The 57,671-nt window shown below is 71.2% G+C and carries 43 protein-coding genes and 1 other RNA gene (2 of these 44 cut by a window edge); 20 read left to right on the forward strand and 24 right to left on the reverse strand.

Going from position 1 to position 57,671, the window contains the following annotated elements:
* The 5 genes from ACYUD3_RS33630 to ACYUD3_RS33650 all read right to left on the reverse strand — a co-directional run.
* Positions 1-570: the start of an NAD-dependent malic enzyme gene (locus ACYUD3_RS33630; protein WP_470978540.1), read on the reverse strand. 849 nt of this gene lie to the left of the window's left edge; the window shows 570 of its 1,419 coding nt (coding positions 1-570); it begins with the start codon at positions 568-570; its stop codon lies off the left edge, out of view.
* A 617-nt stretch (positions 571-1,187) separates the two neighbouring features.
* A complete protein-coding gene (locus ACYUD3_RS33635) occupies positions 1,188-3,710 on the reverse strand; it encodes a HelD family protein (protein WP_470978543.1) in 2,523 nt (840 codons plus the stop codon).
* 92 nt (positions 3,711-3,802) lie between these two features.
* The gene (locus tag ACYUD3_RS33640) at positions 3,803-4,579 is read right to left on the reverse strand and encodes an anti-sigma factor family protein (protein WP_470978546.1); all 777 of its coding nucleotides are present in this window, start codon (positions 4,577-4,579) and stop codon (positions 3,803-3,805) included.
* Between the two features lie 50 nt (positions 4,580-4,629).
* Positions 4,630-5,151 (reverse strand): sigma-70 family RNA polymerase sigma factor, encoded by a 522-nt coding sequence (locus tag ACYUD3_RS33645; protein ID WP_010039908.1) that lies wholly within the window; start codon positions 5,149-5,151, stop codon positions 4,630-4,632.
* Positions 5,152-5,667: 516 nt separating this feature from the next.
* Complete coding sequence (locus ACYUD3_RS33650) at positions 5,668-6,444, reverse strand: CGNR zinc finger domain-containing protein (RefSeq protein WP_470978548.1); 777 nt, start codon at positions 6,442-6,444, stop codon at positions 5,668-5,670.
* A 360-nt stretch (positions 6,445-6,804) separates the two neighbouring features.
* Between ACYUD3_RS33650 and ACYUD3_RS33655 the strand changes: the two genes are divergently transcribed.
* Both ACYUD3_RS33655 and ACYUD3_RS33660 read left to right on the forward strand, forming a co-directional pair.
* Positions 6,805-8,178 (forward strand): nitrate/nitrite transporter, encoded by a 1,374-nt coding sequence (locus tag ACYUD3_RS33655; protein ID WP_470978551.1) that lies wholly within the window; start codon positions 6,805-6,807, stop codon positions 8,176-8,178.
* A gap of 182 nt (positions 8,179-8,360) precedes the next feature.
* The gene (locus tag ACYUD3_RS33660; RefSeq protein WP_470978554.1) at positions 8,361-9,512 is read left to right on the forward strand and encodes a uroporphyrinogen-III synthase; all 1,152 of its coding nucleotides are present in this window, start codon (positions 8,361-8,363) and stop codon (positions 9,510-9,512) included.
* A gap of 11 nt (positions 9,513-9,523) precedes the next feature.
* Here the strand turns inward: ACYUD3_RS33660 and ACYUD3_RS33665 are convergent, their stop codons facing one another.
* Genes ACYUD3_RS33665 through ACYUD3_RS33680 form a run of 4 tightly spaced genes read right to left on the reverse strand, consistent with a single transcriptional unit; the run spans position 9,524 to position 13,918 of the window.
* Positions 9,524-10,960, reverse strand: a complete 1,437-nt coding sequence (locus ACYUD3_RS33665; RefSeq protein ID WP_470978556.1) for a DUF6177 family protein — start codon at positions 10,958-10,960, stop codon at positions 9,524-9,526.
* 46 nt (positions 10,961-11,006) lie between these two features.
* Complete coding sequence (locus ACYUD3_RS33670; protein WP_470978559.1) at positions 11,007-11,402, reverse strand: hypothetical protein; 396 nt, start codon at positions 11,400-11,402, stop codon at positions 11,007-11,009.
* 21 nt (positions 11,403-11,423) lie between these two features.
* Positions 11,424-13,535 (reverse strand): hypothetical protein, encoded by a 2,112-nt coding sequence (locus tag ACYUD3_RS33675; protein ID WP_470978562.1) that lies wholly within the window; start codon positions 13,533-13,535, stop codon positions 11,424-11,426.
* Positions 13,532-13,918 (reverse strand): DUF6507 family protein, encoded by a 387-nt coding sequence (locus ACYUD3_RS33680; RefSeq protein WP_470978564.1) that lies wholly within the window; start codon positions 13,916-13,918, stop codon positions 13,532-13,534. Before ACYUD3_RS33680 ends, ACYUD3_RS33675 begins: the two co-directional genes overlap by 4 nt.
* Positions 13,919-14,250: 332 nt before the next feature.
* Here ACYUD3_RS33680 and ACYUD3_RS33685 point away from each other — a divergent pair, with 332 nt between their 5' ends.
* Together ACYUD3_RS33685 and ACYUD3_RS33690 are read left to right on the forward strand one after the other, a co-directional pair.
* Entirely contained in the window at positions 14,251-15,354 is a 1,104-nt protein-coding gene (locus tag ACYUD3_RS33685) for a hypothetical protein (protein ID WP_470978567.1), read from the forward strand.
* 217 nt (positions 15,355-15,571) lie between these two features.
* Complete coding sequence (locus ACYUD3_RS33690; protein WP_470978570.1) at positions 15,572-16,234, forward strand: double zinc ribbon domain-containing protein; 663 nt, start codon at positions 15,572-15,574, stop codon at positions 16,232-16,234.
* A gap of 179 nt (positions 16,235-16,413) precedes the next feature.
* On the opposite strand, the gene ACYUD3_RS33695 is transcribed toward ACYUD3_RS33690, so the two are convergent.
* The 5 genes from ACYUD3_RS33695 to ACYUD3_RS33715 form a co-directional block, all read right to left on the reverse strand.
* Positions 16,414-17,559, reverse strand: a complete 1,146-nt coding sequence (locus ACYUD3_RS33695; protein ID WP_470978573.1) for a hypothetical protein — start codon at positions 17,557-17,559, stop codon at positions 16,414-16,416.
* A gap of 19 nt (positions 17,560-17,578) precedes the next feature.
* Positions 17,579-18,790 (reverse strand): acyltransferase family protein, encoded by a 1,212-nt coding sequence (locus ACYUD3_RS33700; RefSeq protein WP_470978576.1) that lies wholly within the window; start codon positions 18,788-18,790, stop codon positions 17,579-17,581.
* Complete coding sequence (locus tag ACYUD3_RS33705) at positions 18,787-20,889, reverse strand: bifunctional polysaccharide deacetylase/glycosyltransferase family 2 protein (RefSeq protein ID WP_470978579.1); 2,103 nt, start codon at positions 20,887-20,889, stop codon at positions 18,787-18,789. The genes ACYUD3_RS33700 and ACYUD3_RS33705 overlap by 4 nt, the downstream gene beginning before the upstream one ends.
* Positions 20,890-21,032: 143 nt before the next feature.
* Entirely contained in the window at positions 21,033-21,758 is a 726-nt protein-coding gene (locus ACYUD3_RS33710; protein ID WP_470978582.1) for a translation initiation factor IF-2, read from the reverse strand.
* 692 nt (positions 21,759-22,450) lie between these two features.
* The gene (locus ACYUD3_RS33715) at positions 22,451-23,425 is read right to left on the reverse strand and encodes a LysR family transcriptional regulator (protein ID WP_470978585.1); all 975 of its coding nucleotides are present in this window, start codon (positions 23,423-23,425) and stop codon (positions 22,451-22,453) included.
* An 84-nt stretch (positions 23,426-23,509) separates the two neighbouring features.
* Here ACYUD3_RS33715 and ACYUD3_RS33720 point away from each other — a divergent pair, with 84 nt between their 5' ends.
* The 6 genes from ACYUD3_RS33720 (at position 23,510) to ACYUD3_RS33745 (ending at position 30,312) form a co-directional block, all read left to right on the forward strand.
* On the forward strand, positions 23,510-23,698 hold the full coding sequence (locus ACYUD3_RS33720; protein ID WP_470978588.1) for a hypothetical protein: 189 nt from the start codon (positions 23,510-23,512) through the stop codon (positions 23,696-23,698).
* 261 nt (positions 23,699-23,959) lie between these two features.
* Positions 23,960-25,261, forward strand: coding sequence for an ABC transporter substrate-binding protein (locus tag ACYUD3_RS33725; protein WP_470978591.1), 1,302 nt, complete (start codon positions 23,960-23,962; stop codon positions 25,259-25,261).
* Entirely contained in the window at positions 25,258-26,226 is a 969-nt protein-coding gene (locus tag ACYUD3_RS33730) for a carbohydrate ABC transporter permease (protein WP_470978594.1), read from the forward strand. The genes ACYUD3_RS33725 and ACYUD3_RS33730 overlap by 4 nt, the downstream gene beginning before the upstream one ends.
* On the forward strand, positions 26,223-27,047 hold the full coding sequence (locus ACYUD3_RS33735; RefSeq protein WP_470978597.1) for a carbohydrate ABC transporter permease: 825 nt from the start codon (positions 26,223-26,225) through the stop codon (positions 27,045-27,047). Before ACYUD3_RS33730 ends, ACYUD3_RS33735 begins: the two co-directional genes overlap by 4 nt.
* 11 nt (positions 27,048-27,058) lie before the next feature.
* Positions 27,059-29,311 (forward strand): alpha-xylosidase, encoded by a 2,253-nt coding sequence (gene yicI, locus ACYUD3_RS33740; protein WP_470978600.1) that lies wholly within the window; start codon positions 27,059-27,061, stop codon positions 29,309-29,311.
* A complete protein-coding gene (locus ACYUD3_RS33745) occupies positions 29,311-30,312 on the forward strand; it encodes a LacI family DNA-binding transcriptional regulator (RefSeq protein WP_470978603.1) in 1,002 nt (333 codons plus the stop codon). Before yicI ends, ACYUD3_RS33745 begins: the two co-directional genes overlap by 1 nt.
* Before the next feature lie 147 nt (positions 30,313-30,459).
* On the opposite strand, the gene ssrA is transcribed toward ACYUD3_RS33745, so the two are convergent.
* From ssrA to ftsE, 5 genes are all read right to left on the reverse strand, one after another.
* Positions 30,460-30,865: a transfer-messenger RNA gene (gene ssrA, locus ACYUD3_RS33750) on the reverse strand.
* A 93-nt stretch (positions 30,866-30,958) separates the two neighbouring features.
* Entirely contained in the window at positions 30,959-31,501 is a 543-nt protein-coding gene (smpB, locus tag ACYUD3_RS33755) for an SsrA-binding protein SmpB (protein WP_470978738.1), read from the reverse strand.
* Positions 31,502-31,597: 96 nt separating this feature from the next.
* Positions 31,598-32,749, reverse strand: coding sequence for a S41 family peptidase (locus ACYUD3_RS33760; RefSeq protein WP_470978606.1), 1,152 nt, complete (start codon positions 32,747-32,749; stop codon positions 31,598-31,600).
* A gap of 89 nt (positions 32,750-32,838) precedes the next feature.
* Positions 32,839-33,756, reverse strand: a complete 918-nt coding sequence (gene ftsX, locus ACYUD3_RS33765) for a permease-like cell division protein FtsX (RefSeq protein ID WP_470978609.1) — start codon at positions 33,754-33,756, stop codon at positions 32,839-32,841.
* 31 nt (positions 33,757-33,787) lie between these two features.
* Entirely contained in the window at positions 33,788-34,477 is a 690-nt protein-coding gene (gene ftsE, locus ACYUD3_RS33770; RefSeq protein ID WP_187749347.1) for a cell division ATP-binding protein FtsE, read from the reverse strand.
* Between the two features lie 253 nt (positions 34,478-34,730).
* On the opposite strand from ftsE, the gene ACYUD3_RS33775 reads away from it, so the two are divergent.
* Entirely contained in the window at positions 34,731-34,925 is a 195-nt protein-coding gene (locus ACYUD3_RS33775) for a hypothetical protein (protein ID WP_470978613.1), read from the forward strand.
* 82 nt (positions 34,926-35,007) lie between these two features.
* Here the strand turns inward: ACYUD3_RS33775 and ACYUD3_RS33780 are convergent, their stop codons facing one another.
* The 4 genes from ACYUD3_RS33780 to ACYUD3_RS33795 all read right to left on the reverse strand — a co-directional run bounded on the left by ACYUD3_RS33780 (position 35,008) and on the right by ACYUD3_RS33795 (position 40,774).
* Complete coding sequence (locus ACYUD3_RS33780) at positions 35,008-36,030, reverse strand: hypothetical protein (protein ID WP_470978616.1); 1,023 nt, start codon at positions 36,028-36,030, stop codon at positions 35,008-35,010.
* 357 nt (positions 36,031-36,387) lie between these two features.
* Positions 36,388-37,494, reverse strand: a complete 1,107-nt coding sequence (gene prfB, locus ACYUD3_RS33785; RefSeq protein WP_470978619.1) for a peptide chain release factor 2 — start codon at positions 37,492-37,494, stop codon at positions 36,388-36,390.
* Positions 37,495-37,619: 125 nt separating this feature from the next.
* A complete protein-coding gene (locus ACYUD3_RS33790) occupies positions 37,620-38,858 on the reverse strand; it encodes a serine/threonine-protein kinase (RefSeq protein ID WP_470978622.1) in 1,239 nt (412 codons plus the stop codon).
* A gap of 200 nt (positions 38,859-39,058) precedes the next feature.
* Complete coding sequence (locus ACYUD3_RS33795; protein WP_470978625.1) at positions 39,059-40,774, reverse strand: serine/threonine-protein kinase; 1,716 nt, start codon at positions 40,772-40,774, stop codon at positions 39,059-39,061.
* Between the two features lie 428 nt (positions 40,775-41,202).
* Between ACYUD3_RS33795 and ACYUD3_RS33800 the strand changes: the two genes are divergently transcribed.
* From ACYUD3_RS33800 to ACYUD3_RS33835, 8 genes are all read left to right on the forward strand, one after another.
* On the forward strand, positions 41,203-44,766 hold the full coding sequence (locus ACYUD3_RS33800) for an FHA domain-containing protein (protein WP_470978741.1): 3,564 nt from the start codon (positions 41,203-41,205) through the stop codon (positions 44,764-44,766).
* A gap of 232 nt (positions 44,767-44,998) precedes the next feature.
* Entirely contained in the window at positions 44,999-46,363 is a 1,365-nt protein-coding gene (locus tag ACYUD3_RS33805) for an ABC transporter substrate-binding protein (protein WP_470978627.1), read from the forward strand.
* Positions 46,364-46,432: 69 nt separating this feature from the next.
* A complete protein-coding gene (locus ACYUD3_RS33810; RefSeq protein ID WP_470978630.1) occupies positions 46,433-47,713 on the forward strand; it encodes a carbohydrate ABC transporter permease in 1,281 nt (426 codons plus the stop codon).
* Entirely contained in the window at positions 47,710-48,573 is an 864-nt protein-coding gene (locus ACYUD3_RS33815; protein ID WP_470978633.1) for a carbohydrate ABC transporter permease, read from the forward strand. The genes ACYUD3_RS33810 and ACYUD3_RS33815 overlap by 4 nt, the downstream gene beginning before the upstream one ends.
* A gap of 129 nt (positions 48,574-48,702) precedes the next feature.
* Positions 48,703-50,904 carry a bifunctional glycosyltransferase/CDP-glycerol:glycerophosphate glycerophosphotransferase gene (locus tag ACYUD3_RS33820; RefSeq protein WP_470978636.1) on the forward strand — a complete coding sequence of 734 codons (2,202 nt, stop codon included), beginning with the start codon at positions 48,703-48,705 and terminating at the stop codon, positions 50,902-50,904.
* Positions 50,905-50,956: 52 nt separating this feature from the next.
* The gene (locus ACYUD3_RS33825) at positions 50,957-53,122 is read left to right on the forward strand and encodes a bifunctional glycosyltransferase/CDP-glycerol:glycerophosphate glycerophosphotransferase (RefSeq protein ID WP_470978639.1); all 2,166 of its coding nucleotides are present in this window, start codon (positions 50,957-50,959) and stop codon (positions 53,120-53,122) included.
* A gap of 1 nt (position 53,123) precedes the next feature.
* Complete coding sequence (locus ACYUD3_RS33830) at positions 53,124-55,253, forward strand: bifunctional glycosyltransferase/CDP-glycerol:glycerophosphate glycerophosphotransferase (RefSeq protein ID WP_470978642.1); 2,130 nt, start codon at positions 53,124-53,126, stop codon at positions 55,251-55,253.
* 202 nt (positions 55,254-55,455) lie between these two features.
* Positions 55,456-57,012 carry a hypothetical protein gene (locus ACYUD3_RS33835; protein ID WP_470978645.1) on the forward strand — a complete coding sequence of 519 codons (1,557 nt, stop codon included), beginning with the start codon at positions 55,456-55,458 and terminating at the stop codon, positions 57,010-57,012.
* 63 nt (positions 57,013-57,075) lie between these two features.
* On the opposite strand, the gene ACYUD3_RS33840 is transcribed toward ACYUD3_RS33835, so the two are convergent.
* Entirely contained in the window at positions 57,076-57,489 is a 414-nt protein-coding gene (locus ACYUD3_RS33840) for an organic hydroperoxide resistance protein (protein WP_470978648.1), read from the reverse strand.
* 133 nt (positions 57,490-57,622) lie between these two features.
* Between ACYUD3_RS33840 and ACYUD3_RS33845 the strand changes: the two genes are divergently transcribed.
* On the forward strand, positions 57,623-57,671 hold the 5' end (the start) of the coding sequence (locus ACYUD3_RS33845; protein ID WP_470978651.1) for a MarR family winged helix-turn-helix transcriptional regulator. 434 nt of this gene lie beyond the right edge of the window; only the first 49 of its 483 coding nucleotides appear in the window; the start codon lies at positions 57,623-57,625; the stop codon falls past the right edge of the window.

Genomic DNA, 57,671 nt, shown 5'->3' on the forward strand with positions numbered 1-57,671 from the left:
GTCCTGCGTGTCCAGGCACAGCGGCCACGCGTCGATGCCCGCGAACCGCTTGAACAGGGCCGCCTTGCCCTCCATCACCGGCAGCGCCGCCTTGGGGCCGATGTTGCCCAGGCCCAGCACCGCGGAGCCGTCCGTGACGACCGCGACGGAGTTGCGCTTGATGGTGAGGCGGCGGGCGTCCTCGGGGTTCTCGGCGATCGCCATGCACACGCGCGCCACACCCGGCGTGTAGATCATCGAGAGGTCGTCACGGTTGCGGATGGGGTGCTTCGACTGCATCTCGATCTTGCCGCCGAGGTGCATCAGGAACGTACGGTCGGAGACCTTGCCGAGGGTGACGCCCTCGATGCCGCGGAGCTTCTCGACGATCTCGTCGGCGTGGTTCGTCGACGTCGCCGCGATCGTGACGTCGATACGGAGCTTCTCGTGGCCGGAAGCGGTCACGTCGAGGCCCGTCACCGAGCCCCCGGAGGACTCCACGGCGGTGGTGAGGGCCGAGACCGCGGTCCCGCTGGCCGGCACCTCCAGCCGGATCGTCATCGAGTAGGAGACGCTGGGCGCCGTTGCCATGGCCGACTTCCTCTTTCACCGTGAGGCTGAATGTGCTGTCCGATCGTCGCACCTACCGCCCGGTAGGCGTTAGCCGGGGCTGAATTGCGAACCTTTTGTTCATGACGAGAAGAGGCCCACGCCATGTCCTGGCGTGGGCCTCTTCCCTACGTCTGTGACACCGACCCGCCATGCTCGCCTCGCGGCAAGTGGTCGCTCGTGGCGACGAAGGTTGGGCCCGGGGGCTTGGATCGAGCCGGTGTCACAGCAAGGCTAACAAACGGACGGCGACGAACCATTCCTGTCGCCGGAGTTCACAGCAAAACCGCAGCCATGACAGGTCAAAACCGGCCTTTGCCAGCGGCACGGGACGACCCACGAGAACTGGCCACCGGGGGGGGGAGGGATGTCAGCGCAGTCATGACTGCGCTGACATGACTGCGCTGACATGACTACGGTGACATGACTACGGTGACATGACTACGGTGACATGACCGCGGTGACATGACCGCGGTGACATGACCACGGTGACATGACCGCGGTGACATGACCGCGGTGACATGACCGCGGTGACATGACCGCGTAGTCAGCCCCCCGCCTGACTACGCTGACATGTCTGCGCAGTCATGTCACCGCAGTCAGTCCCGCAACAGATCCGGCACCCCATCCCCATCCGGCTCGTCCCGCTCCTCCGACACCACCGTCAGCTGCTGCGTCGCCCGGGTCAGCGCGACGTACAGCACCCGCAGCCCGGCCGGTGACTCGTCGGCGATCTCGGCGGGGGAGACGACGACCGTGGCGTCGTACTCGAGGCCCTTCGCCTCCAGGCTCCCGAGCGCGACCGCGCGGTCACCGAGCCCGGCGAGCCAGCGGCGGGCCTCTTCGCGGCGGTTCATGGCGACGACGACGCCGACGGTGCCGTCGACCTCCTCCAGGAGGCGCCGGGTCTCGTCCTTCACCGTCTCCGCGAGGGTCTTGCCCACGGCGACGAAGCGGGGGACGACGCCGGTGGAGCGGACCGCCCTCGGGGAGACGGAGCCGGGCATGGCGAGGGCGAGGACCTTGGCGGCGAGGTCGGCGATCTCGGAGGGGTTGCGGTAGTTGACGGTCAGCTGGAAGCGGCGGCGGGGGCGGGAGCCGAGCGCCTCGTCGCGGGCCTCGGCCGCCTCGTCGGGGTCGGACCAGGAGGACTGGGCGGGGTCGCCGACGACCGTCCAGGTGGCGTGCCGGCCGCGCCGGCCGACCATCCTCCACTGCATCGGCGTGAGGTCCTGCGCCTCGTCGACGATGACGTGCGCGTACTCGACCCGCTCCTGCGCGAGCCGTTCCGCGCGCTCGCGCTGCGACTCCTCGCGGACGGGCATCAGCTCGTCGAGGCCGGTGAGCTGGTCCAGCGGGTCCAGTTCGCGTTTCCTCTTCGGGCGCAGGGGGCTGCCGAGGATCGCCTGGAGTTCGTCGAGCATGGCGATGTCGTGCACGGAGTGCCCGTCCCGCTTGAGCGAGCGGGCGACCTTGCGGACCTCGCCGGGGTTGAGGATGCGGCGCGCCCAGCGGCCCAGGCGGCGTTCGTCGGCCATGGCGGCGAGGACGGCCTTCGGGGTCAGCTCGGGCCACCAGGCGTCGAGGAACTCGATGAAGGAGTCCTCCGTGGTGACGTCCTCGTCGAACGACAGCCGCAGTTCGGCGGCCAGCTCCGGGTCGGTGTGCCGGGAGGCGGCGCCGGACTGCTCCCACAGGGCGTCCAGGAGGAGCTTGCGGGCGCGGGGGCGCAGCAGGTTGACGGGGGCGGTGCCGGTGAGGGCGGTGCGGCGGACACGTTCCAGCGCGGGCGCCTCCAGCTCCAGGCGGCGGTTGAAGGCGACGACGCGGAGGCGGGTGGGAGAGCCGGCGGGGACGGGCGTGTCCTCGTCGTCCTCACCGAACGCGAGCTGTCCGGTCGTACCGGAGAAGGCCGTACCGGAAGCCTTGCCGGAAACTTCGCCGGACGCCTTCCCGAAAGCTTTCTCCGAAGCGGCGGCACCCCCGACTCCAGCCCCGGACACCCCCTCCAGCGCCCCCCGAGCCGCCCTGCGCAGCACCTTCAGCATCCGGTACGACCCCTTCGCCCGGGCCACCGCCGGAGAGTCGTACAGCTTCGCCTCGGCGCCGTCGACCAGGGAGCCGATGGCCCGGATGGCGACCTGGCCCTCCTCGCCCAGCGACGGCAGCACCCCTTCCGTGTAGGCGACCAGCAGCGGGGTCGGGGAGACGATGAGGATGCCTCCGGCGTAGCGGCGGCGGTCCTGGTAGAGGAGGTAGGCCGCGCGGTGCAGGGCGACGGCGGTCTTGCCGGTGCCGGGCCCGCCCTCGACGTACGCCACCGAGGCGGCGGGCGCCCGGATGACGAGGTCCTGTTCGGCCTGGATGGACGAGACGATGTCCCGCATGGTGTGGCCGCGGGCCTGCCCCAGCGCGGCCATCAGGGCGCCGTCGCCGATGACGGCCAGCTCCTGCCCGTCCAGCGCCGCCTTCAGCTCGGGCCGCATGAGGTCGTCCTCGACGCCGAGGACGCGCCGGCCCTTGGAGCGGATGACGCGGCGGCGTACGACGCGCCCGGGCTCGACCGGGGTCGAGCGGTAGAAGGGGGCGGCGGCGGGGGCGCGCCAGTCGATGACGAGGGGGGCGTAGTCCTCGTCCAGGACGCCGATGCGGCCGATGTGGAGGGTCTCGGCGATGTCGGCGGTGCCGTCGGCGCGTACGGCGCCCTCGGCGGGCTCCACGGCCGTGTAGGCGCCGTCGGGGCCCTTCTTGCCGTCCTTGCCGAGGAGGAGGTCGATGCGGCCGAAGAGGAAGTCCTCGAACTCGTTGTTGAGCCGGTTGAGATGGATGCCGGCCCGGAAGACCTGGGCGTCGCGCTCGGCCAGGGCGCCGGGGGTGCCGACCTGGCCGCGCTGGGACGCGTCGTGGAGCAGGAACTCCGCCTGATGGATCTTCTCCTCGAGGCGGTGGTAGACGCGGTCGAGGTGATCCTGTTCGGCCTCGATCTCGCGGTCGCGGACCGAGTCGCGTGCGGATTCGCCGGTCGAACGGTCGACCGACTCGTGGACCGAGTCCCGAACCGTTCCTGGCGCGGTTTCCGGAACCGTTCCTGGCGCGGTTTCCTGTTGAGCCTGTGCGGCCACCGGGCCCCCTTCTGACGTGCTGGGCAGCCGTCAACCGTACGCGAAGGGGGCCGGTCGGTGGAAGCCACGCGCTCATGGCGGGCCGTGCGGGGTCAGACGTTCAGCTCCAGCAGCTTCTTGCCGCCGAAGGTGACGACCTCGTAGCCGGCGATCTCGTCCGGGGCGAAGGAGGAGCCGCCCTGGACGTACAGCGGGCTCTTGGACTGCTCGGTGGTGCCGTCGGGCAGGCCGTAGCCGGGGGCCGGGACGGACCAGGAGGAGACCGTCTCGCGTTCGCCGTTCTTCCCGATCGCGATGAGGGAGCACTTCTCGGGTCCGGTCACGTTGGCGAGCTGGAGGACGACCTCGGTGCCCCAGAGCTTCTTCGCGGTGGCGACCGTGCCGGTGACCTTGGTGGTGGCGTCGGTGGCGGTGGTCTTCGCGGAGAGGGTCTGGAAGGCGTCCTTCGCGGTGTTCGCGGAAGCGACGGCCGGGGCGTTGCCGCTGCCGCTGTCGCCGCCGGTCACGGCCATGACGCCGAGGGGGCCGCCGATGATGAGCGCGGCAGCGGCGGCGACGAGGAAGAAGGAGCGCCGGCGTTTGACGGCGCGCCGCTCGGAGACCTCGTCGACGAGCTTCTCGACCAGGCGCGGGCTGGGTTTGGCGGAGAGCGACTCGCCGATGGCGGGGGTGCCGGTGCCCGGGAGGTCGGCGAGGGCGGCCAGCATGGGTTCCATGCCGGCCAGTTCGTCGAGCTGCTGGGCGCACCACTCACAGCCGGCGAGATGGGCCTCGAAGGCGGTCGCCTCGGCGTCGTCGAGGATGCCGAGGGCGTACGCGCCGACCGTCTCGTGCTCGTTGGGCACCGGTGATCCCTGCCTGGGGCTCATGGGTCCTGACATACCCGGACCGTTGCTTCCGAATCCCCCGTAGACACTCATCACGCCGTCACCCCCCGCTCCTCCAGAGCAAGCTTCATCGACCGCAGGGCATAAAACACCCGGGAGCGGACGGTGCCGCTGGGTATCCCGAGGGTCTCGGCCGCCTCATTGACGGTACGCCCCTTGAAATACGTCTCGACCAGCACCTCCCGGTGCGCCGGCGTCAGGTCGTCGAGGGCGTCGGACAGGGTCATCAGCCACAGCGCCTTGTCGATCTCGTCCTCCGCGGGGATGACCTCCAGCGGTGACGGGTCGACCTCCTGCGGCCGGGCCTGCCGGCTGCGGTGTCCGTCGATGACGATGCGCCGGGCGACCGTCACCAGCCAGGGGCGTACCGAGCCGGTCGCTCTGTTGAGCTGTCCGGCGTTCTTCCAGGCACGGATGAGTGTCTCTTGTACGACGTCTTCGGCACGCTGCCGGTCTCCGGCGACCAGGCGCAGGACATATGCAAGGAGAGGGCCGGCGTGTTCCCTATAGAGGGCACGCATCAGCTCCTCATCCGGCTCCGAGGGCTGGGACATGCGATGTCGGGCCCTCGATCCACGTTCATTGGCCACGACGGAATCCTTGCGCACGCCCACCTCCGATGTCCCGGGTTCCCCCAGTCGGTCGCTCCGCCTCGAGTACGGGCGGGGGTGCGGGAGTGTTCAAAGGGGCGCGGCGAATTTTGTTCGGGACGCCATGACAAGCGGGACATGGGAGCACATCCCCACCCGATTTCCTTTACATTTCCGCCACATCGACAAGATCCCGCCAGCTGCCCGGGACACGCCGGGGCGAAACGGAGTGTTATCGAAATCACTTCGATGAACTTCCGCGCGGAGTCGGGAGGTTCGGGGCGGACGGGACATGCGGGGCGGGGAAGTGAGGCGCGTAGACAGTTAATTGACGTCCAGTCAATAGCGCGACGCGCGTAACTCGCGCCATTTTCGGCTGATTTACGCAAGCGGCTGTCACGGAAGACGCGTACGGGGGGTGGATGGTTCCCCGGGGTCTGGCACACGGACGGTTCCCCCCGGGGCTTCGCGCGCCGCCCCTCACGCCCGCGCGAGCGCCGCCCTACGACGATGGCGCGCGACGCGTTCCCGGTTCCCGCAGATCTCGCTGGAGCACCAGCGCCGGCGCCGTCCGCGGGACGTGTCCACGTACACGATGGGGCAGTTGTCCCCCTCGCACTGCCGCAGCGCCGATCGGGCGGCGGGGTCGGTCAGCAGCTCCACGGCGTCCCGGGCGACGGCGGCGAGAAGGGCGGCGCAGTCCGGCGGGCGGGCCAACTGGCGGACGAGGGCGCCGTCTTCGGCGAGGACGGCGCGGGGGGCGGGCGGGGCGGCGAGGGCGAGGGCGTTGACGCGGGCGAGGGCGTGGACTTGGGCGAGGGGGGTGAGGGGGCGGTCGTGGAGGCGGGGGTCGGGCGGGCGGCGGGGGTCGGCCTGGGGCTGGAAGCGGCTCTCGCTCGGGAAGCGGCCTTCATTCTGGAGGCGGCTCTCGCTCGGGAAGCGGCCTTCGCTCGGGAGCCGGCTCTCTGGGGGGAAGCGGCTCTCGCTCGGGAGCCGGCCCTCCGGATGGAGCCGGGCCCTGATCAACTGGCCGATGTGTCCCCTGAGTTCGCGGAACGCGTGGAGCCAGGCGGTGTCGGCTCGGGTGAGGGGGGTGCCGGTGGGGACGAGGCCCGAGCCGGTGATCCAGGCGCACAACTGGCCCGGTCCGTCGAGCCGTTCGAAGGGATGCGTGGTCGCGAGGAGGTCGAGGCAGATCCGCCCGGCGTCGAACCGCAAGTCGTGCAGGGCCGGGACCGGTGCCGTGTGCAGCGTCATGGCCTGTCACCGCCTAGGGGTCGGTACTCCCCCGCACCGGGACCGTTCCCGCGCGGGGACTCTCTTACAGTGCCTGCCCGCTGACGGGGACGTAACCCCCTGGGGCCGGGGATACCGCTCAAGTGAGCGACGGGGAGCTGACAGTGACGGTACGGTCCGGCTCGGGCCGACCACCCGGAACCCGCTCGCGCAAAAGCGCGCGCCACCCCCCTGTGTCCCGGATCTCTCACCCCCGCCACCCCCGCGGTGAGCGCGAAGTTCCCTTCCGGTCACCCGTCGGCACAGGCAGGAAACGCGCCGTTCCTAACGTCGACGAGGACGGCACCGTACCCCTGTCCCCGTGATCCCCGTGGAGGCGTCATGACATCCCCCGCCGCAGCAGCAGCCCGGAAAGGGCGCTGGATCGAGCAGTGGGACCCGGAGGACGAGGCGTTCTGGCGCTCCGGCGGAAAGCGGGTCGCCCGGCGCAACCTGCTCTTCTCGGTGCTCTCGGAGCACATCGGCTTCTCGGTCTGGACCCTGTGGTCGGTGCTGGTCCTGTTCATGGGCCCGGAGTACGGCCTGACCCCGGCGGACAAGTTCCTGCTGACGTCGATGGTGACGCTGGTCGGGGCGGTCGTACGCGTCCCCTACACCTTCGCGGTGGCGGTGTTCGGCGGCCGGAACTGGACGATCGTCTCGGCGGCGATGCTGCTGATCCCGACGGTGGCGGCGTTCGCGGTGATGGAACCGGGTACGTCGTTCTCGACGTTCCTGCTGGTCGGGCTGCTGGCCGGGGTCGGGGGCGGGAACTTCGCGTCGTCGATGACGAACATCAACGCCTTCTTCCCGCTGCGCGAGAAGGGCTGGGCGCTGGGGCTGAACGCGGGCGGCGGGAACATCGGCGTGCCGGTGATCCAGCTGGCGGCGCTCGCGGTGATCGGCGCGGGCGGCGGGCCGAGGGTGCTGCTGGGGATCTACATCCCGCTGATCGTCGTCGCGGCGACGCTGGCGGCCCTGTTCATGGACAACCTCTCCTCGGTGAAGAACGACACCGGCGCGGCCGTCGACGCGGCGAAGGACCGGCACACCTGGATCATGTCGTTCCTGTACGTCGGCACGTTCGGCTCGTTCATCGGCTACTCCTTCGCCTTCGGCCAGGTCCTGACGAACCAGTTCGGCCGTACGCCGCTCCAGGCCGCGTACCTGACCTTCATCGGCCCGCTGCTCGGCTCCCTGATCCGCCCGGTCGGCGGCCGGCTCGCGGACCGCTTCGGCGGCGCGCGCATCACCCTGTACACCTACGTCGGCATGGCGGCGGCCACCGCGGCGCTGGTCGCGGCGAGCGTGGCGAAGTCGCTGCCGTTCTTCGTGGGCGTCTTCGTGGTCCTGTTCGTCCTGACCGGCCTCGGCAACGGTTCGACGTACAAGATGATCCCCGGCATCTTCCAGGCGAAGGCGCTGGCCAAGGGGCTCACGGGCGAGGAGGCGGCGGCGTACGGGCGGCGGCTGTCGGGCGCGTCGATGGGCCTGATCGGGGCGGCCGGGGCGCTCGGCGGGGTCGGCATCAACCTGGCTTTCCGCCAGTCCTTCCTCTCCTACGGCTCCGGCACCGGCGCGTTCGTCGCCTTCCTCGCCTTCTACGCGGCGTGCTTCGCGGTGACGTGGGCCGTATACCTTCGGGGCCCGGCCGCCGCGACCGCCACGAAGGACGCGGCGGAGGCGAAGCCGCAGCTCAGCTATGCCGAGGTGTGACGTAACACGGGCGACACCGGGCGGAACCGAGCCTGTCATGCTCCGTTGACAGGCTCGACGCTCGTGCGGGGGTGCTGCGCGGGCGGTGCGGGCCGGTCCGGCTGGGTGGGCCGTATCGGCTTGGCCGGCCGCGCCGGCGACGAGGGTGCACTGCTACGGGACGGCGGGATCGAGAGTTGACTATGCACGACGACGAGAAACGGCCGGCGCACGGTCCCCTGTCCGGCTTCACCGTGGGCGTGACCGCCGCCCGGCGCGCCGAGGAGCTGGGGGCGCTGCTCCAGCGGCGGGGCGCGGCCGTCGTGCACGCGCCCGCGCTGCGGATCGTCCCGCTGTCCGACGACAGCGAGCTGCTGGCGGCGACGAAGGATCTCCTCGGCGTGGCCCCGGACATCGTCGTCGCGACGACCGCGATCGGGTTCCGGGGCTGGGTGGAGGCGGCCGAGGGGTGGGGCCTGGGCGAGCCGCTGCTGGCCCGGCTGGGCGAGGTGGAGCTGCTGGCGCGGGGTCCGAAGGTGAAGGGTGCGATCCGGGCGGCGGGGCTCACGGAGCACTGGTCGCCGTCGAGCGAGTCGATGGCGGAGGTGCTCGACCGGCTGCTGGAGCAGGGGGTGGGGGGCCGTCGTATCGCCGTCCAGCTGCACGGGGAGCCGTTGCCCGGGTTCGTGGAGGCGTTGCGGGAGGGCGGGGCCGAGGTGGTGGGGGTGCCGGTGTACCGGTGGATGCCGCCGGAGGACATCGGGCCGCTGGACCGGCTGCTGGACGCCGTCGTGACGCGGGGACTTGACGCGGTGACGTTCACAAGTGCGCCTGCGGCGGCGTCCGTTCTGTCACGGGCGGAGGAACGGGGCCTGCTGGGCGAGGTGTTGGCGGCTCTGCACCATGACGTGCTGCCGATGTGCGTGGGCCCGGTGACCGCGCTCCCCTTGCAGTCCAAGGGAGTCGGCACCTTCCAGCCGGAACGCTTCCGCCTGGGCCCCCTGGTCCAACTCCTCTGCCAGGAACTGCCGTCCCGCGCCCGCGCGCTGCCCATCGCCGGGCACCGGGTGGAGATCCGGGGCCACGCGGTGCTGGTGGACGGGGAGTTGAGGCCGGTACCGCCGGCAGGCATGTCCCTGCTGCGCGCCCTGTCCCGCCGCCCGGGCTGGGTCGTCCCCAGGGCGGACCTGCTACGAGCACTGCCGGGCGCGGGCCGCGACGAGCACGCCGTGGAAACGGCAATGGCCCGCCTGCGCACGGCACTTGGGGCACCGAAGCTGATCCAGACGGTGGTGAAGCGGGGGTATCGGTTGTCGCTGGATCCGGGGGCGGATTCCAAGTGTGGGGATGTGTAAGGGGGTTGCCTCTACCGGCTTACGGGAACGCCCCGCAGATGCCGTAGCAGCCTCTCGAAGGCGGCCCAGCCCGCCGCCGACTCGCCGTCTCCCAGCGGGTAGTAGTAGCCCGGCCCTTGTCCCTCCCGCCCCGCGCCCCCGAGCCGTACCGGTGCGGTGGGCAGCGGTGGGCGGGCGGCGGTGTCGGTGCCCGCCTCTGCCGCCTCGACGGGGCCCAGGGCGAAGCCGAAGGGAACAGGGGGGCGTTCGAAGTGCGGCGGCACGCTCAGGTCCGCGCGGGCTTCTCGGAGGTGGGCGAGGAGGGTGCGCAGGCCGTGCCGTGCGGTGAGTTCGGCGGCCAGGTCCGCGACAGCCGCGAGCGGAGGGGTCTCGCCCGCCCGGAAGCCGACCGCGAGGGTCATGTCCTCCTCTACGCCGTCCGGGGTGCGCAGTACGCGGAGGGTGGCGAGGGCGGGGCGGGCGGCCGATCCTACGACGACCGTCCAAGTCGGCTGCGGCGCACGCTCGTACGCGAGGTCCGTGAGGGTGCGGCGGGACCAGGGGAGGTTGGCCGGTTCGGCGGTGCCCCAGCCGGTGGGGGGTTCGCCGGTGAGGGTCTGCCAGGCGGTCTCCAGGGCGCCGCCCAGGACGAGTCGGGCGTCGGGTCGGTGGACCGTGCGGAAGTTCAGGTGGAGTTGGCGTTCCCCGGTGCGGGGGGCGGCTGTGAAAGCGGGGGCGAGCGGGGTCTCGCCGGTGTCGTCGTGGGCGGGCTGGAAGGCGCCGTCCCGCCAGCGGAGCACCGCGCCGGAGTGGCCGTCGTAGTAGCCGCAGTCGGGGTCCTGGATCACCCAGCGGGTGGGTGGGCCGGTGAGTGCGGTGTGGGTGGGGAGGGAGAGGCGGCAGTGGCGTGGGGTGACGATCTGGAGGGCGCGTTCGCTGGCGAGGGTGGCGCGGAGGGCTTCGGAGAGCCAGCTGGTCATGGCGATGACGGGGCGGTCCTGGAGGACGACGGCGACCTTGTCGGTGAGGACGTCGACTGCGGGCTGGGCGGCCGCGGGGGTGGGGGCGGCCGTGATGCCGGAGGTGTCGACGGGGTGGGCCGGGTCGTCGGCGCCGGGGGTGTCCGGGGGCCAGACGGTGCCGCCGAGCAGGGTTGTCAGGCGGGCGGCGAAGACGCCGGCGAGGCGTTCGGCCTCGGGGGCCGCGGTGGAGGCGCGGGCCTCGGTCCACCACTTCTGTCCGCCGCCGACGTCGTCGGCGCCGAGCAATCGCCGTGCCTCGTCCGGGACATGGAGCAGCAGCGGGGCCTCGATCGAGACCAGAGGGCGGCCCCGCGGGTCGCAGAGCTGGATGACCGCTCCTTCACCGGCGGGCCGGACCTGAAGGTCGGGCCCACCGGCGAGGAGCCCGGCCAGGACACTCCAGGCATCCGGCATCCGGTCGGTCAGCGCGATCACGTCTTTGGTCATACGGGGTCCCCGTGGTCGGTCGTCAGTGCTTCGGCGGCGACCGGAATCACGTCCGCTTGCCGGACCGGAATGCCTGGATCTCGTCCGTGAGGGCCGTAAGACGCTCCTGCTCGACCGAGGGAACCACGTACCCCAAAGAGTCGGCCTTGGCCCGGAAATCGTCCGGGAGCACGACGTGGTGGGTGGAGACGTAGAACCAGAGGTCGCCGCGCCAGACCCACTCGCCGTCGGTGAACAGCGACCCACCGCCCAGGATGTCCTCACCCGACCCGAGCACGTCGTCGACGACGCCCATGGAGGCGAAGAGCATGTGACCGTCGCGGAGGTACGAGGCGATCCCGCTCTCATCCGGCTGCGGCGCATCCGCCACGAACGAGCGGATGCTGTCGGCCGCATCCGGGTGCGACGGCCAGAGCTCGCTGTAGAGGCCGAGGACCTTCACTTTGTTACTTCCCTTCCAGAATTACTTGACGACGGGGAGGAAGGTCCTCCAATATCCACCGTTCTGCACTTCCGGCTCCTGTCCCTTCGGCCGTGAGGGATAAATACCCACCTCGTCCGTCGGGGCCGTGACCGGAACGCCCAGTTCGTTCGCCAGCTGCTGCGCAGCCGGAATATCCGCGATACCGTCGCGCACCACTCCCGTATGACAGGAGATGAGCCTGATGGGCTCTCCCTTGTAACTCGGATTGTTCCTGATGGCCTCGACGATGTGGCCGACGTTCACTTCACCGGGCGGGAAATCGACTCCAGCGGCATTCTTCCTGCCCGGCATGAAGAATCCCTTGTCATTTCCGTGCACGATCACGTCGTGATAGCCGTCGAGCCGCGCCGTGAACTCCCGGTTCAGCTGCGTCATGCTGTCATAGCCGATCGTCGTCAGGTCCGGCTGATAATAGACGTGGTCGCCGGTCGCCAGCACGATGTCGCCGTGCTCCTTGGGAGGAGCGGGCAGCTTGGATTTCGGCGAGTCCGGCGGGACGTAGTCCGAGCGCATGGTGTGCGCGGGGTCCTGCGTGTGCTCTGCCGCCACGTGATCGGCGTCGGCATCGTGGCCGTGGCCCGAATGATCCGCCGGGGTTTCGTGAGCGTCGTGCGGCGGAATGCCGTGCCCTTCGCCGCCCCCGCCCCCATGCGCCGCCACCGGCTGCTCCGCATGCACCGGCACCCTCTGCTCCGCATGAGCCGACACATGCGGCGCCGGGACCTCATGCCGAGCCGTCCGATCCGCGGCCGAAGACTCCACCGGAATCGGGTTCTCATGCGGCTTCCCCTCCGGGGAGAGCATGGTGCCGTCCTCGCGGAGGACCGTGCCGTCCGGGAAGCGGACGGACTTGTCCGGGAGGCTGACCGGGGTGTGGGTCGCCGGCGGCTCGCTGTGGAGGAAGTCGTCCACCGGACCGGAGTGCAGCTCCTTGAGACCCGCCATCATGTCGCCGACCTTCAGCTTCACGAAGCCCGCGCCTTTGGCGACGTACGTCATGGGATCCGCGAGCCGCCCCGCCGTGCCGAGGGCGTCCGCGACTCTGGCGGCGCGGCCGGCCACGGAAGTCGCCTCGCCCATCTCGGCGGCCCTGGCGCCCAGCGAACCGGCCTTGCCCAGCTTGAGGAAACCGCCGGCGCCGATGGTGAGGACGTTGAAGACGACGGTGCCGCCCGCGCGGGCCGGGTTCGTCCCCCACTCGTCGTACGCGACGAAGGACTTGCCGAAGTCGCGCAGAGCCTTCTTCTGGCGGTCGGTGTCGCTGTGGTCGACCGGGCCGAACATCTTGTCCATGGCCCAGTCGTACGGCGTCATCAGGTACGCGCTGACCCCGCCGAAGACATCCCCGATGCCGCTCCACGTCTGGGTGAAGGTGTCCCAGTCGAAGACGTTGACCATGTTGCCGAGGCCCTTGAGGGTGCCCCAGACGCCGTCCACGAAGAAGCCCTTGAGGGCGCCGCCCACATTGTGCTTCGTCCACTGCCAGGCGGCGGCGAGGCCGGTGTACTCGCGCTCGTCGGCCTTCCCCCAGGGTGTGTCGTCGGCCTTGGCCGCGTCGTCGGCGCTGAAGCCGTACATGCCCTGTTTGTGCGAGCCGTCGTCGGTGACCCAGCGCGTGCCGCCGACCTCGCCGCCGATCTTCGTGGCCGTCGAGCGCTCCAGTTCCTGGAACTCGCCCCAGACCCGGCCGACTTCGTGGACCAGACGCGCGTTCTTGTCGACGTTGTCCTGGTCCTGCCGCCAGTCGTCGTCGCCCTTGACCGAGGCTCGGAACTCGACTGCCTCGCTCCGCAGCCGATCCATCCGCTGGACGAGCGGCCGGGCGTCCTTGGCGAAGTCCGACAGGGCGCCGCTGACGTTCTCCAGCTTCTCGGCGAACGCGTCGGCCTTGTCGCGGACCGGGATGGTGGTGTGGAAGAGCTGGTCGGCTTCGGGTGCCGTGTAGCAGGACACCAGGCCCTGGAAGTCGCTGTGCACGTCCCCGCCGGTGTCGCGGATGTCGGACGCGGCCTTCTTCAGCGCGCCGGCGTCCTTCTCCAACTGGTCGAGGTCACCGCTGAATTCGGGGAGTTCACCGGGATCGCCGATCACTTGCCCGCACCGCCCTCCGCCGCGACCGGAGGCAGTTTCGGATCCGGGACCGCGTCGTGCTGCGCGTTGGCCGCCATCTCCAGGTCGCCCTTGACGTACTCGGCGGTGGCCCGCGCCGCTCCGCCGATCGACTTGGCGGCGCGGGCGGGGAGGTAGCGCAGGTCGTCGAAGGTCTTGTCCGCGAACTCCTGGAGCGCGGCGGCGATCGGGCCGGGTGTGCCGCTCTTGGGCACCGCCCCCGGAGCCATCGTGCCCGCCGACTTGGCGGCACTCCGCAAGCCGTTCGTGTAAGCCGTGAACTCGCCCTCGAAATCCCCCGCCGTCTCCTCGGTCTTGGCGAGGACCTCGCGGACGAGGCCGACTTGGACATCCCACTTGGACACAGATCCCCCGTTCTCCGCTTCGAGCTGCGCCAGCACGTTCACGGTACCGGCCGGCACTGACACCCGGCCTTCGAGGGCGCCTGAGCTCCGGGCGCCGGGCCGCGGGACCCGAGCCGCCTCTTATGTGGAATGGGGGGAAAGAGTTCAACCCACCCTCCCGCCCTCCCCCCGGACGACCGCGTCAACTCCCGGGCTCACCGCGCAAGATGACTGTTTGTGATCGTGTTGCGACTTGACGTCGCGAGGGTCTAGCGTTCGCCCCAACAAACAACCCCGGCCAGGTGTTAGCGCACCTGCCGGGGTCTCACCTACAAGATCCAAGAGGCGATCTCGTGGCTTACGAAAACTCTACCTCCACCCTCCCCTCCCCGGCAGCCCATCCGATGGCCAAGCCGGGCTACGGCAAGCGATCCGCCCCCGGCCAGCGGCCGTCCGGCCCCGACGACTTCGGGCATCTCCCCGCCCGCGTGGCCTACTTGGCGTCCTTCATCGACCAACTCCCCGACAACGCCGCGATGGACGCGAAGACGCTGGCGAAGGCGCAGCCGCTGTTCGGGCAGCAGGCGGTGCGGACCCTCCTCAACGACCTGAGCAGGGCAGGGCACTTGCGGCGGGTGCGGAGGAAGGTGTCGCCGGGGGAAGGGCGCGAGGCGGCGTCGGCGGGGACGAGGTGGGTGTTCCTGACGTACTGGTCGCGTACCGCACGTGACTGCGAATGGTGGTCGGGGGTGGTGGAGGGTGACGGGGCGGCGGAGACGAAGGCGGAGGGCGAGGGTGACGAGACGGCGGAGGGCGACGGCAGCAGGCCGGCGGAGGGCGCCGAGCGGGTCGTAACTCCCGGGCAGCGCACCCCCGTTGCCCCCACGCCCTCGACCGCCCCGGAATCGCCGGGATCCCCCTCCCCCGCGTACGACACCCTCGCCCGCCTCGGCCTGCGGGAGCCGCGTCTCGCGCTGTCGGCGAGGGACTGCGCGGGGCTGGAGGAGCTGGCGGCGGAGTGGCTGCGGCGGGGGTCGACGCCGGAGCACTTGAGCGGGGTGCTGACGGCCGCGCTGCCGGAGAAGGTGTACGCGCCGGGGGCGTTGGTGCGGCGGAGGCTGCTGGACAAGATGCCGCCGGAGCGGCAGCGGACGTCGGCTTCGGCTTCGGCTTCGGCTTCGGCTTCGGCTTCGGCTTCGGCTTCGGCGTATGGGACACGGTGGCCCCGTCAGCTCATGGAGTGCACGAACTGCGGCGTCCCCGGCCGCCCGGAGGCGTTGCCGGACGGTTTGTGCGGGGGCTGCGCGCGAGAAGAGGCGGCAGGCGGGCCGCGGCGACCGGCGGAGCCGTCCCCCTCGATCAGGGCGCGGGCCGCCGAGATCCGGGTGGCGATGCTGGAGCGCAAGGCGGAGGGATGGGCCGACTTGACGCGGCGGGGTCGTATCGCCGCCGTCTGAGGGGCGGGTGCCGACGTCGGACTGGAAGGGAGCCACGTCGGTGGCACTGGCGTCGACTGCCGGGCACCCTCACCAAATCCTGGGCAACCTTCGCCGATCACCCCTCCACCATCCCCACCTGCACGCTAACCTGCGCGCAGCGAAACGTCTGAGCCAAAGTGAGCGGAACCGGCCAGTCGTACGCGGGGGATGAACCGACCGTGTCCGTGGGGGGACCGTGAGCAACGAGATCTATTTCAGCAACAACCACCGGGACTTGTGCGTCGAGCACGGCACAGGCGCCGGCTTCCAGTTCGAGTTCTCGTGCGCCCGGTGTCAGGACACCTGGCGCTCGCCGTTCGAGCCGTTCCGGGCGGGCCAGATAGCCGGCTGGGTGTCGAAGGGCATCAACGCGGCCTGGTCGGTGATCGGCGGCAACGCCTCACGGGGCGTCTCGGACGCGGCGGACGGCCTGGCGGGCGCGAGCTACGGCACCCAGAAGGACACGGCGTTCACCCGCGCGGTGGGCAACGCGGAGTCCCACTTCAACCGCTGCCCCCGCTGCACGTCCCACGTCTGCGCCCGCTGCTGGAACGCCGCCCAGGGCCTGTGCCTGACCTGCTCCCCCGACACGGCGGCGGAGGCCCAGGCGGCCGGGCAACGCGGCCTGAACGACATGGTGAGCCAGCGGGCGTACGACGCGGGCCGGCAAAGGGGCAGTTCCTACGACGCCACCACTCCCCGCCAGCTGGTCTGCCCCCAATGCCGCACGGAAACCCACGGCGGCGCCTTCTGCCAAACCTGCGGCCACCACCTGGCCCAGACCACCACCTGCACCTCCTGCCACAACGACCTCCCGTCGGGGGCGGCGTTCTGCCCGAGTTGCGGGACTCGGTCTTGAACTCGCTGATGCGCCAGGCGATTTGAAGGGGGCCCACCGGAACATCCCGGCGGGCCCCTCGCTGTTCATCCAAGAAGCTCGGCGTAGAGGGCTTCGTGCTGGGCGTATATACGGCCCGATTGCCGCGCGGAATCCGCCGGCATCCGCCTCAGCCCCGTCCCGCCGCGCAGGACCCCAGCTCAGCCATACGGCCCCGCCCACTCCAGCAGATCCGACCCGCCCGCGTCCCAAGTGATCCGGACGCTGTCCCCGACGCGGGTGAGGGTCGCACCGGTGGCGCTCTTGCCCGATGCCGGCAACGCCGCCGACCCCGACGCCTGCTCCGACGTCCGCTCCGACATCGACGCCGCCTCCGACCCTGACGTCGACCCCGAATCCGACCCTGACCCAGACCCTGACCCCGCCCCCAGCGAGCGCAGCGCCAAGCGCAACCCCGTAGCCGTCTTGGTCGCCGTGCCGATGAGGATGCCGTTGTCCTCGTCGGACGGGTCGATGTACGACGCCGAGTACTGGGCGGCCGAACCGGAGCTGCCGTACGCCGACCCGATCGTCAGCGTCTTCAACTCCCGGTTCTGCCACTGCCCTTGGAACCCGGTCGCGTCCGGCGGGGACGCGGAGGGGGCGGAGCTCTCCGGGATCGTCCCGGCCCCGGGATCGGGGTCGGTGGCCTCCGGCGCCGGGGTGCCCTCCGGCGCGCCCGGCTCGGCCCCTGACCCGGACGCCGCCCCGGACGCCGACGCCGACTCAGAGGGCCGCGCCTCCGCCCCCGTACGCCCCCCACTGGTCGCCAGCATGACCCCACCCCCGAGCAGAGCGACCGAGGCGACAGTCCCTACGACGACCACGGCTATCCGCTTGCCGAGGTGCCCCTTAGGGGACGGCGGCGGATACGGGTACCCGTAAGGGGCCTGCCCGTAAGGGGCCTGCCCGTAAGGGGCCTGCCCGTAAGGGTTGTGCCCCTGCGGCACCTGATACGCCGCCGGCCCCGGCACCCCGTACGACGGCCCAGGCGCGCCGTACCCGTAGTGCCCGGCCGACGGCCCCCCATACCCGGCAGACGGCGGCCCCCCGTACACAGAAGCCGAACCCCCATACCCGGCAGGCGAACCGCCGAACCCGGAAGCCGAACCCTCACCCCCAGGCGGCGGACCCCCGAACCCAGGAGCCGAACCCCGCGCCGGACCCCCATCCCCGGCAGCCGCCCCCTCATATCCCGGCGGCGGCCCCCCGAACCCGGCAGCCGCCCCCTCACCCCCGACCGGCAACCCCCCGTCCCCAGAAGGCACCCCCTCACCCCGCCCCGACTCCCCCGCAACCTGACTCATCCCCCGCGCTCCCTACCCCTCACGACCGACGAAAGCGCAAACCGTACCCCACCCCCCTTTTCCTCCGCCCACCCCGGCTCCCCCGCCCGTCCGGCCACACCCTCGGCCGCCGTCGCGCCGCCAGATCCTCGACCCAGCCGAACGCGACGACGCACACCCCGGTCAGCAGCCAGGTCACCACCAGCACCGGCCAAGGCGACCCCAGCAGCCAGGCCGCGTGGGTCTCCAGGAAGGGCACGCTCCAGGCGTGGTCCCACAGGGACTCGGCGGCGGTGATGCACACGTTGTGCCACAAGTACACAGTGACCGCACGGGAGTTGAGGAGAGTCACCACGCGGTCGAACCGCCGCAGCGGGCCCGGCCACTCCCCCCAACTCGGGCTGAGGTGAAGGAGGAAGAGCACGGCGGCGAAGGACCAGAGGGACTGCGCGAAGGGCATGTCGTCGAGGTCGTGGTCCTGATGGAAGTCGTGCCCGAGGGCGTACCAGAGCGCGAACCCGGCGACCGCGGGCGCGAGCGACGGTACGACGTAGCGCGGCAGCCGCGCGAGAATCCCCTCCTGCTGGGCCATGCCGAGCAGCCAACAGGCCCCGAACGTCGCGAAGTCGGTGACATTGGTGCTCAGCCGGTCGCCGGGGATCTGGAGGCCGGTGAACTCCAGCGCGGCCGACAGCGCGAGCGGCGCGAAGACGGTCGGCCAGGGTGCGCGCCTCAACGCCCTTAGCAGCAAAGGGGAGAGGAGGACGAACCAGAGGTAGGCCCTGATGTACCAGAGCGGCACGCCGAGGGAGGTCGCCCAGTCGTCGCCCAACAGGCCGTGTACGCCCGGGAGTCCGGCGCCGTACGGCGGATCGCTCACCGGCAGGATCCAGAAGGTGAGGTGGAACCACCACCAGCCGGGGTGCCCGTCGGCGTCGGGCCCCCACCCCGCGAGGACCATGCCGCTCACCCCGACGGTCCCCAACAGCCATAGCGGGGGCAGCAGTCGGCGCAGCCGGCCGCGTACGACCTCCCGGGCCGGGCGCTTGGCCAGCGAGCGGGCCATGAGGTTGCCGGCGAGCGCGAACATCACGCCCATCGACGGGAAGACGACCGGGAGCCAGGCCCACCCCATGAGGTGGTAGAGGACGACACGGAAGAGGGCGACCGCCCGCAGCAGGTCGAAGTACCGGTCCCTGGAGGGTGGTTGGGAGGAGACGGCCGGCTCGCTCAGCTCCGTGGTGCTCGTCACGCCGTCCCCCCTTCGGCCAACTCACCGGGAGGCGCGGCGACTTGCCCCTTGCGCCGCAGCTTCTGCCAGCGCAGCCGGCCCCCGGTGAGCGCGGTGATCCAGGACTGGAGCAGCACCATGTACATGAGCTGCCGGTAGAGGATCTGCTGGAGCGGCAGCGAGACGAGCGGGGTGAGCCGTTCGCGGTCGAGGACGAACGCGTAGGCGGCGCAGACGAGTTGGATGGTCAGTACGCCGAACCAGGCCGCGATGGTCTTGCCGGTGGGGCCGAAGACCAGCCCGTACACGAGGAACAGGTCGATCAGCGGGGCCAGCAGCGGGGCGACGACCATGAACAGGGACACCAGCGGCAGCCCGATCCGCCCGAACCGGCCGGACGGGCCGCGTTCGACGACCGCCCGCCGGTGCTTCCAGATCGCCTGCATCGTCCCGTAGCACCACCGGTACCGCTGCGACCACAACTGCTGTACGGATTCCGGCGCTTCGGTCCAGGCGCGCGCCTTCTCCTCGTACACGACCCGCCAGCCGTCCCGGTGGATGGCCATGGTGATGTCGGTGTCCTCGGCGAGCGTGTCGTCGCTCATCCCGCCGATCCGCTCAAGTGCCGTACGGCGGAAGGCTCCTACGGCGCCGGGGATGGTCGGCATGCAGCGCAGGACGTCGTACATCCGGCGGTCGAGGTTGAAGCCCATGACGTACTCGATGTGCTGCCAGGCACCGATGAGGGTGTCCTTGTTGCCGACCTTGGCGTTGCCGGCGACGGCGCCGACGCGCGGGTCGGCGAAGGGCTGGACGAGTTCGCGGACGGTGCCGGGTTCGAAGACGGTGTCGCCGTCCATCATGACGATGATGTCGTAACTGGCGTTCGCCAGGCCCCTGTTGAGGGCGGCCGGCTTGCCCGCGTTGAGCTGGCGGACGACGCGTACGCCGGGCAGGGCGAGGTCTTCCACGATGCGGGCGGTGCCGTCGCTGGAGCCGTCGTCGATGACCAGGATCTCGACCGGGTGTTCGCTGCGGACCAGTGAACGGACCGTGTTCTCAATGCACTTGGCCTCGTTGTAGGCGGGGACGAGGACCGTCACCGGTTCGGTCACCGGCGCCGCGCCCCAGCGGAAGTCCTTGCGGCGCCTGCGGCGGGTGTGCCCGGCGGAGAGCAGCAGCATCAGGCCGAAGCGGGCGAAGACGAGGAAGCCGATGACGGCCAGGCCGACGACGAGGATGTTCGTCAGCCCGTCGGACGCCGAGACCAGCGCGATCCACGCCTTGCCCTGCCACAACTCCGTCCCGGTGACCGGGGTATGGGCGCTCGGCGCGTTCAGGGCCTCGGTGAGGTTCTGGAACTCGTAGCCCTCGCCCTGGAGTTGGGGCAGATAGCGGTCCAGCGCCTCGACGGTCTCGTGCCGGTCGCCGCCCGAGTCGTGCATCAGGACGATGGCGCCCTTGCCCTTCGGGGGCGTGGAGTCGCGGATGATCCGCGCGACGCCGGGCTTCTGCCAGTCCTCGCTGTCCACACTCGTCAGGACGGTGAGATAGCCCCGGCTGCCGACGTAACGCACCACCGGCCAGGACTCGTTGTCCAGCGCGTCGGCCGTAGAGGAGTACGGCGGGCGGAAGATGGACGAACGGATACCGGCCGCGCCCGCCAACGCCAGCTGGTTCTGGGTGAGTTCCCAGTCGATGCGGGTCCTGGAGTGGTAGGAGAGGTCGGGGTGGTTGAAGGTGTGCAGCCCGATCTCGTGGCCCTCGGCGACCATGCGGCGGATCAGCGCGGGGTAGCGGGAGGCCATCGTGCCGGTGATGAAGAAGACGGCGTGCGCGTGGTGTTTCTTCAGCACGTCGAGCACTTCGGGCGTCCAGCGCGGGTCGGGGCCGTCGTCGAAAGTCAGCACGATCCGCTTCGCCGGAATATCCATGCTGGCCGTCCGCCCGTCCCGCGTGTCGATCACGGGCCCGCCGTTCAAGATGCTCTGCGGCACCTTGTCCGAGGACGCCTCCGGCCGGATGCGGTAGTCCGCGAGGATCTCGCTGTGCACATAGCCGCGCAGCATCAGCATCGCCATCACCGCGCAGAGCAGCAGCAAGGGCAACAGAACGCGCATCGGAAACCGCCGCCGGGCGACACCGGTCCCCCCAGTAGCACCTCGCTTACGGCGAGCGCCTTTGCCCCTAGGGGGCGTGGATATAAGTCGCGCTGCGTCATCGGCCGACCCTGAGGGGGTTCGCCGGGTGGTGCGGGGTGGCATTAGAGGGTGTACTCCGAGGGGGTGATGGTCCCGGCGGGCCGGGCGGGCGCGGCGAGTTGGGCGGGCGCGGCCGCCCCGTACGCCGTCGGCTTGGCCGGCGTCGTCCTGTACAACGCCGCCCCGCCCCCCGCCGCCCTCCCATGCCCCCGCCGGTGATGCCGCGTCGTCGAAGCCGAGGCCGCCGGTGACGCGGACGGGGAGGCGGGGGGCGGAGTCGTGGCGGGTGGGGTCGGCTGGGGCGGGGTGCTGCCCGTCGGGGACGGGGTCGCGGGGCTCGACGGCGCGCCGGTGCCGGGGGTCGCGGGCTCCGTGGCACCCGTGCCCGCGCTCGGCGAGGCAGCCGCCCCCGTCGAAGGCTCCGAGGCCCGCGTGCGCCCCGGCGGAGTACCCCCGGCGTGCGGCGCCGAGGACGCGCCGGGGCCCTTAGGGGCCGCCGCACCCGTCCCGTAGGGGATTCCGCCTCCGGGCACGGACACCCCGCCCTCAGGCCGCGGACTCGTCGAACCGCCCGGCGCGTGCGTCGCGTCCACCTGCCCCGCCGGTTTGTTGTCGTCCGCGGCGGGCCCCGGCAACGGCAGCCAGGGCGCCCCCGCGTTCCCGGACAGCAGCGTCCCGGCGATGACGACGGCGTACGCCCCGCACGCGAGGCCGACCGTGGCACCGATCCGCCGGAAGGTACGACTGCGCCGCCCCGACTCGTCGACGAACACGGGCCGTTCGGACACCTCGCCCTTCCCGCCGGCCCCGTCCCCGCCCAACGGGTCGAGCTGGACGGTGACTTCGGCGGAGCCGGAATCCTTGGCGCCCCCGGCAGAACCCCGCTCACCATCTCCGGAAACCTGAACTCCGCCTCCAGCAGCACCCTTTGCACTCCGGGCAGAGCCCAACTCCACTCCAACATCTGGGAGTTGAGACGCCCCAGCACCCGACACGGACGCCCCTCCAGCGGCCGTCCGGCCACCCCGCCCCCCATACCCCGACCCCCCAGAACCCCAAGGATCCCGAAGCCCCGCCGCAACCCCATCCGGCACCCGCCCCCCCGCCTCCGGCGGCCGCCGCACAGTTTCGGCGACCCCGTCCGAAAACTCCCCCCACCCACCATGCCCGGACTCTCCGGAGATGTCCCCCCGCCCACCGGACGACGCCAGTTCGGGGAACCGCTGAGTCCCCCGGACCACCGGCCCCTCCTCGGTCACCGGCGCCGGCTCCGGCCACTCCGGTTGGGTTTCTTCTCGCCATTTCTTCACGCGCGCACTTCCCCCCACGGGACCACGATGAGATCGGATTCCGGGCGCGCGTCCGACTCCGAGCACACGTCGGTTCACCGGGCCCCCGCCCGGCCAGCACGCCCCAGATGTCACTCCGCGCCCGGGGCGCCGAATCTAGCGCAGCGGGTGTGCGTCAGGTGTGCGATGTGTCATTTGTACGGGGCCGTCATGGCCATGTCTATGGCCGAAATCCACCCCTCACCATTCGAACGCGTCCACGACTTCTCGGACGCGAGTTCGGCCGCGGATTGTCGCAGTATGTCCAACGCCGGATGGACCAGCCCCTTTCGCCACACGAGCGACACGGGAGCCAGCGGAACCGGCTCGACGAGTGGCCGCTGCACGCTTCCAGGCATGGCCGGAAAACCCACCACGACAAGCACCGGACACCCGGTCCTGGCCATGACACGCCGGAACTCCTCCTCCCCCACGGCCAACGGCGCCGGTGGCGCGATCCCGATCCCTCGCCCCTCGAACAACTCCCGCGCCAGCGCGGTCCATTCAGGCGTACGGGGGTTCCCGGCGCCGGCGTAGACGGTCTCCCCCGCCAGCGCCGCCAGCGGCACCTCCGCGAGCCCCGCCAGCCGATGCCCCGCCGGCAGCACGATCGCCATGGGCTCGTACCGCACCAGCTGATGCGCCAACTGCCCCCGCAGCGAAGGCTCCAGACCCGCGTACCGCCCGAACGACGCGTCCAGCCGCCCGGCGGCCATCTCCCCCGCCGCCCCCGTGAGCCCGCTCTCGTACCGCGCCATCAGCTCGTACTCCGGGGCGAGTTCACGCGCCCGCGCCAGCACCAGCGAACCCGTGCTCAAGCCGGGCGAGTTGAGATCGACGAGCAGCGGACGCGCCCGCCCGAACGCCGCCCGCAGCTCCTCCTGCGCCGCCAGCACCCGCCGCGCGTGAGGAAGCAGCCGCTCCCCGTCCGGCGTGAGCCGCACCTGCCGGGTGCTGCGCACGAACAGCTCCACCCCCAACTCCCGCTCCAGCCGCCGCACATCACGGCTGAGCGCCTGCTGGGCGACGTACAGCCGCGCGGCGGCCCGGGTGAAGTGCAGCTCCTCGGCGACGGCGAGAAAGCCGCGCAGGAGACGGGGTTCGAGGTCGTGCGGCGAGACGGACATCCGGCGAACTTACAACGCGGACGCGTGAATCGGCCCCGAACAGGTGTTGGACCAACTGATCACCCCGGTACGACCGTTACCCACATGCCGAATCCCGAGCAGCAACAGAACCTCCTCTACACCGTCACCGCCGACACCCTGGTGATCGCCGACTTCGGCCCACGCCGAACGCCACGAGACCCGACCCGCCGCACCCCGCCCCTCCGGACGACCGCCCTCCTCGCCCTGGCGATCTCCGCGGCACGCAAGGCGGTCCGACGCCAAGCCCCTTAAGCGACAAGGCCGTTCGACAGCAAGACCGTTCGATGACAAGGAAGCCCCAGGCCCCCAGCCTCCACCCCACCGCACCCCACCGCACCCCCGCCCAGTCGAATCGCTTCCCCCAATCCCCGCCACCCCCATTGACGCACTCTCCCGCACCGCCTACGTTCCTGCGTCGAAGCGCTTCGACGTCACGCATCGAATCGATTCGACCACGATCCGCGTGACGCCGGCACGGCCCGAAGTACCAGCCGACTCCCGCGGAGGCACTGGATGTTGACGGCAAGACGGCGTGCGACGACAGCAGCGGCGGCGGTGATCGGCGCCGCCGCCCTGCTGCTCACCTCCTGCGGCGGCGGGGGCAGCGGCGGCACCTCCGACGCGAAGACCCTGCGCCTGTGGCACTACGAGGCCCCCAACAGCGCGATGGGCGAGGCCTGGACGGAGGCCATCAAGGAGTTCGAGAACCAACACCCGGGCGTGAAGGTGAAGTTCGAGGAGAAGAGCTTCGAGCAGATCCAGAAGACGGCCCCGATGGTCCTCAACTCCTCGGACGCGCCTGACCTGATGGAGTACAACAAGGGCAACGCGACAGCGGGCCTGCTCTCCAAACAGGGCCTCCTCACCGACCTCACCGCCGAGGCCGCCAAACGCGGCTGGGACAAACTCCTCAGCCCAGCCGTCCGCACCACCAGCCAGTACGACACCAACGGCGTGATGGGCAGCGGCCATTGGTACGGCGTCCCGAACTACGCCGAGTTCACGATGCTCTACCTCAACAAGGACCTCTTCAAGAAGTACGGCGTCCAGGAACCCACCACTTTCCCCCAACTCACCGCCGCCCTACAGAAGTTCAAGGACGCCGGGATCACCCCGCTGGCGAACGCCGGTGCCGAGTACGTCGCCCACCAGTACTTCTACCAGCTCGCCCTCTCCAAGGCCGACCGCGCCTGGGTCGACTCCTACGAGCTGTACAAGGGCAAGGTGGATTTCCATGACGCGGCCTGGACGTACGCCGCCGACACCTTCGCCGACTGGGTCAAGAAGGGCTACCTGGCGAAGAGTTCGAGCGGCGCCACCGCCGAACAGGCCGGTGTCTCCTTCCTCCAGGGCAGGTCACCGATCCTGTTCTCCGGCAGCTGGTGGTACGGCCGCTTCCAGTCCGAGGCCAAGTTCGCCTGGGGCACGGCACTTTGGCCCGACTCGAAGCTGACGCTCGGCTCGGGCGGCAACCTGTGGGTCGTACCGAAGAGCGCGAAGAACAAGCAACTCGCCTACGACTTCATCGGCATCACCATGTCGAAGAAGATCCAGAACCTGCTCGGCGACAAGGGCGGCGTCCCCGTCGCGGCCGACCCGGCGGCGATCACCGACCCCAAGTCCAAGCAGCTCACCACCGATTTCAACACCCTCAGCAGCCGCGACGGCCTGGCCTTCTACCCCGACTGGCCGGTCCCCGGCTTCTACGACGTCCTGGTCTCCGAGACCCAGAAACTCCTCACCGGCAGCGGCACCCCGGACGCGTACCTCGACGCGCTCCAGGACGCGTACGACAAGGGCAAGCCGTCCTCATGACGGCCCAGGCCCCCACCCCCACCCCGGCCCCCGGCCGCCCCCGCATCCGCCGCCCCACCCGCACGGCCCCCTCCCCCGACCTCCCCTACGCCCTCTTCCTCCTCCCCGGCGTCCTCGCCTTCCTCGCCGTCATCGTCGTCCCGTTCCTCATGAACACCGGTGTGAGCTTCACCAGTTGGCAGGGCGTCGGCTCCCCCAAGTGGTCCGGGCTCGCCAACTACCGTGAGCTGCTGGACGATTCGGCGTTCTGGGAGTCCTTCCGGCACAGCCTCTTCATGGTCGCCGCGATGGCCGTGGTCCCGACCTGCCTCGGACTCGTCCTGGCCGCCGCCCTGTTCGACTACGTCGGCAAGCACTTCGGCAGCCGGATCACCGCCGTCCTGCGCGCCTGCTTCTACCTCCCGCAGATCCTCCCGATCGCCGTCGCCGGCATCGTCTGGAGCTGGATCCTCGCCCCGGACGACGGCTCCCTCAACGCCCTCCTCAAAGCCATAGGTCTGGGCGGCTGGCGCCAAGACTGGCTCGGTGACCCGGACTTCGCGCTCTACAGCGTCATGGGCGTCATGGTGTGGGTCCAACTCGGCTTCCCGCTCGTGGTGTTCATGGCCGGCCTCGAACGCGTCGACCCCCAGCTGTACGAGGCCGCCGAGCTGGACGGGGCCGGCTGGTGGCGCCGGTTCTGGCACATCACGCTGCCGCAGATCCGGCCGGAGATCTACGTGGTGCTGACGTGGTGCACGATCGCCGCGCTGAAGGTGTTCGGCGCGGTGTACGTCCTCACCAAGGGCGGCCCCGGCGGCGCGACCGGCGTCCCGTCGTACTTCTCCTTCGCCACGTTCTTCGAGAAGACCCAGGTCGGCTACGGCGCCGCGATCTCGACCGTCCTCACGGTCATCATCCTCGCGCTGTCCCTGATCGCGCTGCGGCTCCAGGGCCGGAGCGAGGAGGAGGAGACACGCGCATGAGGAATTTCCTGAAACGCTCCCCCGTCCTCCTCGCCCTCTGCCTGGCCGCCCTCTTCATGGTCGTCCCGTTCCTCATCGTCGCCATAAACGCGGTCAAGTCCCCCACGGAGTACTCCCAGAACGGCCCCCTCAGCCTCCCCGACGGCCTCTACCTGGACGGTCTGAAGGACTTCTGGACCCGCGTCGACTACACGCAAAAACTCGTCAACTCCACCCTGATCAGCGGCTCGGTGGCCCTCCTCGCCGTCGCCCTGTCCGTCCTGAACGCGTACGCGATCGGCATCGGCCGTATCAAGGGCCGCACTTGGATCCTCGCGTTCTTCGTCCTCGCCAACATGCTCCCGCAGGAGGCCCTGGTCTACCCCGTCTACTACCTGAGCAAGCAACTCGGCCTGTACGACACGAGGTTGAGCGTGGTCATCGTATTCACCGTGATCCAGGCGGCGTTCGGGACGTATCTGCTGTCCGCCGTGCTCGGCCGGTTCCCGCGCGAGGTGATCGAGGCCGCGCGGATCGACGGCGCCGGCCGGTGGCAGGTGCTGTGGCGGATCGTCGTACCGATGAGCCGGCCGACGCTCGGTGTGCTCGCGGTGTTCTTCTTCATCTGGACGTGGAACGAGTTCCTGCTGCCGCTGGTGATGCTGATCTCCAACGACAACCAGACCGTCTCCGTCGCGCTCGGCGTGCTCCAGGGCCAGCGGCTGATGGACGCCACGATGACCAACGCGGCAGCCCTGCTAGGGGTGTTGCCGGCTCTCGTCTTCTTCCTCGTCTTCCAGCGCACGCTCACCCGCGGTATCGCCGTGGGTGCCGTCAAGTAAGGACCTCCCACGTGAAGTTCACCGATGGTTACTGGCTGCTGCGCGAGGGTGTCACCGCGGCCCACCCGGCCGAGGCCCTGGACGTCACCGACGCCGGGGACACGCTGGAGATCCACGCGCCGACCCACCCCGTCCGCCACCGCGGCGACCTGCTGAAGGGACCGGTCGTGACGCTCACCGCCCACGCGCCCCTCCCCGACGTCATCGGCGTCACCTTCGCCCACTTCCGGGGGGAGCAGCCACAGAAACCCCAATTCGAGCTGACGACAAAGGAGTTCAGCCCGCACATCGGCTACGACACCGACCAGGCCACCCTCACCTCGGGCGAACTGTCGCTCAGAATCTCCCGCACCGGCCCCTGGCAGCTCGACTTCCGCGCCCACGGCCGCTCGCTCACCACCAGCGGCCCCAAGGGCATGGGCATCATGCGCGACACCACGACCGGCGCCCACTACCTGCGCGAGCAACTCGGCCTGAACGTCGGCACATCGGTGTACGGCCTCGGCGAACGCTTCGGCCCGCTCGTCAAGAACGGCCAGGTGGTGGACATCTGGAACGCCGACGGCGGCACGACCACCGAACAGGCCTACAAGAACACGCCGTTCTACCTCACCGACGCCGGCTACGGCGTCTTCGTCGACCACCCCGGCAAGGTCTCCTTCGAGGTCGGCTCCGAATCCGTCTCCCGGGTCCAATTCAGCGTGGAGGCCCAGGAGTTGACGTACTACGTCATCTACGGCCCCACCCCGAAGGACATCCTGCGCAAGTACACGGCCCTCACCGGCCGCCCGGCGCTGCCGCCCGCCTGGTCGTTCGGGCTGTGGCTGTCCACGTCGTTCACCACGTCCTACGACGAGGAGACCGTCACCGGCTTCATCGAAGGTATGCGCGAGCGTGAACTCCCGCTCTCCGTCTTCCACTTCGACTGCTTCTGGATGCGCGAGTTCCACTGGTGCGACTTCGAGTGGGACCCGCGCGTCTTCCCCGACCCCGAGGGCATGCTGGCCCGGCTCAAGGCGAAGGGCCTGCGCATCAGCGCCTGGATCAACCCCTACATCGCCCAGCGCTCCCCGCTGTTCACCGAGGGCAAGGAGCTCGGCCACCTCCTCAAGCGCCCCGACGGCAGCGTCTGGCAGTGGGACCTGTGGCAACCCGGCATGGCCCTGGTCGACTTCACCAGCCCCGCCGCCCGCGACTGGTACGCCGCCAAACTCGAAAAGCTCCTCGCGCAGGGCGTCGACTGCTTCAAGACCGACTTCGGCGAACGCGTCCCCACCGACGTCGTCTGGGCGGACGGCTCCGACCCGGAGCGGATGCACAACTACTACAGCTACCTCTACAACCGCACGGTCTTCGAGCTGCTGCGCAAACACCGGGGCGAGGCAGAGGCCGTCGTCTTCGCCCGCTCGGCCACAACAGGCAGCCAGAAGTACCCCGTTCACTGGGGCGGCGACTGCGAGTCGACGTACGAGGCGATGGCCGAGTCGCTGCGCGGCGGACTCTCCCTGGGCCTGTCCGGCTTCGGCTACTGGAGCCACGACATCGGCGGCTTCGAGGGCACCCCCACCCCGGCCCTCTTCAAACGCTGGCTCGCCTTCGGCCTGTTGTCCTCCCACAGCCGCCTGCACGGCTCCTCGTCGTACCGCGTCCCCTGGCTCTTCGACGACGAATCGGTGGACGTACTGAGGCTGTTCACCCGCCTCAAGCTCCGCCTCATGCCCTACCTGTACGAGGCCGCGCGCGTCGCCCACGAGGAGGGCGTCCCCATGATGCGCGCGATGGTCCTGGAGTTCCCCGACGACCCCGGCTGCGCCCACCTCGACCGCCAGTACATGCTGGGCCCCGACCTGCTCGTCGCCCCGGTCTTCAGCGACGACGGCGACGTCAAGTACTACGTCCCCGAAGGGACTTGGACCCACTACATCACCGGCCGCACCGTCACCGGGCCGCGCTGGGTGCGCGAGACCCACGGCTTCCTCAGCCTCCCCCTGCTGGTGCGCGCCGGCGCCGTCCTGCCCGTCGGCGCCCACGCCGACCGCCCCGACTACCACCACGCCGACGGCGTCACCCTGCGCGCCTACCGCCTCGAACGCGGCGCCCAAGTCACCGTACGGGTGGGGGAGGTGACGTACACGGTCGTCCGCGTCGGGGACACCCTGCGCGCCTCCGCGAGCGACCCCTCGGCGCCCTGGGCGCTCGCCGCCGGTGACCGGATCGCCCGCGCGGACGCCGGGACCGGTTTCCTCACGGTGGAGATCTGCTGATGGTGAAGATCACCGACGTGGCCCGGCGCGCCGGCGTCTCCCCCAGCACCGTGTCGTACGCGCTCAGCGGCAAGCGCCCCATCTCCGAGCAGACCCGGCAGCGGGTCCAGGACGCCATCCGCGACCTCGGCTACCGCCCGCACGCCGGCGCCCGCGCGCTCGCCAGCAGCCGCTCCAACGTCCTCGCCCTGATGACCCCGTTACGCACCGGCATCGACGTCCCCGTCGTCATGCAGTTCGTCGTCTCCGTCGTCACCGCCGCCCGCCGGCACGACCACGACGTCCTCCTCCTCACCCAGGAGGAGGGCGAGGAGGGCCTACGCCGCGTCGCGGACACGGCACTTGTCGACGCGCTGCTCCTCATGGACGTCCAACTCCACGACGACCGGCTGCCGTTGCTGCGCGGCCTGGACCGGCCGACGGTGATGATCGGCTTCCCCCTCGACTCCGCCGGGCTCACCTGCATCGACCTCGACTTCCGCGCGGCGGGCGCGGCCTGCGTCGAGCATCTCGCCCAACTCGGCCACAGAGTGATCGCGTTGGTGGGCTCGCCGCCGGAGGTGTACGTGCGCGGCACCGCGTTCGCCCAGCGCGTGGTCCAGGGTTTCACCGCCGCCGCCGACCGCGCCGGGCTCGCCTCCGCCGTCCATCCCTGCGAGGCGAGCCCGGCCGGCGCCCGCCGGGTCGCGGAACGGCTCCTGCACGAGCAGCCGGCGCTCACCGGGGTCGTCGTCCACAACGAAGCCGTCCTCGAACCGCTCGTCGACGCCTTCCGCGCACTCGGGCTGCGGGTGCCCGGCGATCTCTCGGTCACCGCGATCTGCCCGTCCGAACTGGGCGAACGGCTCGGGATCACCTCCGTCGAGCTGCCGTCGGCGCGGCTCGGTACGCAGGCCGTGGAACTGCTGATGCTGAAACTCGCGGGGGACTCCGTACCGGAGGCGACCTTACTGGCGCCGACGCTGACCCGGCGGGCGAGTACAGCACCCCGGCCGGCCTAGAAAGACGCGTAAATGACAAAAGCCCCGCTGCCGGTAAGCAGCGGGGCTCTCGCCCACATGGGATGAGGGGGTCTGGGGGTCATGCCCCCAGAAATGGTACGAGGTGGCCTGCGCTCGCGCTTTTTGCGAGCGCAGGCCACCTCCATCTCGTGGAGATGGCGGGAATCGAACCCGCGTCCAACGGTGTGGAATCAGGACTTCTCCGTGTGCAGTTCGCTGTGCTTTTCTCGGCCCCGGCAATCACGCGAACAAGTCGCCGACGGGCCCAGTCACTGTTTGGTTTCCCTCTTCACCCCGTGACCGGGATGGAGGTTTAGTCCCCTAGCTGATGCCAGGATCCGGGTCGGGAACAGCCCCGGGCTGACACTCCCTTAAGTAAGGAGCACTTTCCTCGTTATCTGAAATCAGGCAGCGAGGGCGAAGTGCTGAGCCTTGGGAGAATCGCTCTTAACAGTGGCGATTATTTTTTTCGGCCTGTGGTTTACGAGATCATGGCCGCTTTCTCGACACGCTTCTCCTGCTTCGACATCCGCTGTCGAAACCGATCATCCCCATGTTGTTTTTTCAAAGACACGCCTTCTGTGAGGCGCTGATGCCATCGTACGTGACCAACGCGCACACATGCCACCACATTCCCGCGCGGAACCTACTGCCCCCGCTGCCGCCGCCTCGCCGCGGAGATCGCCCGGTCCGCCTCCCGCCGGTCCTGCTGCTCGCGCAGGGTCTGCCGCTTGTCGTACTCCTTCTTGCCGCGCGCGAGCGCGATCTCCGCCTTGGCCCGGCCGTCCTTGAAGTAGAGGGCGAGCGGCACGATGGTGTGCCCCGTCTCCTCCGCCTTGACGGCCAGCTTGTCGATCTCCTCGCGGTGCAGCAGCAGCTTGCGCTTGCGGCGCGCGGAGTGGTTGGTCCAGCTGCCCTGGTGGTACTCGGGGATGTGCGCGTTGTGCAGCCACGCCTCGCCCCGGTCGATCTGGACGAAGCCGTCGGCCAGCGACGTCCGCCCCTCGCGCAGCGACTTCACCTCGGTGCCGGTCAGGACCAGCCCCGCCTCGTAGGTGTCGATGATCGCGTAGTCGTGACGCGCCTTCTTGTTCTGGGCGACGATCTTGCGCTTGCCGCCCTTCTCCCCGTCCCGGCTCTTGCCGCCCCCAGTGCCCTGCTTGGGCTGGGACTCCTTCGGTACGTACATTCCCTTGCTCATAGTCCCGCCATTTTCGCACCCGGCGGGGTCAGGAGGGAAAGCCGTTTCCCTGAGCCACCCCTGAAAACACCCTGACGACGACCCCTACTCCACATCCCCCATGCCGCTCAGCACCGTCTCCGCCCGCTCCAGGACCCGCTCCCCCGCCGCCTCCAGGTCCGGCGTGATGCCCACCCCGTCCACCGCGTGCCCGGCCGGCGTCCGGTAGTGCCCCACCGTCAGCTCGGCGACCGACCCGTCCGGGAGCGTCGTAGGCATCTGCACGGACCCCTTGCCGAAGGTCCGTGTCCCCACGACCACCGCGCGCCCCCGGTCCTGGAGGGCGCCGGTGAGGAGTTCGGCCGCGCTCATCGTGCCGCCGTCGACGAGCGCGACCAGGGGTCTGGTGGTGTCGCCCCCGGAGGCCGCGTGCAGGGACCGCTCGCGGCCGTCGACGTCGTACGTCGCGACCAGCCCGCCGTCGAGGAACACGGAGGCCACCGCCACGGCCTCGGCCACGAACCCGCCGGAGTTCCCGCGCAGATCGAGGACGATCCCGCCCCCGGCACCCCGCACGGCGTCCCGCACCGACCGCCCGACCCCGCGCGTGAAGGCGGCGATCCGTACGACGGTCACCCCGCGCGCGGTGTGCTCGACGCCCACGGAGTCGGTGGACAGCTTGGCGCGCCGCAGGGTCTCGTCCCACGCGCGCGTGCCGCGCTCCAGACCGAGCCGTACGGCCGTGCCGACGGCCGCGTCGGTCGCCTCGCCGCGCAGCAGGGAGACGACGTCGGTGACCGGGAGGCCGTTCACGGGCTGTCCGTCGATGCTGCGCAACCGGTCGCCCGCCTTGATGCCGGCGGCTGCGGCGGGCGAGCCCGCGCGCACGTAGGACACCTCGATCCCGCCGTCGCGCTCCCGCTCGGCCCAGAGGCCGACGCCGGTGTACTCGCCGTCCAGGGACCGCGCGAACTCCTCGTACTCGTCCGGGGAGTAGACGGCCGCCCAGCGGTCTCCGCTGCGGCTGACGGCCCGTTCGGCGGCCTCCATGGGGGACTTGCCCTGGGCCAGCGCCTCGGCGGCGGCCTCGGCGACCTCGTGGCGGGCGCCGACCGGGCGGGCGCTCCCGCCGCCCTCGCCCCGGGGCAGCGATCCGGTGGCCGCGCCCGCAACGAGGACGCTCGCGAACACCAAGGTCAGGGCGGCCCCGCGCGCCACGCGGCGGGACTGACAGTAAGGGTCGGCGGGGCCAGACATGGCCGCGAGTCTAGGACAACGGCCAAGGGCCGCACGGGAACTTGCCCGTACGGCCCTCGGGGCGTGCGTCACATCAAGGGGTACTCGCGTCACACCTTCAGGTACTTGCGCAGCGCGAAGAAAGCGGCAAGGGCGGGCATCAGCAGACTGGTCGCGAGGATCAGCGGGAGCTTGGTCAGCACGGCGTCCCAGCCGATGAAGTTGATCAGGTTCAGCTTCTCCGACAGCGCCAGGCCGTGGTCGATGATGAAGTACCGCGCGACGACGAGGAACCCGCACGCGACGGTGCCGCCGATGAGCCCGGCGACCGCCGCCTCCGCGATGAACGGCGCCTGGATGTAGAAGCCCGAGGCGCCGACCAGGCGCATGATCCCGGTCTCGCGCCGCCGGCTGAACGCCGAGACGCGCACAGTGTTGACGATCAGCATCAGGGCGACGACCAGCATCAGCGCCATCACCGCGCGGGCGGCCCAGTTCATGCCGTTGAGCAGCCCGAAGAGGTTGTCCAGGATGCCCTTCTGGTCCTGCACGGACTGCACACCGTCCCGCCCGTCGAAGGCGGTCGCGATGACCTGGTACTTCTCCGGGTCCTTCAGCTTGATCCGGTACGACTCCTGCATCTGGTCCGGGGTGAGCGAACTGGCCAGCGGGGAGTCGCCGAACTGCTCCTTGTAGTGCTTGTACGCCTCGTCCTGCGACTCGTACGTGACCCGCTCGACCACCGACATCTTGTCGAGGTCGGACTTGATCTGCTTCTTCTGGTCGTCGGTCACCGCGCCCTTGGCGCAGTTGGGGTCCGACTCGGCGTCGCTCTTGTTGCAGAGGAAGATCGAGACGTTGACCTTGTCGTACCAGTAGCCCTTCATGGTGCTGACCTGGTCGCTCATCAGCAGCGAGCCGCCGAACAGGGCCAGGGAGAGGGCTACGGAGACGATGACCGCGAACGTCATCGTCAGATTGCGACGGAGACCGACACCGATCTCGGAGAGTACGAACTGGGCACGCATGGCGTGTACTTGGGGCCTTTCCGGGGACGGATCAGTGCTGGTAGCCGTAGACGCCGCGGGCCTGGTCGCGGACGAGACGGCCCTTCTCCAGCTCGATGACGCGCTTGCGCATCTGGTCGACGATGTTCTGGTCGTGCGTCGCCATGATGACGGTCGTACCGGTGCGGTTGATCCGGTCAAGCAGCTTCATGATGCCGACCGAGGTCTGCGGGTCGAGGTTGCCGGTCGGCTCGTCGGCGATCAGCAGCTTGGGGCGGTTGACGAAGGCCCGCGCGATGGCGACGCGCTGCTGCTCACCACCGGAGAGCTCACCGGGCCTGCGGTCCTCCTTGCCGCCGAGCCCGACCAGGTCGAGGACCTGCGGCACCGACTTGCGGATCTCGCCCTTGGACTTGCCGATCACCTCCTGCGCGAAGGCGACGTTCTCGGCGACCGTCTTGTTCGGCAGCAGCCGGAAGTCCTGGAAGACGGTGCCCAGTTGGCGGCGCATCTGCGGCACCTTCCAGTTGGACAGCCGGGCGAGGTCCTTGCCCAGGACATGCACCTGACCATGGCTACAGCGCTCCTCGCGCAGGATCAGCCGCAGGAAAGTGGACTTGCCGGACCCGGAGGACCCGACGAGGAAGACGAACTCGCCCTTCTCCACCTCCAGGGAGACATCCCTGAGGGCGGGGTGGGTCTGCTTGGGGTAGACCTTGGAGACGTTGTCGAATCGGATCACGGGTGCACCACGGGTAGCCGGGGGTAGATGAGCGTGACCATACGCGACCCGGGTACGGGGGCGCAGGCACGGGACGGACTTCCTGGGGTCTTGTGTCCATTTGTGCGGCGAGTACGACGCCCAGGGCCCCCTCGGGCCCCCTTCCCGGGCGTTCCGGCGCACCCTTGCGGGGAACCTGGCACAGTGGAGTGGGAACGTTCGCGTTCCCGTGGACGTTATGAGGTACAGGAACCGGTGCGAGGAGGGCGAGCGCATGACGTACGACCGGTTGGTGTGCGCGAACTGCGCGGCGCCCGTGAGCGAGGGCCGGTGCCCTGTGTGCCGGGCGAACCGCGAGCGGTTGCAGCAGGAGAGCGGGAACTGGGGCGGCCTGAATCCGATGGCGCTGATCGGGCTGCTGGCGGTGCTGATCGCGGCGTTCGCGCTGCTGGCGCATCAGACCGCGTGAGAGTTCGGTCACGGAGCGTAGTTTTTTGGTAAGGGAAGAGGCCCGGAGCCGGCTGCTCCGGGCCTCTTCGCTGTCGTTCGGGTCAGGCCGCGGTCGCGCCGCGGCCCTCGACCAGACGCGGGAGGAAGCGGAAGCCGATGCCGCCCGCGATCATCGTGGCAGCGCCGATGATCATGAAGGAGGTCTCGCCGGCACCCGTCTCGGCCAGCTCCTGGCCGTTGCCCTGGGCGGAGGTGCCCGAGGTCGAGGAGGAGCCGGTGTCGGTCAGGGCGGAGCTGCCCTGCTCCTGGGTGGAGTTGTCGTTGCCGTTGGGCGCGGTGCCGCCGGTGGAGCTGTCGCCGCCGGTGCTGGACGAGCCGCCGGTGGAGCTGTCGCCGCCGGTGCTGGACGAGCCGCCGGTGGAGGAGCTGCCGCCGGTGCTGCTGGAACCGCCGGTGGAGGACGAGCCGCCGGTCGACGAGGAGCCGCCCGTGCTGCTCGAACCGCCGGTGGAGGAGCCGCCGGTGCTGGAGGAGCCGCCAGTCGAGCTGGAGCCGCCCGTGGAGGACTCGCCGCCCGTGCTGGAGGAGCCGCCCGTGGAGGAGGACCCGCCGGTGCTGGACGAGCCACCGGTGGAGGACGAGCCGCCCGTGCTGCTGGAACCGCCCGTGGAGGAGTCGCCGCCGCCGATCAGGCCGCCGTCGGACTCGCCGCCGGTGCTGGAGGAGCCGCCGGTGGTCGTGGAGCCGCCCGTGCTGGAGCTGCCGCCGGTCGAGGTGGAGCCGCCGGTGGAGGACTCGCCGCCGGTCGAGGACTCGCCGCCCGTGGTGGAGGAGCCGCCGGTGCTGCTGGAACCACCGGAGGACTCGTCGCCGCCGGTGCTGGAGCCGCCGGTGGACGAGCCGCCGGAGGACTCGGTGCCGCCCGACTCGCAGATGACGATGAGGTCGCAGCCACCGCTGCCCCCACCGTTCTCGTTGCCCTCGGTCGCGGTGGCGACGGAGGTGTCCGTGAGGTTGCTCGTGCCGGTGGCGGAGGCGACACCGGCCACCGTCAGCGAGGCACCCGCGGCGATCACGGCGCCGGCGGCGATCCGCGCGACGCGTATCCGCGTCTTCTTGGTCATGTGGTTGCTACCCCCAGTAGCTGATCGTCGAAGAGGCCGCGCCAAGGACAGTGATCGACGGGGGCGGCCAGAGCTGACGCGTATGTCCCCCGGTTCACATGCGCCCCAAAGACACGCGTGCCACCGTGCACCCTTCCCACTTTTCAAAGCAACGTCAAGGCTGTTGCGTACGCAATGTCCGGTGCGCGCGCTATGCGGGGCGGGGAAGCGTGTGAGTGTGATGTAAAACCCAGACATCGGGGGTGTGATCGGGCGGACGGCCGGACAAGGGGCCGACGGCAAAAGGCAACCCCCCTCAGGCGCGGGCGAGATGACCTCGCCGGCGAGGGGGGTTGCCTTGTCGACAAACCAACAGGCTTACTTCTCCTGCTGCTTGCGCCAGCGAATGCCGGCCTCCAGGAAGCCGTCGATCTCCCCGTTGAAGACGGCCTCGGGGTTGCCGACCTCGTAGTCGGTCCGCAGGTCCTTGACCATCTGGTAGGGGTGCAGGACGTACGACCGCATCTGGTTGCCCCAGGAGTTGCCGCCGTCACCCTTGAGGGCGTCCATCCGGGCCTGCTCCTCCTGGCGGCGGCGCTCGAGGAGCTTGGCCTGGAGGACGTTCATGGCGGTCGCCTTGTTCTGGATCTGCGAGCGCTCGTTCTGGCAGGAGACGACGATGCCGGTGGGGAGGTGGGTGAGGCGCACCGCGGAGTCGGTGGTGTTGACGCCCTGTCCGCCGGGCCCGGAGGAGCGGTAGACGTCCACCCGCAGCTCGGACTCGTCGATCTCGATGTGATCGGTCTGCTCGACGACGGGGAGGACCTCGACACCGGCGAACGACGTCTGGCGGCGCCCCTGGTTGTCGAAGGGCGAGATCCGCACGAGCCGGTGCGTGCCCTGCTCGACGGAGAGCGTCCCGTAGGCGTACGGCACCTGGACCGCGAACGTCGTCGACTTGATGCCGGCCTCTTCGGCGTACGACGTCTCGATCAGCTCGGTCTTGTAGCCCTTCTGCTCGGCCCACCGCAGGTACATCCGCTGGAGCTTCTCCGCGAAGTCGGCGGCGTCGACGCCACCGGCCTCCGCGCGGATGTTGACGAGGGCCTCGCGGGAGTCGTACTCACCGGAGAGGAGGGTGCGGACCTCCATCTCGTCGAGGGCCTTGCGGACGGCCGTCAGCTCGTTCTCGGCCTCCGCGCGGGTGTCGGGGTCGTCCTCCTCCTCGGCCATCTCGAAGAGAACACTGAGGTCGTCGATCCGCCCCCGCAAGGTGTCCGCCTTGCGGACCTCCGCCTGGAGGTGGGACAGCTTGCTGGTGATCTTCTGCGCCTCGTCCGGGTTGTCCCACAACGACGGCGCCGCCGCCTGCTCCTCGAGCACGGCGATGTCAGCCCTCAACCTGTCCAGGTCCAGAACGGCCTCGATCGACTCCATGGTCGAGGAGAGGGACTTCAGCTCTTCGGATACATCGACGACTGCCACCCCCCCAGCGTAACGGCAACCACTGACAGGGGGTCCCGCGCAGGGGTGGATGAGGATCCGGAGGGCCCCCGGGGCAATGGGCACCTGCCCCGCCTCCCCGGGTCGGTGTCCGTCGGCGGCGCCCCTCAGGGAGCCGCCGGAGACGTGTTCGACTGTGGGGAGTTCGGTGGGGTGTCCGTCGTTGTCGAGAGCCAGGCTCCCAGGGCCGCCGCCACCGCCACCGTCAGGGCCGCCGCCGTCAGGGCTATGCGGCGGCGGCGCGTGGTGGTGCGGTTGCGGGCCGAGCCGGGGCGGGGGGAGCCGGGGGTGCGGGGGACCCTGGCCGTGCCGTGGGCGCCGCCGGCCAGCTCGTCCTCCGCGGGGACCCGCATCGAGGTGTGGGTGTCCCTGTTGGAGTCCGGTTTCGCGCCGGGGACCAGGGGGACCGCTCCCCGGCGCACACCGGACTTGCCCCGCGGTTCGTGGTCCTCGCGGTCCTGGGGCTCCTCGGGGTGGTCCGGGAGCTCCGTCTCGGGCTCGTCGACGTCCAGGGGGGGCATGCCCGAGAGGGACGGGAGGAGTTCCCTGAGGCGGGCGGCGAGTTCCGAGGCGCGCAGGCGGGACGCCGGGGCCTTGGCGAGGCACTGGACGAGGAGCTGCCAGAGCTCGTCGGGGATGCCCGGGAGGGGCGCCACGGCCTCCGTGACGTGCCGGCGCAGGACCGCCCCGGGGTGACCGCCGCCGAAAGGTGTGAAGCCCGCCAGAAGCTCGTACAGGACCGTCGCGAGGGCGTAGATGTCGACCGACGCGCGCGGGGGGAGGCCTTCGACGATCTCGGGGGCCAGATAGTCCGGCGTACCGATGATCTTCGTGGCCTTGGTCCGCTTCGGCGTGTCGATCAGCTTGGCCACGCCGAAGTCGGTCAGCAGCGCGCGGTGCGAGCCGCCGGGCCCGAGCGGGCCCTGCATGTCGAGGAGGACGTTCTCGGGCTTGACGTCCCGGTGCACGACCCCCGCCGCGTGGGCGGCGGCCAGCCCCTCGGCGACGTCCGCGACGATCGACACCGCCGCCTCGGGCGCGAGCCTGCGGTCCCGGTCCAGCCGGGTGCGCAGATCGGTGCCCCGTACGAGGTCCATGACCAGCGCGAGGTCGTTCCCGTCGACCACGAGGTCGCGCACGGACACCACGTTGGGGTGGTCGAGCCCGAGCAGCGCCGTCCGTTCCTGGACGAACCGGCCCACCAGCTCCTCGTCCGAGGACAGGTCCTCACGCAATAGCTTGATCGCGACAGGCCCCTCGGGCCCCTCACCCAGCCACACTGTCCCGGCGCTGCCCCGCCCCAGGATCTGGTGAGCGGTGTACCGGCTGCCGATCTTCCGTGCCAAGAGTGCTCCTACCGACGCGCGTTGCAGCTAAAAGTACGCGTCCGAGGATCCAACCTTCACAGCGGAGCCGGAAATCACCCGGCAGGTGTCGACAAATCCCCAGAGTCGACGCCCAGTTGACTGCGTAGTCATGTCAACGCAGTCATGTCAGCGCTGTCATGACTACGCGGACATGTCTGCGCAGTCATGACTACGCAGTCCTAATTCCCGAACGCCCCGGTGATCGAGTGGAACCAGTCGGTCAGCTGCTGCCAGTAGCCCTTGCCGTCCCCGATCCACTGCTGGAGCGGGGAGAACTCCCAGATGAGCCAGCCGGCGATGAAAAGGATGACGATCGTGAAGAGGCATCCCTTGAGGCAGCCGAGTCCCGGGATGCGCATCGGGTTGGCGCTGCGCTGCCGGGGCTCGCGGGGCTCACGGGGAGCGCGCGGCTCCGGCTCGGGCGCGGGCGCGTACCGCTGCGGCTGCGGGGCCTGCGGGGGCGGCGCGTACTGGGGCTGCTGAGGCTGCTGTTGATAGCCGTAGCCCTGCGGCTGCTGCTGGCCGTACGGGGGCTGTGGCGGCGGCTGGTGCTGCGGCTGGTGGGGCTGCTGCTGGGGGCGGGCGACCTGCCGCTGCGGGCGGCGGCGCAAGGGGTCCTCGCCGGGGTCGAGGTACTGGATCTGCGTCTGCTCGTTGCGGTCCCGCGCGGCGCGCAGCTGCGTCTGCCAGGGGTGCGGCTCCTGGGGTCCGCCCTGGGCACCGGGCCCGCCCTGCTGGTGCGGCGGCACGGGCGGCAGGACGGCCGTCGGGTCGGCGGCGCCCTGCGGGCCGCCGGTCTGCGGGAGCACGGCGGTCGGATCGGCGGCGCCCGCGGGCTGCGGCGCACCGGTGTGCGCTCCGGCGTACGAGCCGCTGTGCGCGCCGGTCTGCGGGAGCACGCTGGTGGCGGCGGCCGGGTCGTACACGCCCCCGTAGGCGCCCTGCACGCCCTGTGCGCCCTCCGCCCCGGGGACGGCCGTCGGCGCCGGATCGGGCGCCAGCAGGTGGACGACGCCCTCGGCGGCGGCGATCTGCATGGAGTTGGCGTGGACGCCGACGCCCTCGGCGACGACCCGCAACGCGCGCGCGAGGCTGACGGCGCTGGGCCGTTCGTCGGGGCTCTTGCGCAGGCAGCGCTCGATGACCGTCCACAGGGGCTCGGGGACGGTGGAGGGGCGGCGCGGTTCGGCGCTGAGGTGCTGGTGGAGCACTTCGAGGGCGCTGCCGCCGCCGAACGGGGGGCGCCCGGTGACGAGTTCGTACAGCAGGATGCCGGCGCCGTAGACGTCCACGGCGGAGGTCTGCGGGCGGCCCTCGGCGGACTCGGGGGCGACGTACGCGGGGGTGCCGACGAACTCGCTGGTGCGGGTCAGCCCCGGGGAGTCCGCGAGCCGCGCGATGCCGAAGTCGGTCAGCAGGGGGTGCATCTGGCCGTCGTGCTGGCTCAGGAGCACGTTGGCGGGCTTGAGGTCGCGGTGGACGACGCCGTCGGCGTGGCTGGCGGCGAGGGCGTCGGCGATCTGCGCGGTCAGCAGGGAGGCCGCGACGGGCATCAGGGGGCCGTTCTCGCGCAGGTAGCGGTGCAGGTCGGGGCCGTCGACGAGGTCCATGACGAGGGCGAGCAGATCGCCCTCGACGACCAGGTCGCGGATCTGGACGATGTTCGGGTGGGTCAGCCGCAGCAGGGCGGAGCGCTCGCGCAGGAACCGCATCACGACGTCCGGGTCGCTCGCGAGCTCCTCCTTGAGGACCTTGATCGCGACGGTCTCCCCGGGCTGGCCCGGCACGGCTGCCTCGGCCCCGGCGGTCTCCCGCTGGCGGGCACGCCACACGGTGCCGGTGGCGCCGCGTCCGAGCGGCTCCTCCAGCAAGTACTTGCTGCCGACTGGCCGCACGTCACGCGCTCCCTGCTGATGTCCGTCACCCTGTCCCGCCCCACTGTAGTGCGGGGTCCCTGGGACGGGCCTGTCGTCCGTCTGTGGTCGTCGAGTGGCTTCTACGGGGCCTTACGTACCCCTTCCCGCGCACGTTCGACGGCAAGAGCACGCAATCGCCCCACGATTCATCGGAAAGACGCATCCGCCGGTCCGGTGGTTGCCGTTTCCGAAACGTGACGGATCTCAAGTGATCGCTCGCGGGACATCCGTCAGGCACTTTTACGGGCAGAGCCGACCAATCAAGATCACTTGGCGGCGGACGGGGCCCGGGCTGTCGGTGGCAGGTGCGAGGATGCCTTTCAGTACTGGCCGGGTTACTGGCCGACGTGCTCGCGCGGAGCTTGGGGGAAGGCCCGCGCCCGGTGCAGAAGGGACCGCTGACGGCGATGCAGATCCGGCTGACCGTCGTAGACCCGCAGGGGCCGCCCTCCGAGGCGCGGGCCCCCTTCGCGAGCCGCGACGTGCTGGTGACGGCCCCGGCGGGTACGGCCCTGTCGGCGGTGGCCCCCGCGCTGTCCTCGGCGGTCACGGGGGAGCCCGCCGGAAGCGGGGCGGTCGTCCTGTACGCCGGTGAGCAGCGCTTGGACGCCACCCGCGCGGTGCTCGGCGAACCCCCGCTGACCGACGGCGCGATCCTCTCCCTGGGCGGCCCCGCGGCCCCCGAGCCGCATCCCGAGATCGACGACGCCCCCGCGCGGCTGCACGTGGTGGCGGGCCCCGACGCCGGCGGCGTCCACCTCCTGCACGGCGGCGAGATCCGCATCGGCCGCTCCACCGACGCCGAGGTCCCCCTGGACGACCCGGACGTCTCCCGCCTGCACTGCGCGGTCACCCTCACGCCCGACGGCCGCGTCACCGTCGCCGACCTCGGCTCCACCAACGGCACCGCCCTCGACGGCACCCGCGTGGGCGAGCGCGCGGTGCGTTTCCCTCTGGGAGCGCTCCTGCGCATCGGCGAGTCGGCCCTGCGCCTGGCCGCCCCCGGCGGTGACGCCGCGCGCGCGGAGACCACCCCCGACGGCGAGGGCCACATCCGCGTGGCCCCCCACGCGCGCGTGCCCGACGGCAGGACCACCCACGCGTACGGCGCCGTCGACTGGCCCGAACAGCCCGTCCCGGTGCCACCGCCGCACGCGGACGACGACACCCACGGCAGCGGCACCCGCCTGGCCCCTCCCACGGACCTGACGGGCCGCAAGCGCGGCGGCCTCTCCGCGTGGGCCCGCCGGCTGGCCGGAGGCCGCACCGCCCAGGAGCAGGACGCGTACGACGACCCGGCGCGCGAAGCCGACGACGTGCCCTCGGCCGCGGCCCTGCCCGGCCCCGACGTCTGGCCCGACCCGGCCGCGCTGCTGCTGACCGCGCTCGGCCCCGGCCCCCGCCTGTGGGAGCGCGGCCCGGGCCACCCGGAGACCCTGACGGTCCGTCTCGCCACCGCCGACCGGCCCGCGCCCGACGGCTCCGGCCTGCTGCCCGCCGTGCCGGTCACGACGGGCCTGCGCGAGGCCGGCGCCCTGGGCCTGGCCGGCCCGCGCCCGCGCCTGTCGGGCCTGACCCGCGCGGTGCTGGCCCAGCTGGTCGCGCTGCACTCCCCCGACACCCTGGACGTCGTCCTCCTCAGCACCGACCCCGGCCGCGCGCTCGCCGAGCGCACCGCCGAGTGGTCCTGGCTGGGCTGGCTGCCGCATGTGCGGCCCGCGCGCGGGCAGGACTGCCGGTTGCTGCTGGCGTACGACCAGGAGCAGGCGATGGCCCGCGTGGAGGAGCTGCTGCGCAGGGTCGAGGAGGAGACCGCGGGGGTTCCGGCCCAGCGCGGGTACCGGAGTGCGGGCGGCCCCGGTGTTCCCGTTCCGGGCCAGACCCGGGGTGCCGCGCCGGCGCGTACGGGCGCTCCCGGCCAGCACGCCGCCGCGCCGGACGCCGACGGGGCGGACGGGTTCGGCATGGCGGGGCACCCGACGCCCATGTCCTCCGAGCAGGCCCCGCAGCGCCCTTCCTGGGCGCGTCCCGAAGACGGGTCCGGGTTCGCCGGGCCGTACACGCTGCTGATCGTCGACGGCGACCCGGGCGCGCCCGCGTTGCGGGAGGCGCTGCGCAGGCTGGCGCGCGGGGGGCCGGCGGTCGGGGTGCATGTGCTGGTGCTGGCGGAGACCGACGCGGGCGCGCTGGCGCTGCCGGTGGCGCAGGCGTACGAGGCGGCCTGTGCGGTGGCGCCGGTGTTCCGTGAGTGCGGGGCGGCCGGGCTGCTGACGGGGGACGTCGCGACGGTGCTGCGGCTGGTGCGGGTCGCGCCGGGCGGGGCGGGTCCCGTCGGGCAGGGCACCACGGGCGCGGTGGACGCCGTCTCCGCGGCCTGGGCCGAACGGTTCGCGCGGGCGCTGGCTCCGCTGCGGCCCGAGGGGGCCGGGGGCGGGGGCGAGAAGCACGCGCGCGTGTCGGTGCCGTTGCCGCAGTCCGCGCGGCTGCTGGACGAGTTGGGGCTGGCCCGGGCCACCCCGGCCTCGCTGATGGCCCGCTGGGCGGACGCCGACGACGACGCGGGCGCGAGCGGCGGGCGGGCGTGGGTCGTGCTGGGCGCGGGGCCGCGCGGCGCCGTGACCGTGGATCTGGCCGCCGACGGGCCGCACCTGCTGATCGAGGGACCCTCCGGCAGCGGTCGTACGGAGCTGCTGCGCGCGGTCGTCGCGTCGCTGGCCGCCGCCGAGCGGCCCGACCGGCTGAGCGTGGTCCTCATGGACGGCCGCGACAGCGTCGGCAAGGGGGCCGAGGCGCCCGGCGACGGACTGCGCGTGTGCACCGACCTGCCGCACGTCACGACCCACCTCACCGCCAACGACCCCGTCCGTATGCGGGAGTTCGCCCAGTCCCTGACCGCCGAGCTGAAACGCCGCGCGGAGCTCCTGGGCCGCACCGACTTCACCGACTGGCACCGCCGGCACACGGTGTCGGGCCAGCTGATCGCCCAGCGGGGCACCACGCGCGCGGGGACGCCGGTCCAGGCGGCGACCTCGGGGGACCGGGTGACGGCGGGGGCGGGCCGGCAAGGAGCGACCGTCACCGGGGCGTCGTCCCAGGGCGGCGCCCGCGCGGGTGTGCCGGGTCAGTCCCCCGCGCGCGGGGGTTCTCCGGACGCCGGCTGGCAGAACACCTCAGGCCAATCCCCCACGCGCGCGGGCTCCCCGGACGCCGGCCGGCAAAGCACCCCTTCCGCGCGCGCGGGTTCCTCGGCGGACGCCGGCTGGCAGAGCACCACCGGCCAGCCCTCCCCCCGCACCGGCCCCCCCGCCTCCCCGCGCGCAGGCATCCCGCCCCAGAACCCCAACCCCCGCCCCACCCCCATCACCGACGGCGCCGCCGACCTGGACGCGCCGCCCAGTACGACCATCCGTCTGCGCCCCGGCGCCGCCAAGTCCCGTCAGCCGGTGGCCCCGACCGCCCCCCTCCCCCGCCTGATCGTCGTCGTCGACGACCTGGACGCCCTGCTGTCCCCGGCGCTCGGCTCGCCGGGGCGGCCCTCGGCGGGTTCCGTGATGCGCGCGCTGGAGGCGGTCGCCCGTGAGGGTGAGCGGCTCGGGGTACACCTCGTGGCGGCGGCCGGCCCTGACGGTCGTACGGGTGAGTCGGAGACCGCGCGGCGGGCGGGGCTGAGGATCGCCCTGGAGGCGCCTGGGACGGCCGCGGACGACCCCGTGCCGGGCCGGGGCCGGGTCGCGGGCCCTGACGGGCGTACGACGCCGTTCCAGGGCGGCAGGGTCACCGGGCGCATCCCGCGTACGGCGACGCTGCGGCCGACCGTCACGCCGCTGGAGTGGCAGCGCATGGGCGATCCGCCGGCCCGGCGCCAGGTGCGCGAACTGGGCAACGGGCCGACCGACCTGGCGCTGCTGGCGAGCGCGCTGGAGCGGGCCGCGCGGGAGGTCGCGGCGGCCGAGGTACCGCCCCTCCTGTGACCGGCCCCGCCGAACCCCCGGTGACCGGCCCCCGCCGAACCTCCCTGCGACCGCCCCGACAGCCCGCCCCCGATCCCCATCACCCCCACCCACCCCCCTTCACCACTCCTCCACAACCCTCCGTCACAACGCGATCACGATCGTGCGCTTGACGGCACACGCGCCCTTGCCGTCGCCAACTGCCCGGCACTAGACCCGTAGTTCACAGGGACGACAACGGAACGAGGCAGGGATGCGGAGCTCGGGCAGGACCGCGAAGACGGCAGCCGCGACGGTCCTCGCGGGAGCGTTGACGCTCTCGCTCACCTCCTGCGGCGGCAGCGGCGACAACAGTGGCGGCGCGAAGGCGAGCAGCGGCGGAACCAGTGAAAGCGGGCTGAAACTCCCCCGGTTGAACGGCACCAGCCTGGAGGTCGCCGCCGTCTGGACCGGCGCCGAGCAGGACAACTTCAAGAAGGTGCTGGCGGAGTTCGAGAAGCGGACCGGCGCGAAGGTGACGTTCGTACCGGCCCAGGACCCGATCGTGAACTTCCTCGGCTCGAAGATCGCGGGCGGCCAGCCGCCGGATGTCGCGATGCTGCCGCAGCCGGGCGCGATCAAGCAGGCGGTCGACAAGGGCTGGGCGAAGCCGGTGACCGGGGACGCCCTGAAGGAGGTGCGGAAGAACTACTCCCAGGGCTGGCAGGACATCGGCAAGGTCAACGGCAAGCAGTACGGCGTCTATTACAAGGCCGCCAACAAGTCGCTGGTCTGGTACAACGCGAAGGTCTTCGCGAACGCGGGCGCGACCGTGCCGACGACTTGGGCCCAGCTCATGTCCACCGCGCAGACGATCTACGACTCGGGCGTGACGCCGTTCTCCATCCCGGGCGCCGACGGCTGGCCGCTGACCGACTGGTTCGAGAACGTCTACCTCTCGCAGGCGGGGCCCGAGAAGTACGACCAGCTGACCAAGCACACGATCAAGTGGACCGACCCGTCGGTGACGCAGGCGCTGAAGACGCTCGCGCAGATCTGGGGCAAGCCCGACCTCATGGCGGGCGGCACGAACGGCACGCTGCAACTCCAGTTCCCCAACTCCGTGACGCAGACCTTCACCGGCGGCGACCAGCCGAAGGCCGCGATGGTGTACGAGGGCGACTTCGTGCAGGTCAACATCGCGCAGACGAAGGCGAAGATCGGCACGGACGCGAAGGTGTTCCCGTTCCCGAAGGTCGGCGACACGGTGCCCGTCGTCTCCGGCGGTGACGCGGCCGTCATCTTCAAGGACTCCCCCGGCGCCCAGGCCCTCGCGCAGTTCCTGGCCTCGCCGGACGCGGCAACTATCCAGGCGAAGCTGGGGGGTTACCTCTCGCCGAACAAGAACGTGGACTTCTCGGCGTACCCGAACGACGTGCAGCGCACCATCGCCGAGGGGCTGATCAAGGCCGGGGACGACTTCCGCTTCGACATGTCCGACCAGGCGCCGCAGGCGTTCGGCGGCACCCCGGGCAAGGGCGAGTGGAAGGACCTCCAGGACTTCCTGCGCAACCCCTCCGACGTGGCGGGCGCGCAGGCGAAACTGGAAGCGGACGCCGCCGCGGCGTACGGGAACTGACCGGGTATGTCGGCCACTTCGGCGAACGCTAAGGCGACGGCACGGAAAAAACCGCCCCGCCGGAAGAGCGTGACGGGCACCAGGAAGACGGTCGCGTTCCTCTTCCTGCTGCCCGCCCTGGTCCTGCTCGGCGCGCTCCTGCTCTACCCGATCGGGTACTCGCTCGTGCGCAGCCTCTACGACCAGTCCGGCCACTCCTTCACGGGAGTTGACAACTACAAGGCGCTCTTCAAGGACGACGGCATCCGAACGGCCCTGAAGAACAACGTCATTTGGGTCGTGTTCGCCCCCACCCTCACCACCGCCATCGGCCTGGTCTTCGCGGTGCTGACCGAACGGGTGCGCTGGGGAACGGCGTTCAAGCTGGTCGTCTTCATGCCGATGGCGATCTCGATGCTGGCCGCCGGGATCATCTTCCGTCTGGTGTACGACCAGGACCCGGACAAGGGCGTCGCGAACGCGGTCGTCGTCGCCGTCCACGACACGTTCGCGCAGTCCTCCGCCTTCCCCAGCGCGCACCCGGGCCGCGCGTCGCCGCTGACCGCGCAGGGCGGCGGGTTCCTCACCAAGTCACCGGTGCACGTGGGGAGTTCGGTGCTGCTGCCGCTGGTCGGCGTCGCCCCCGACAAGATGCCGAAGGACGCGCGGCAGGCGGCGGCGAAGGCTCCGGAGGCGGACCGGGTCACCGGTGTCACCTGGCAGGACTTCACCCGTGGCAAGGGCGTCGGCCGGCTCGGGCAGCCCGATCCGGGCGAGCTGGGGTACGCCGGGATGCGCGTCGAGGCGGTGAGGGACGGCCGTGTCGTCGCGTCCGCGAAAGCGGCGGCCGACGGAAGTTTCAGCCTCCCCGCCACCGCCGACGGCGCTCAACTCCGGCTCCCGGCGAGCAACTTCACCGAACCGTACAACGGCCTGAACTGGCTGGGCCCTTCGCTGGTGACGCCGTCGATCATCGGGGCGTACATCTGGATGTGGGCCGGGTTCGCGATGGTCCTGATTGCCGCCGGACTCGCCAGTGTGCCAAGGGAGTTGATGGAGGCGGCCCGGGTGGACGGGGCGAACGAGTGGCAGGTGTTCCGGCGGATCACCGTACCGATGCTCGCGCCCGTCCTCGCCGTCGTCGCCGTCACCCTGATGATCAACGTACTGAAGGTGTTCGACCTGGTGTTCATCATCGCCCCGGGCTCCTCGCAGGCCGACGCGGACGTCCTCGCGCTGGAGCTGTACCGCAAGGGCTTCTCCGAGGACCAGCCGGGCATCGCGAGCGCCATCTCGGTGCTTCTGCTGCTGCTCGTGATCCCGGTGATGTGGTTCAACATCCGGCGGCTGCGGCAGGAGGTGCGCCGGTGAGGGCGGACGGTACGGCGGTGCTCAAGTCCCTTGTGGAGAAGGTCAACAGCGGCGTCGTACGCGTCGTGCTCGTCGTCGTCGGGCTGTTCTGGCTGGTGCCGACGGTCGGGCTGCTGCTGTCGTCGCTGCGCTCGCCGGAGGAGACGAACGCGAGCGGCTGGTGGAAGGTGTTCACCGCGCCCTCGCAGCTGACGGTGCGCAGTTACACCAAGCTGCTGGAGAACGGGGACATCACCCACTCGATCCTCAACACCGTGCTGATCACCGTTCCCGCGACGCTCCTTGTCGTGGTGATCGGGGCGCTCGCCGGGTACGCGTTCGCGTGGATGGAGTTCCCCGGGCGGGACTGGTGGTTCCTCGGCGTCGTCGGGCTGCTCGTCGTGCCCGTGCAGGTGGCGCTCATCCCGATCGCCGAACTCTTCGGGAAAATAGGGCTGTTCGGGTCCATCTTCGGGGTGGTGCTGTTCCACACCGGGTTCGGGCTGCCGTTCGCGGTGTTCCTGCTGCGCAACTTCTTCGCGGAGATCCCGCGCGAACTGCTGGAGGCCGCGCGGCTCGACGGCGCGGGTGAACTCCGGCTGTTCACCCGGGTCGTGCTGCCCCTCGGCGGGCCCGCGATCGCGAGCCTGGGCATCTTCCAGTTCCTGTGGGTGTGGAACGACATGCTGATCGCGCTGGTCTTCACCAACGCCGACAGCCAGCCGATCACGGTCGCGCTCCAGACCCAGGTACGCCAGTTCGGCAACAACATCGACGTCCTCGCGCCCGGCGCGTTCATCTCCATGGTGATCCCGCTGGCCGTGTTCTTCGCGTTCCAGCGGCAGTTCGTGTCGGGGGTGATGGCGGGGGCGGTGAAATAGGGGTTTTTCCGGGGCCGTCCCCCACGGGTTTTCCCGGGACGGTCCCCCAGATGCCGTAACCCAGCGTGACCAATGCAGGTCGGCGGGCGTTGCCGGGCAGAACGCCCGCGCCCGACCCTTGGATGTCCGTTGCCCAGGTTCAGTGTCATCGTCCCCGTGTACAAGGTTCAGGCGTATCTGCACGAGTGCCTGGAATCGGTGCTGTCCCAGTCGTACGGCGATCTCGAACTGATCGCCGTGGACGACCGTTCGCCGGACGCGTGCGGGGAGATCGTCGACGAGTTCGCGGCCCGCGACCCGCGTGTGATCGCCGTCCACCTCCCGCACAACTCCGGCCTCGGCGCCGCCCGCAACGCGGGGATCGCGCGCGCGAGCGGCGACTACCTGGTCTTCCTGGACTCCGACGACACCTTCACCCCGGACGCACTGCGGGCGATCGCCGACCGGCTGACGGAGACGCGCGAGCCGGACGTCCTGATGTACGGCCACGCGAGCGTCCACTGGACGGGCCAGACGGTCCGCGACGCGTCCGCCGAACACCTCACCGAACAGGGCCCGGCCCCCTTCCGCCTGGAGGAACGCCCGGGCCTGCTACGGGTGTTGATGGTCGCCTGGAACAAGGCGGTCCGCCGCGACTTCGCCGAACGCGAGCACCTCACCTTCCCGCCCGGCTACTACGAGGACACCCCCTGGTCCTACCCGGCCCTGCTGGCGGCCACGACGATCGCCACCCTCGACCGCACCTGCGTCCACTACCGCAGACGCCGCCAGGGCAACATCCTCTCCACGACGAGCCGCAAGCACTTCGACGTCTTCGACCAGTACGACCGCGTCTTCGCGTTCCTCGACCGGCGCCCCCAACTCGCGCGCTGGCGGCCGGTGTTGTTCCGCCGCATGGTCGACCACCTGTGCACGGTGTTCACCACGCCGGGCCGGCTGCCCCGGGAGTGCCGGGCCGAGTTCCTGCGCAAGTCCCGTGCCCAGTACCGCCGTCACCGCGTCCGGGGCGCGAAGGTCCCGCCGCGCTCGCGCGCCCGGCACGCCCTCGTCCGCTTCGGACTGCACCGCACCTACCGCGCGATCCAGTCCGCGCTGGCCCTGCGCGCCCGCACCCTCCACCGCGGCGCGCAGGCGCGGCGGGCGCTGCGCGCGGGCCTGCTCCAGCTCCACTACCGCGTCCAGCTGAAGCTCCCCCTGCGCGCCAACTCGGCTGTCTTCTCCGCCTATTGGGGGCGCGGGCACAGCTGCAACCCGGGCGCGCTGGAGTCGGCGTTCCGCGCGTACGCGCCGCACATCCGCACCGCGTGGATCGCCAACTCCGAGGCCCAGGAGGAGATTCCGCCCGGACCGCGGCGCCTCACCCCGGGCACGGCCCGCTACTGGAGCGCCCTCGCCCGCTCCAAGTACCTTGTGAACAACGTCAACTTCGACCGCAGGCTGGTCAAACGCCCCGGCCAGGTCTTCGTCCAGACCCAGCACGGCACCCCCCTCAAGCACATGGGCCTCGACCTCCAGGACCACCCGGCCGCCGCCCGCGACCTGGACTTCGCCGAACTCCTGCGGGGCGTCGACAAATGGGACTACGTCGTCTCCGCGAACCGGCACACCACCCTCACCTGGGAGCGCGTCTACCCCGGCGGCTACGAGACCCTGGAGACCGGCTACCCCCGCAACGACCTTCTGCTGCAAGCGGCTTCGGACGACGTGGCCCGCGTCCGCGCCTCGCTCGGCATCCCCGATAACACCGTCGCCGTCCTCTACGCCCCCACCCACCGCGACTACCGCCGCTCCCAGCGCATCGCCCTCGACCTCGAACGCGTCCTCGCCCGCCTCGGCACCGGCTTCACGATCCTCGCCCGCGCCCACTACTGGCAGCCCGACGTCCTCCCGCGCGGCGGACGCGTCATCGACGTCACCGCCCATCCGAGCGTCGAGTCCCTCTGCCTCGCGGCGGACGCGCTGATCACCGACTACTCGTCGATCATGTTCGACTACGCCGTCCTCGACCGCCCGATCGTCGTCCACGCCGACGACTGGGAGGCCTACGAGGCCGCCCGCGGCACCTACTTCGACCTGCGCGCCTTCCCGCCCGGCGCGGTCGCCCGCAGCGAGGACGAGCTGATCGACATCTTCACCACCGGCCACTGGCGCGGCTCCCGCTCCGCCCAACTGCGCGCCGCCTTCCGCGAACGCTTCTGCCCGTACGACGACGGCCGCGCCGCCGAGCGGGTCGTACGGCGGGTGGTGCTGGGCGAGGAGGTCCAACTCCTGCCGCGTCCGGTGCCGTTGGCGGAGCGGCGGCCGGTGCCTGCGGCCCCGCTCAGCAAGTAGCCCCGGCCCAGGCGCCGTTCAGGCCGCCCGGGCCGTCCCGGAAAGGAGCCGCATGCCCCGCTTCAGCATCGTCGTCCCGTCCCATGGCGTCGCGGGCCGGCTGTCCCTGGCCCTGGACTCCGTACTGGCCCAGTCCTGCGGGGACTTCGAGCTGATCCCGGTCTGCGACGGCCCGGAGTCCCCGGCCGCCGAACTGGCCGCCGGACACGCCGAGTCGGACGCGCGGGTCAGGGCCGTGCACTCGACCCCGGCGGCCGGCCTGAGCGGCGCCCGCAACACCGGGATCGCGGCGGCGCGCGGCACGTATCTGCTGTTCCTCGACGGCGACGACCACCTCGCCCCCGGCGCCCTCGCCGCCCTGTCCGCCCGGCTCGCCGAGACCGGCGAGGTCGACGTCCTGCACACCGAGCACGAACGGCTGCCCTGGTGGGAGGGACCGGCGAAGACGTCGACGCTCCCGCCGGCCCCGAAGGACGCGTTCGCCCCGGAGAAGGCCCCGCAGCTGACCGGGGTGGGCCGGCCGGCGTGGAGCGCGGTGTACCGGCGGGAGTTCCTGATGTCGAGTCAGATCCGGTTTCCCGAAGGCCACTTCACCGACGTCGGCTTCACCGGCCTGGTCGCCCTGCACGCGTCCCGCGTCGCCGTGCTGCGCCGGGTGGTCGTACGGCATCTGCTGCGCCGGCAGGGCGGCCGGCTGAATCTGCCGGGGGCGCACCACCTCCAACTCCTCGACCAGATCGAGCTGGTGCTGGCGGAGGAGATGGAACACCGGCTGCCGCCCGAGCGGTTGGGGCCACTGTTCGGGCAGCTCTTCGCCGCCGCCCTGAAGACGGCCGCCGACCCGGCCCGGCTGTCCGGCCACCGGCACCGGGCGTTCTTCCGGCGCGCGGGACGGCTGTACCGGAGGTTCCGGCCCGCCGACTACCGCCGTCCTGGCGGGAGTCCGGGGGTGCAGCACCTGCTGCTGGCGGCGGGCGCGCACTCGGCGTTCCGGGCGCTGCGGTACGCCAACCGGAAGCTGGCGGTGCCGCGCCCGCCGAAGTGGTGGGCGCGGCGCCACTACCGCCGGGCACTGCGCCGCCCGCTGGACCCCAACCTGGCGGTGTACTGCGCCTCTTCGGGCCACGGCTACCTCTGCGACCCGGCCGCGATCCACGCCAGGGCCGCCCAACTCGCCCCGCACATCAGGTCGGTGTTCCTCGTGCAGCGCGGCCGGGAGCACACGGTCCCGGCGGGCGTCGAGCACGCGGTCCTCGGCACCCCGCAGGCCTGGGAGGCGCTGGGCCGCGCCAAGTACCTGGTGGACAACGCCGACTTGCCGGGGAACGCCGTCAAGCGGCCGGGCAGCGTCCACGTCCAGACGCGGCGCGGTACGCCGCTGAAGCGGACGGGCCTCGACCTGGCCACCCGCCCGGTGGCCGCCGCCCGCACCGGCAGCTTCGTCAAGCTGGCGGCCCGCGTGGACAGTTGGGACTACTGCCTGTCCGCCAACACCCACTCCACCCAGACCTGGGAGCGCGCTTTCCCCGGCGGGTACGAGCAGTTGGAGTACGGCTGCCCGCGCAACGACGTCCTCTACACGGCCGGCGCCGGGGAAGTAGCGCGCGTACGGCGGGAGTTGGGCGTCCCCGAGGGTGCGACGGCCGTCCTGTACGCGCCGGCGTACCGCGACCACCGCACGTCCTTCGAACCGGGCCTGGACCTGCGGGAGTTCTGCGCGGCGGCCGGGAAGGACACCGTCGTCCTGCTGCGGGCCCACCACTCCTACGGCCCCCGCGCCGACCAGCCGCCCCCGGTCATCGACGTCACGGACCACCCCTCGGCGGCCGAACTGTGCCTGGCCGCCGACGTCTTGGTCACCGACTACGACTCGGTCATGTTCGACTACGCCCACCTGGACCGCCCGATCGTCGTGTACGCCCCCGACCTGGACGTCTGTACGGACACGCGGGGCATGTACTTCGACATCACGGCGTCCCCGCCGGGCCCGGTGGCGCGGACCCCGGACGAGTTGGTGCGGATCTTCGCCGAACGGTCGTACGCGGCACCGGAGTCGGCGGCGCTGCGGGCGGAATTCCGGTCCCGTTTCTGCCAGTTCGACGACGGCCGGGCCGCCGAGCGCGTCGTGCGGCGGGTGCTGCTCGGTGAGCCGGAACAGGCGCTGCCCCCTGTGACCCCGCTCGCGCGGCGGACCCCCGCCCCTCGCCCAAGGAGCTGACGTGCCCCGCTTCAGCGTCATCGTCCCGTGCCACCGAGTGCAGGGCTTCCTGCGCGAGTGCCTGGACTCGCTGCTCGAACAGTCGTACGGGGACTTCGAGTTGATCGGGGTGGACGACTGTTCGCCCGACGGGAGCGGGGCGATCCTCGACGAGTACGCGGCCCGTGACGCGCGGGTGCGGGTGCTGCGGCTGCCGGAGAACGTCGGCCTCGGGCGGGCCCGCAACGCCGGTCTCGCGCAGGCGCGCGGCGACTATCTGTTCTTCCTCGACAGCGACGACACCCTGACCCCGGGCGCGATGGAGGCGGTCGCGCACCGGCTGGCGGAGACCGCCGACCCGGACGTCCTCGTCTTCGACTACGCGCGCGCCCATTGGTGGGGCGGGGTCCGCAGAAACGTCCTCGCACACCTGCTGGCGACCACCGACCAGGTGTTCGCCGCGGCTCAACACCCCGAGATCCTCGACCTGATGATGGTCGTGTGGAACAAGGTGTACCGCCGCGACTTCGTCGAGGAGCACGGCTTCCGCTTCCCGCCGGGCTACTACGAGGACACCCCGTGGACGTTCCCGGTCCTGTTCACCGCCGCCCGCATCGCCCTCCTGGACCGCGTCTGCGTCCTGTACCGCCAGCGCCGCCGGGGCAACATCCTCTCCACCACCAGCCGCAGGCACTTCGACGTCCTCGACCAGTACACCCGCGTCTTCGCGTTCCTAGACTCCCGTCCCTCCCTTGCGAGTTGGCGTCCTTTCCTGCACCGCAAGCTGGGCGAGCACTGCCTGGACATCCTGGCCAAGCCGGACCGGCTGCCGGAGCCGGACAAGGGGGAGTTCTTCCGGCGGGCGGCGGAACTGTTCCGGGCCCAGCAGCCGCCAGGCGTGGAAGTCCCGGAGAACCTCCGTGTCCTGTACGGGAGTTACCCGGCCTACGTCGCCAGGCGGCGGGCGTCGGCGGCGCGCCGGGAACTGGTCCGGCGGCTGCGCGGCGTGTCCTTCGTACGTACACCGAAGGGGGCGTTGGACCCCAACTTGGTGCTGTACTCGGCCGCTTGGCACCGGGGTGTGCTCGGCGACCCGGGCGCCATCTACCGCAAGTCCCTTGAGATCGCCCCGCAGTTGCGCGGGGTGTGGGTGGTGCGGGACGCCTCGACTCCGGTGCCGGACGGGGTGGAGGCGGTCACGGTGGATTCGCGGGCGTATCGCCAACTCGCCGCGCGGGCCTCGTACTTCGTGAACGACGTGCCCTGGCCGGGCAGCGTCACGAAGCGCCCGGGACGTGTGTTCGTCCAGACGCATCAGGGCACCCCGCTGAAGTACATGGGCGCCGATCTGCTGGCAAAGCCCGGCGCGCGGTACGGAGTTGACGTGCCCCGGCTGCTGCGCCGGGCGGATCTGTGGGACCACAGTCTGGTCGCCAACGTGCATTCCGAGCTGGTGTGGGAGCGGGCGTACCCGTGTCATTTCGCGTCGGCGCGCACGGGCAGCCCGCGCAACGACGTGCTGGTGAATGCCTTGCCCGACAAGGGAGTTGAGGTGCGCGGGCGGCTGGGGATCCCGGCCGGGGACACCGTCGTGCTGTACGCGCCGACCCGGCGTGACCATGTGCGCGGCGGTCATGTCGAGCGGTTCGACCCGGCCCGGTTCGCCGCCGCGCTGGGCGCCGGGCACACCCTCGTCGTACGGCTGCACCCGGCGCTGGCGGACGGGCCCGCACGGGGGCTGGGGCTGGCGGAGCTGCACCGGCGGGGGGTGCTGGTGGACGCGACGGACGAGCCGCTGGTGCAGGACGTGCTGCTGGCGGCGGACGTGCTGGTGACCGACTACTCGGCCCTGATGTTCGACTACGCGAACCTGGACCGGCCGATCGTCGTGCACGCCGACGACCTGGCGACGTACGAGGCCGCGCGGGGCCTGTACTTCGACGTCACCGCCGCGCCGCCCGGCCATGTGACGCGCGGCTTCGGGGAGTTGGCGGAGCTGTTCGCGGGCGGGGGCTGGCGGGACGAGGAGTCGGCGCTGGCGCGGAAGGGGTTCCGGGAGCGGTTCTGCACGTTCGACGACGGGCGGGCGGCGGAGCGGGTGGTGCGGACGCTGTTGCTGGGGGAGTCGATGGGGGGCGGTGGGGCGCCCTAGGGGGCGACGGGTCGCTCTTGGCGGCCGGCGGGTCGCCTTGAGGTGCCAGCGGGCGTCCTTGGGGGCTGCCAGGGCGGAGGGGGGCCGACGTTCAGCCGGCGCCGCGCGCGGGTGTCGTCCGACAGGGTGATGCGCAGTAGAGCCGCCGATCGATCGGGAACATACGCACAATGCCGCTTATCTTCCCTTTCTGGTGTCTCCGGTGAGCGCCGGGCTCCTGACCCGGCGTCCCGCGCGCGGGACGAGCGCTCTGCGGGGTGGCCGGGTGTGGCGGCCGAGCCCCTATCAGGTGTTCGGGTTCGTGTTCTTCCTGGTGATGACGCTGGCGTTCTGGCGGGTGCCGCTGTGCTGCGACGCGGGCCAGCACGCGGCGGTGATCGAGCGGCTGAAGGCGGATCTGCTGGACCCGCGGCTGGCGACGGCGGACCTGCCGGGCACGGGCAGCCCCTATTACTCGCCCTATGCGCTGGCCGAGGGGGTGCTGGCGCGGCTGACTGCGCTGTCAGGGTGGGAGGTGCTGCGGCTGGCGGGCCCGTTGAACCTGGTGGTGCTGTTGACGGGGGTCGGCCGTTTCGTGCGAATGCTGACGCCCCGCGCGTGGGCGCCGGTGTTCGCGCTGGCCGCGATGACGCTCCTGTGGGGCACCGAGCGCGCCTGGTGGAGCGGCTACCTGGGGCTGATGTCGCTGACGGGCACGCTGCCCTATCCGTCGGCGTTCGCCATGGGGCTGACGTTCTGGGCGTGGGCGTGGACGGGGTCCCGCGCGCGGGACGAGCGCCCGGTGCGGTTCGTGGGCCCGCGCGGGCTGCGCGGGATGGCCGGGTACGCGGCGCTGGGCGCGCTGTACGGGCTGATCCTGCTGGTGCATCCGATCACGGCGGTGGCCGCGTTCGCCGGGGGGCTCGGGCTCGTGCTGGGCCGGGAGCGGCGGCTGTGCGCGGGCGTGGCGGCGCGCTGGGGGCTGGCGCTCGCGGCGGCGGTGGGGGTGGCGGTGTGCTGGCCGTACTTCGACGTGTTCACGCTGGCCGGGGACACGAGCGTCGACGCCCTGCACCGGCGGCTGTACGACGGCCTGTGGGGGCATTTCTGGCTGGCGCTGGCCGGGCTGCCGGCGCTGTGGGCGCGGGCGCGGCGTTCGGCGCGCGATCCCCTGGTGCTGATGTGCGTCCTGGAGTGCCTGGTGGCGGTGTACGGCTGGGTCAGCGGCCACTACGCGTACGGGCGCGCGCTGGCGCTGGCTCTGGTGCCGCTTCAGTTCGCGCTGGCGGTCGAGCTGGCGGCGCCCCGGCCGTGGGGCGCGGGCCGCAAGGCGCTCGGCCGGGTGGCGGTGGCCGCGGCGTGTGTGGGGTTCCTGACGGTGCAGGCGGGGGCGGTCGTCCCGCGCGCGCTGGATCCGGTCGGTTTCGACCAGCCGCCGAACTGGCCGTCGTACGACTGGGCGGCGCAGCACATGCGGGCCGGTGAGGTGGTGATCACCGACGGGTATCACGCGGTGCACGCGCTGGCCGGGTACGGGGTGAACCTGGCGGCGCCGGTCTTTCCCGACCCGGCGGTCGCGGAACGGGTGAGGCGGGCGCGCGCCGCCGACGTGCGCGCCTACCTCGCCCCGTCCTCGACCCGGGCGCAGCGCACCGCCCTCGCCCGCCGCTACCGCGTGCGGTGGCTGCTGCTCACGCGCTGGCACCGGGTGCCCGAGGAGGCCGTGGTGGTGGCGTGGAGCGCGCGGACGGGGGAGGTGCTGGCCCGGGTGGCCCACTGAGCCGCGAGGGGCTCAGAGGGGCCGTTGTGGCCGTTCTGGGGCGCGGGGCCCCTCGGCGGGCGGCTACTCGATGACGAGGTCGACCTCGACGTTGCCGCGGGTGGCGTTGGAGTACGGGCAGACCTGGTGGGCGGTCTCGACGAGCTTGCGGCCGGTCTCGGCGTCCACGGTGTCGGGCAGCTCCACGCGCAGGGTGACCTTGAGGCCGAAGCCCTCGCCCTGCTTGCCGATGCCGACCTCGGCGGTGACGGCGGCGTCGCTGACGTCGACCTTGGCGTTACGGCCGACAAGGCCGAGCGCGCTGCCGAAGCAGGCCGCGTAACCGGCGGCGAAGAGCTGCTCGGGGTTGGTGCCCTGGCCGTTGCCGCCCAGCTCCACCGGCATGGCCAGGGCCACGTCGATCTTGCCGTCGTTCGTGTACGCGCGGCCGTCGCGGCCGTGGGTGGCGGTGGCGACGGCGGTGTAGATCGCGTCCATGGTTGAACCATCCCTCTTGGAAATGTCGTGACGGGGGTGGCCGGCCCTCGCTCCGGGCCGCCTCACGCAGACAAGTAGAGCACACAATTAAATTGTGCACAACCAGATTGCCCACAAGAGCTACCCTGGGGTCATGACCCCGACACCGACGCCCGCCGCAGCCGAGGAGAACTGGCTGCGCC

The organism is Streptomyces sp. AMJ-169, assembly GCF_055597585.1.

Excerpts from the sequence above, each read along its gene's own strand:
- ACYUD3_RS33825 (WP_470978639.1), top strand. The coding sequence starts at position 50,957 with ATGCCCCGCTTCAGCATCGTCGTCCCGTCCCATGGCGTCGCGGGCCGG.
- ACYUD3_RS33745 (WP_470978603.1), top strand. The coding sequence starts at position 29,311 with ATGGTGAAGATCACCGACGTGGCCCGGCGCGCCGGCGTCTCCCCCAGC.
- ACYUD3_RS33780 (WP_470978616.1), bottom strand. The coding sequence starts at position 36,030 with ATGACCAAGAAGACGCGGATACGCGTCGCGCGGATCGCCGCCGGCGCC.
- ACYUD3_RS33730 (WP_470978594.1), top strand. The coding sequence starts at position 25,258 with ATGACGGCCCAGGCCCCCACCCCCACCCCGGCCCCCGGCCGCCCCCGC.
- ACYUD3_RS33840 (WP_470978648.1), bottom strand. The coding sequence starts at position 57,489 with ATGGACGCGATCTACACCGCCGTCGCCACCGCCACCCACGGCCGCGAC.
- ACYUD3_RS33660 (WP_470978554.1), top strand. The coding sequence starts at position 8,361 with ATGCACGACGACGAGAAACGGCCGGCGCACGGTCCCCTGTCCGGCTTC.
- ACYUD3_RS33695 (WP_470978573.1), bottom strand. The coding sequence starts at position 17,559 with ATGAGTCAGGTTGCGGGGGAGTCGGGGCGGGGTGAGGGGGTGCCTTCT.
- ACYUD3_RS33665 (WP_470978556.1), bottom strand. The coding sequence starts at position 10,960 with ATGACCAAAGACGTGATCGCGCTGACCGACCGGATGCCGGATGCCTGG.
- ACYUD3_RS33775 (WP_470978613.1), top strand. The coding sequence starts at position 34,731 with ATGACGTACGACCGGTTGGTGTGCGCGAACTGCGCGGCGCCCGTGAGC.
- ACYUD3_RS33725 (WP_470978591.1), top strand. The coding sequence starts at position 23,960 with ATGTTGACGGCAAGACGGCGTGCGACGACAGCAGCGGCGGCGGTGATC.
- smpB (WP_470978738.1), bottom strand. The coding sequence starts at position 31,501 with ATGTACGTACCGAAGGAGTCCCAGCCCAAGCAGGGCACTGGGGGCGGC.
- ACYUD3_RS33800 (WP_470978741.1), top strand. The coding sequence starts at position 41,203 with ATGCAGATCCGGCTGACCGTCGTAGACCCGCAGGGGCCGCCCTCCGAG.
- ACYUD3_RS33640 (WP_470978546.1), bottom strand. The coding sequence starts at position 4,579 with ATGAGCCCCAGGCAGGGATCACCGGTGCCCAACGAGCACGAGACGGTC.
- ACYUD3_RS33650 (WP_470978548.1), bottom strand. The coding sequence starts at position 6,444 with ATGACGCTGCACACGGCACCGGTCCCGGCCCTGCACGACTTGCGGTTC.
- ACYUD3_RS33705 (WP_470978579.1), bottom strand. The coding sequence starts at position 20,889 with ATGCGCGTTCTGTTGCCCTTGCTGCTGCTCTGCGCGGTGATGGCGATG.
- ACYUD3_RS33805 (WP_470978627.1), top strand. The coding sequence starts at position 44,999 with ATGCGGAGCTCGGGCAGGACCGCGAAGACGGCAGCCGCGACGGTCCTC.
- ACYUD3_RS33715 (WP_470978585.1), bottom strand. The coding sequence starts at position 23,425 with ATGTCCGTCTCGCCGCACGACCTCGAACCCCGTCTCCTGCGCGGCTTT.
- ACYUD3_RS33735 (WP_470978597.1), top strand. The coding sequence starts at position 26,223 with ATGAGGAATTTCCTGAAACGCTCCCCCGTCCTCCTCGCCCTCTGCCTG.
- ACYUD3_RS33760 (WP_470978606.1), bottom strand. The coding sequence starts at position 32,749 with ATGTCTGGCCCCGCCGACCCTTACTGTCAGTCCCGCCGCGTGGCGCGC.
- ftsX (WP_470978609.1), bottom strand. The coding sequence starts at position 33,756 with ATGCGTGCCCAGTTCGTACTCTCCGAGATCGGTGTCGGTCTCCGTCGC.
- ACYUD3_RS33720 (WP_470978588.1), top strand. The coding sequence starts at position 23,510 with ATGCCGAATCCCGAGCAGCAACAGAACCTCCTCTACACCGTCACCGCC.
- ACYUD3_RS33655 (WP_470978551.1), top strand. The coding sequence starts at position 6,805 with ATGACATCCCCCGCCGCAGCAGCAGCCCGGAAAGGGCGCTGGATCGAG.
- ACYUD3_RS33645 (WP_010039908.1), bottom strand. The coding sequence starts at position 5,151 with ATGTCCCAGCCCTCGGAGCCGGATGAGGAGCTGATGCGTGCCCTCTAT.